Annotated in this window: 39 protein-coding genes and 4 pseudogenes; 17 read left to right on the forward strand and 26 right to left on the reverse strand. The window is 64.3% G+C overall.

Annotated elements, in window-relative coordinates; all coding sequences use genetic code 11:
* Positions 1 to 204: 204 nt before the first annotated feature.
* On the reverse strand, positions 205 to 843 hold the full coding sequence (locus tag KQH60_RS02185) for a YceI family protein (RefSeq protein WP_237574952.1): 639 nt from the start codon (positions 841 to 843) through the stop codon (positions 205 to 207).
* Positions 844 to 1,089: 246 nt separating this feature from the next.
* Here KQH60_RS02185 and KQH60_RS02190 point away from each other — a divergent pair, with 246 nt between their 5' ends.
* Genes KQH60_RS02190 through KQH60_RS02205 form a run of 4 tightly spaced genes read left to right on the forward strand, consistent with a single transcriptional unit; the run spans position 1,090 to position 4,790 of the window.
* Positions 1,090 to 1,734 carry a paraquat-inducible protein A gene (locus tag KQH60_RS02190; protein ID WP_237574953.1) on the forward strand — a complete coding sequence of 215 codons (645 nt, stop codon included), beginning with the start codon at positions 1,090 to 1,092 and terminating at the stop codon, positions 1,732 to 1,734.
* Positions 1,731 to 2,381 (forward strand): paraquat-inducible protein A, encoded by a 651-nt coding sequence (locus KQH60_RS02195; protein WP_237574954.1) that lies wholly within the window; start codon positions 1,731 to 1,733, stop codon positions 2,379 to 2,381. Before KQH60_RS02190 ends, KQH60_RS02195 begins: the two co-directional genes overlap by 4 nt.
* Positions 2,374 to 4,047, forward strand: coding sequence for an intermembrane transport protein PqiB (locus tag KQH60_RS02200; RefSeq protein ID WP_237574955.1), 1,674 nt, complete (start codon positions 2,374 to 2,376; stop codon positions 4,045 to 4,047). The genes KQH60_RS02195 and KQH60_RS02200 overlap by 8 nt, the downstream gene beginning before the upstream one ends.
* The gene (locus KQH60_RS02205) at positions 4,044 to 4,790 is read left to right on the forward strand and encodes a membrane integrity-associated transporter subunit PqiC (protein ID WP_237574956.1); all 747 of its coding nucleotides are present in this window, start codon (positions 4,044 to 4,046) and stop codon (positions 4,788 to 4,790) included. The genes KQH60_RS02200 and KQH60_RS02205 overlap by 4 nt, the downstream gene beginning before the upstream one ends.
* 12 nt (positions 4,791 to 4,802) lie before the next feature.
* Here KQH60_RS02205 and tgt read toward each other — a convergent pair whose 3' ends face one another.
* Complete coding sequence (gene tgt, locus KQH60_RS02210; protein ID WP_237574957.1) at positions 4,803 to 5,933, reverse strand: tRNA guanosine(34) transglycosylase Tgt; 1,131 nt, start codon at positions 5,931 to 5,933, stop codon at positions 4,803 to 4,805.
* 64 nt (positions 5,934 to 5,997) lie between these two features.
* Positions 5,998 to 7,050 (reverse strand): tRNA preQ1(34) S-adenosylmethionine ribosyltransferase-isomerase QueA, encoded by a 1,053-nt coding sequence (gene queA, locus KQH60_RS02215; RefSeq protein ID WP_237574958.1) that lies wholly within the window; start codon positions 7,048 to 7,050, stop codon positions 5,998 to 6,000.
* A gap of 104 nt (positions 7,051 to 7,154) precedes the next feature.
* Between queA and recG the strand changes: the two genes are divergently transcribed.
* The 3 genes from recG (at position 7,155) to ubiA (ending at position 11,768) form a co-directional block, all read left to right on the forward strand.
* Entirely contained in the window at positions 7,155 to 9,617 is a 2,463-nt protein-coding gene (recG, locus tag KQH60_RS02220; RefSeq protein WP_237574959.1) for an ATP-dependent DNA helicase RecG, read from the forward strand.
* 135 nt (positions 9,618 to 9,752) lie between these two features.
* Positions 9,753 to 10,712 (forward strand): hydrogen peroxide-inducible genes activator, encoded by a 960-nt coding sequence (locus KQH60_RS02225; RefSeq protein WP_237574960.1) that lies wholly within the window; start codon positions 9,753 to 9,755, stop codon positions 10,710 to 10,712.
* Positions 10,713 to 10,892: 180 nt separating this feature from the next.
* Positions 10,893 to 11,768 carry a 4-hydroxybenzoate octaprenyltransferase gene (gene ubiA / locus KQH60_RS02230; protein ID WP_237574961.1) on the forward strand — a complete coding sequence of 292 codons (876 nt, stop codon included), beginning with the start codon at positions 10,893 to 10,895 and terminating at the stop codon, positions 11,766 to 11,768.
* Positions 11,769 to 11,783: 15 nt separating this feature from the next.
* Here the strand turns inward: ubiA and proC are convergent, their stop codons facing one another.
* Genes proC through KQH60_RS02260 form a run of 6 tightly spaced genes read right to left on the reverse strand, consistent with a single transcriptional unit; the run spans position 11,784 to position 18,600 of the window.
* Positions 11,784 to 12,596, reverse strand: a complete 813-nt coding sequence (gene proC / locus KQH60_RS02235; RefSeq protein ID WP_237574962.1) for a pyrroline-5-carboxylate reductase — start codon at positions 12,594 to 12,596, stop codon at positions 11,784 to 11,786.
* Positions 12,597 to 12,607: 11 nt separating this feature from the next.
* Positions 12,608 to 13,312 carry a YggS family pyridoxal phosphate-dependent enzyme gene (locus KQH60_RS02240; protein WP_237574963.1) on the reverse strand — a complete coding sequence of 235 codons (705 nt, stop codon included), beginning with the start codon at positions 13,310 to 13,312 and terminating at the stop codon, positions 12,608 to 12,610.
* Positions 13,313 to 13,332: 20 nt separating this feature from the next.
* Positions 13,333 to 14,559: a glycolate oxidase subunit GlcF gene (gene glcF / locus KQH60_RS02245; protein ID WP_237574964.1), complete on the reverse strand. Its 1,227-nt coding sequence runs from the start codon at positions 14,557 to 14,559 to the stop codon at positions 13,333 to 13,335.
* Between the two features lie 8 nt (positions 14,560 to 14,567).
* Positions 14,568 to 15,650 (reverse strand): glycolate oxidase subunit GlcE, encoded by a 1,083-nt coding sequence (gene glcE, locus KQH60_RS02250; RefSeq protein ID WP_255779010.1) that lies wholly within the window; start codon positions 15,648 to 15,650, stop codon positions 14,568 to 14,570.
* Between the two features lie 13 nt (positions 15,651 to 15,663).
* Complete coding sequence (locus KQH60_RS02255; protein ID WP_237574965.1) at positions 15,664 to 17,157, reverse strand: FAD-linked oxidase C-terminal domain-containing protein; 1,494 nt, start codon at positions 17,155 to 17,157, stop codon at positions 15,664 to 15,666.
* Positions 17,158 to 17,178: 21 nt separating this feature from the next.
* Entirely contained in the window at positions 17,179 to 18,600 is a 1,422-nt protein-coding gene (locus KQH60_RS02260; protein ID WP_237574966.1) for an FAD-linked oxidase C-terminal domain-containing protein, read from the reverse strand.
* A gap of 193 nt (positions 18,601 to 18,793) precedes the next feature.
* Between KQH60_RS02260 and KQH60_RS02265 the strand changes: the two genes are divergently transcribed.
* On the forward strand, positions 18,794 to 19,342 hold the full coding sequence (locus tag KQH60_RS02265; protein WP_237574967.1) for a cob(I)yrinic acid a,c-diamide adenosyltransferase: 549 nt from the start codon (positions 18,794 to 18,796) through the stop codon (positions 19,340 to 19,342).
* A 239-nt stretch (positions 19,343 to 19,581) separates the two neighbouring features.
* Here the strand turns inward: KQH60_RS02265 and aroG are convergent, their stop codons facing one another.
* The 4 genes from aroG to KQH60_RS02285 all read right to left on the reverse strand — a co-directional run bounded on the left by aroG (position 19,582) and on the right by KQH60_RS02285 (position 27,931).
* A complete protein-coding gene (gene aroG / locus KQH60_RS02270) occupies positions 19,582 to 20,688 on the reverse strand; it encodes a 3-deoxy-7-phosphoheptulonate synthase AroG (protein WP_237574968.1) in 1,107 nt (368 codons plus the stop codon).
* A gap of 352 nt (positions 20,689 to 21,040) precedes the next feature.
* Entirely contained in the window at positions 21,041 to 22,507 is a 1,467-nt protein-coding gene (gene tldD, locus KQH60_RS02275) for a metalloprotease TldD (protein ID WP_237574969.1), read from the reverse strand.
* Between the two features lie 142 nt (positions 22,508 to 22,649).
* Positions 22,650 to 23,492, reverse strand: a complete 843-nt coding sequence (locus KQH60_RS02280) for a carbon-nitrogen hydrolase family protein (RefSeq protein ID WP_237574970.1) — start codon at positions 23,490 to 23,492, stop codon at positions 22,650 to 22,652.
* Complete coding sequence (locus KQH60_RS02285; protein WP_237574971.1) at positions 23,489 to 27,931, reverse strand: YhdP family protein; 4,443 nt, start codon at positions 27,929 to 27,931, stop codon at positions 23,489 to 23,491. The genes KQH60_RS02280 and KQH60_RS02285 overlap by 4 nt, the downstream gene beginning before the upstream one ends.
* Positions 27,932 to 28,048: 117 nt before the next feature.
* Here KQH60_RS02285 and glnE point away from each other — a divergent pair, with 117 nt between their 5' ends.
* The gene (gene glnE, locus KQH60_RS02290; protein ID WP_237574972.1) at positions 28,049 to 30,901 is read left to right on the forward strand and encodes a bifunctional [glutamate--ammonia ligase]-adenylyl-L-tyrosine phosphorylase/[glutamate--ammonia-ligase] adenylyltransferase; all 2,853 of its coding nucleotides are present in this window, start codon (positions 28,049 to 28,051) and stop codon (positions 30,899 to 30,901) included.
* A 7-nt stretch (positions 30,902 to 30,908) separates the two neighbouring features.
* Here the strand turns inward: glnE and recN are convergent, their stop codons facing one another.
* Both recN and KQH60_RS02300 read right to left on the reverse strand, forming a co-directional pair.
* On the reverse strand, positions 30,909 to 32,561 hold the full coding sequence (recN, locus tag KQH60_RS02295) for a DNA repair protein RecN (protein WP_237574973.1): 1,653 nt from the start codon (positions 32,559 to 32,561) through the stop codon (positions 30,909 to 30,911).
* Positions 32,562 to 32,643: 82 nt separating this feature from the next.
* Positions 32,644 to 33,543: an NAD kinase gene (locus tag KQH60_RS02300; RefSeq protein WP_237574974.1), complete on the reverse strand. Its 900-nt coding sequence runs from the start codon at positions 33,541 to 33,543 to the stop codon at positions 32,644 to 32,646.
* A gap of 118 nt (positions 33,544 to 33,661) precedes the next feature.
* On the opposite strand from KQH60_RS02300, the gene hrcA reads away from it, so the two are divergent.
* A complete protein-coding gene (gene hrcA, locus KQH60_RS02305) occupies positions 33,662 to 34,681 on the forward strand; it encodes a heat-inducible transcriptional repressor HrcA (protein WP_237574975.1) in 1,020 nt (339 codons plus the stop codon).
* A gap of 425 nt (positions 34,682 to 35,106) precedes the next feature.
* Here the strand turns inward: hrcA and KQH60_RS02310 are convergent.
* From KQH60_RS02310 to KQH60_RS02320, 3 pseudogenes are all read right to left on the reverse strand, one after another.
* Positions 35,107 to 36,287, reverse strand: a pseudogene (locus tag KQH60_RS02310) (AAA family ATPase).
* 72 nt (positions 36,288 to 36,359) lie between these two features.
* A pseudogene (locus tag KQH60_RS14895) lies at positions 36,360 to 36,668 on the reverse strand (ATP-binding cassette domain-containing protein); the annotation flags it as partial.
* Between the two features lie 42 nt (positions 36,669 to 36,710).
* Positions 36,711 to 37,034: pseudogene (locus KQH60_RS02320) on the reverse strand (IS110 family transposase); the annotation flags it as partial.
* Positions 37,035 to 37,124: 90 nt separating this feature from the next.
* Between KQH60_RS02320 and hemH the strand changes: the two are divergent.
* From hemH to pabB, 6 genes are all read left to right on the forward strand, one after another.
* Complete coding sequence (hemH, locus tag KQH60_RS02325; RefSeq protein WP_237574976.1) at positions 37,125 to 38,201, forward strand: ferrochelatase; 1,077 nt, start codon at positions 37,125 to 37,127, stop codon at positions 38,199 to 38,201.
* 8 nt (positions 38,202 to 38,209) lie between these two features.
* Positions 38,210 to 38,617, forward strand: a complete 408-nt coding sequence (locus KQH60_RS02330; RefSeq protein ID WP_237574977.1) for an RNA-binding S4 domain-containing protein — start codon at positions 38,210 to 38,212, stop codon at positions 38,615 to 38,617.
* Positions 38,618 to 39,096: 479 nt separating this feature from the next.
* A complete protein-coding gene (gene grpE / locus KQH60_RS02335) occupies positions 39,097 to 39,723 on the forward strand; it encodes a nucleotide exchange factor GrpE (protein ID WP_237574978.1) in 627 nt (208 codons plus the stop codon).
* Between the two features lie 94 nt (positions 39,724 to 39,817).
* Positions 39,818 to 41,812: a molecular chaperone DnaK gene (dnaK, locus tag KQH60_RS02340; RefSeq protein WP_255779005.1), complete on the forward strand. Its 1,995-nt coding sequence runs from the start codon at positions 39,818 to 39,820 to the stop codon at positions 41,810 to 41,812.
* 163 nt (positions 41,813 to 41,975) lie between these two features.
* Complete coding sequence (gene dnaJ, locus KQH60_RS02345) at positions 41,976 to 43,103, forward strand: molecular chaperone DnaJ (RefSeq protein ID WP_237574980.1); 1,128 nt, start codon at positions 41,976 to 41,978, stop codon at positions 43,101 to 43,103.
* Between the two features lies 1 nt (position 43,104).
* Positions 43,105 to 45,033 carry an aminodeoxychorismate synthase component I gene (gene pabB / locus KQH60_RS02350; protein ID WP_237574981.1) on the forward strand — a complete coding sequence of 643 codons (1,929 nt, stop codon included), beginning with the start codon at positions 43,105 to 43,107 and terminating at the stop codon, positions 45,031 to 45,033.
* Between the two features lie 10 nt (positions 45,034 to 45,043).
* Here the strand turns inward: pabB and panB are convergent, their stop codons facing one another.
* Genes panB through hda form a run of 6 tightly spaced genes read right to left on the reverse strand, consistent with a single transcriptional unit; the run spans position 45,044 to position 50,298 of the window.
* Positions 45,044 to 45,862 (reverse strand): 3-methyl-2-oxobutanoate hydroxymethyltransferase, encoded by an 819-nt coding sequence (panB, locus tag KQH60_RS02355; protein WP_237574982.1) that lies wholly within the window; start codon positions 45,860 to 45,862, stop codon positions 45,044 to 45,046.
* Positions 45,863 to 45,885: 23 nt separating this feature from the next.
* Entirely contained in the window at positions 45,886 to 46,578 is a 693-nt protein-coding gene (locus KQH60_RS02360) for a deoxynucleoside kinase (protein ID WP_237574983.1), read from the reverse strand.
* Entirely contained in the window at positions 46,575 to 47,117 is a 543-nt protein-coding gene (gene folK, locus KQH60_RS02365) for a 2-amino-4-hydroxy-6-hydroxymethyldihydropteridine diphosphokinase (protein WP_237574984.1), read from the reverse strand. Before folK ends, KQH60_RS02360 begins: the two co-directional genes overlap by 4 nt.
* Positions 47,118 to 47,163: 46 nt before the next feature.
* The gene (pcnB, locus tag KQH60_RS02370) at positions 47,164 to 48,885 is read right to left on the reverse strand and encodes a polynucleotide adenylyltransferase PcnB (protein WP_237574985.1); all 1,722 of its coding nucleotides are present in this window, start codon (positions 48,883 to 48,885) and stop codon (positions 47,164 to 47,166) included.
* The gene (locus KQH60_RS02375) at positions 48,882 to 49,580 is read right to left on the reverse strand and encodes an HAD family phosphatase (RefSeq protein ID WP_237574986.1); all 699 of its coding nucleotides are present in this window, start codon (positions 49,578 to 49,580) and stop codon (positions 48,882 to 48,884) included. Before KQH60_RS02375 ends, pcnB begins: the two co-directional genes overlap by 4 nt.
* Positions 49,581 to 49,590: 10 nt before the next feature.
* Complete coding sequence (gene hda / locus KQH60_RS02380; RefSeq protein WP_237575002.1) at positions 49,591 to 50,298, reverse strand: DnaA regulatory inactivator Hda; 708 nt, start codon at positions 50,296 to 50,298, stop codon at positions 49,591 to 49,593.
* A gap of 115 nt (positions 50,299 to 50,413) precedes the next feature.
* Here hda and purM point away from each other — a divergent pair, with 115 nt between their 5' ends.
* Positions 50,414 to 51,475 (forward strand): phosphoribosylformylglycinamidine cyclo-ligase, encoded by a 1,062-nt coding sequence (gene purM / locus KQH60_RS02385; protein WP_237574987.1) that lies wholly within the window; start codon positions 50,414 to 50,416, stop codon positions 51,473 to 51,475.
* A gap of 108 nt (positions 51,476 to 51,583) precedes the next feature.
* Here purM and miaA read toward each other — a convergent pair whose 3' ends face one another.
* Complete coding sequence (gene miaA / locus KQH60_RS02390) at positions 51,584 to 52,672, reverse strand: tRNA (adenosine(37)-N6)-dimethylallyltransferase MiaA (RefSeq protein WP_237574988.1); 1,089 nt, start codon at positions 52,670 to 52,672, stop codon at positions 51,584 to 51,586.
* Positions 52,605 to 53,258: pseudogene (mutL, locus tag KQH60_RS02395) on the reverse strand (DNA mismatch repair protein MutL); the annotation flags it as partial. The pseudogene mutL and the gene miaA, both read right to left, overlap by 68 nt.

Raw genomic sequence — 53,258 nt, forward strand, 5'->3', positions numbered from 1 at the left:
TTATTCTATGAACTGCGTTGACGAATGCCGTCGCCTGATCGTTGCACGCACAATGATTTCCCGGGCGCCGGTGCCTGCGTGCACGTCACCTTAGCGGTAACGCCGTCGGATTTCAACCGTTAAAAAAGGCGGATCAAAGTCTGCCTTGCGATGCTGGATCGGTTGCGCGCGACGCGGCTCAAGCCGCTTGCTCGGTTGCGTTCATTATTGCTTGATGCCTTCGACCTGGATCTGGAGCGTGGTCTGCATGTTGAAGCCGTAGGACTTGCCATAGTCCAGCCCGAAGTCAGCGCGGTTGAAGCTGGCCTTGGCATCGGCGCCGCACCACCAGCGTTTGAGCATCGGATGCTGCTTGCATTGGAACGAGTCCAGCGTTAGCTTCAGCGGCTTGGTGACGCCGTGCAACGTCAGCGTGCCGTCAACCTCGACCGGCTTGTCGCCGTCGAACCGGATCGACGTACCCTTGTAGACGGCGTTCGGGTGCTTGGCCACGTCGAACACCTGCGGCCCCCGCAAATGTTCGTCCAGCTTCGCGTTTCCAGTATTGATCGCCGCCACGTCGATCGTCACGTTGACTGTGCCGCGCTTGGCTTGCGTGTCGAGCGTCACCGTACCGCTCGACTTATTGAACTTGCCTCGCCAGATTGACAGACCGCCAAAGTGGTCTGCCTCAAAACTCGGGTACGTATGGTTCGGATCCAGTTGGAATGTCTCCACCGCGGCCAATGCGCAAGAGGTGAACAGCGTGGCGGCGGCGAGTGCAATGCCGTGCAGCGTGCGTGTTTTTAAGTGTTTGGCAGGGCTGGTGTACTTCTCGGCGCGGCGGGGAGTCGGGCGGCTCATGAGGCGTGATGTCGTGTAAGCCGGATAGGGTTGTGGCGCGGCGAAAAGCCGCGCTGCCTGGTCCGTCATCGTATCGTAACTGCCAACGCGACGTCAGCGGACGGCGTGAAAATCAGCCTCTCCTGTCAGGAAACAATGCAGTAGTATTTCGCTCGAATCCATCCTCATGTTAAACGAGGCAACGCCGGCGCCATGCTTTGTTAAGATGGACCGCCGCATGGCGCTTACCGGAACCGTCGAACCCGTATGGACCCTACCGAGCTGATTGCGTGTCACCAGTGCGACGCGCTGCATTACAAGCGTGCGCTGCATCCGGGCACAGTGGCGCGCTGCGCTCGTTGTGGCGCAGTGCTGTATCGTGGCCTGTCCGAGCGGCTGGACCGGGTGACGGCGATGACGCTTGCCGCGCTGATCACGTTCGTAATCGCGCAGGCCGCGCCGATCGTGCAGTTGGAGACCAACGGGATCGTCACCCAGACCACGCTGGCCGCCGCGATTGCCGCGCTGTGGGCCGAAAACAGCCAGTTGATCGCAGTGCTCGTGCTGTGCTCCACGACGCTGTTTCCGTTCGCCGAATTGTGTGCGCTGCTCTACTTGTTGTTCTCGTTGCGCGCCGGCATTCGTCCGTATGCGTTCGACGAGTTGTTGCGGATGATCCAGTGGATTCGGCCGTGGGGCATGATCGAGGTATTCATGCTCGGCATCCTCGTCGCGCTGGTCAAGCTGTCGAGCCTGGCGCAGATGCGCCCGGAAGCGGCGCTGTTCGCGTTCGGCGCGCTGACGCTGATGAGCGCATCGGTGGTGACGTTCGATCCCCGTGTGCTATGGGATGTCGCGGACCGACTCGACGAAGGCGTCACCACGCGCAGCCGCGCGGCGAGGCATTCATGAGCACGCCGCGCACGAGCTATCCGAGCGCGCGGCGCGCCGGCCTGGCGGCGTGTCATGCGTGCGGGCTGGTGTCGCCGTTGGTGCGCACGGGCGAACGGCAGTGCTGTGCGCGTTGCGGCGCGACGCTGCACGTGCGCAAGCCGGATTCGATTGCGCGCACGTACGCGTTCTTAATTGCCGCGGCGATCATGTACGTGCCGGCGAACGTGCTGCCGGTGATGCATACGTCGTCGTTGCTTGGCTCGCAGGACGATACGATCATGTCCGGCGTTGTCTATTTTTGGACCTCTGGCGATTGGCTGCTAGCCGTGATTGTATTCGTGGCGAGCATCCTCGTGCCGATGCTCAAGCTCGCTGTGCTGACGCTACTGGCCATCACGGCCCAAACCGGTTCGAGATGGCGGCCGTTGCAGCGCACGCGGTTGTATCGCGGCGTCGAGGCGATCGGCCGCTGGTCGATGTTGGATATCTTCGTCATCACGCTGACTGTCGCGCTGGTGCGCGTGCGCTCGCTCGCGGAAATTACCGCTGGACCCGGTGCGGTTGCGTTCGGTGTAGTCGTCGTACTCACGATGATCGCCTCGATGCAGTTCGATCCCCGCCTGATCTGGGACAACATCGAATCGTCAGGAAAGGAACATGAATAACAAAAACAACGCCGCCGAGCCCGGCTCGCCGGAGGCGGAGCCGGGCGGCCCCCTTGGGGCTGCTGGCGGTGGCGTGCCGCCGCATCTGCCCGAGCCGGTTGTGCAGCGCAGGAGCCGCTGGTTGCCGTCGCTGGTCTGGGTGATTCCACTGATCGCCGCGCTGGTTGGCGTGTCGCTGTTCGTGAAGACAGTGCTGGAGCGCGGGCCGACCATCACCATTACGTTCAAGACGGCCGAAGGGCTTGAGCCGGGCAAGACGCAGGTCAGATACAAGGACGTGGTGATCGGCGCCGTGAAGACCATCACGCTGTCCAAGAATCTGGCCACCGTGCTTGTGACCGTCGAGTTGGCCAAGCAGGCTGAGGACTTCGCCGTCGACGACACGCGCTTCTGGGTCGTACGGCCGCGCGTGGCGGCCAGCGGCGTATCGGGACTGAACACGCTGCTCTCGGGCGCCTATATTGGTGTGGACGCTGGCCGTTCGCGGGAAACGCGCAAGCAGTTCGTTGGACTCGAACAGCCGCCGCCGGTCACGCGCGATCAGAGCGGGCACCAATTCGTGCTGCACGGCGACAGCCTGGGGTCGGTCGACATCGGCTCGCCGGTGTTCTATCGGCGCGTGCAGGTCGGGCAGGTGGTGGGCTACAGTCTCGATCCGAACGGCACCGGCGTGACGATGCAAGTATTCGTCAATGCGCCCTATGATCAGTACGTCGGTGAGAATACGCGCTGGTGGCATGCGAGCGGCGTCGACCTGCGGCTCGATTCGGGCGGCTTCAAGCTCAATACGCAATCGCTGGCAGCCGTGGTGATTGGTGGCATCGCATTCCAATCGCCGCCGAGCGAGCCGGTGGGTGAACAAGCGCGCAATGACGCCCATTTCCGCTTGGCGAGCGATGAGGCCGATGCGATGCGAGCGCCGGACGGCGAGGCGGTGCCGTTCGTGCTGAACTTCAACCAGTCGCTGCGCGGCCTGTCGGTCGGCGCGCCGGTCGATTTCCGCGGCATCGTGCTGGGCCAGGTGCGCTCGATCGGTATCGATTACGATCCGGTGAAGCAGGCGTTCCGGATGCCGGTGATCGTCGAGCTGTACCCGGACCGGCTCGGGCCGCGCATGCGCGAAGCGGCGCGCCCCGGCGGCGCGCGCGCGCGCGCGACGCTGATCGAAAGCCTAGTGAAATCGGGGCTGCGGGCTCAGTTGCGCACCGGCAACCTGATCACCAGTCAGTTATACGTCGCGCTGGACTTGTTCCCGAATGCGCCGCCAGCCAAGGTGAACATGAGCCGCTCGCCGATCGAGTTGCCGACCGTGCCCAATACGCTGGACGAACTGCAACTGCAGGTGGCCGACATTGCGAAGAAGCTCGACAAGGTGCCGTTCGATGAGATTGGTGCGCGCTTGAACAGCACGTTGAAGAACGCGGACAGCCTGTTCAAGCAACTCGATACACAACTTGCGCCGCAGGCCAAGGACACGTTGAGCGCGGCGCAGCAAACGTTCCATTCCGCACAGTCGTCATTGCAACAGGATTCGCCACTGCAGACCGACGTGCGGCAGGCGCTGCAACAGTTGACTCGTACGCTGCAGTCGCTCAATGCGCTGTCGGACTATCTCGAACGTCATCCTGAATCGCTGCTGCGTGGCAAGGGGAGGGATCAACCATGAAGTCGTGCCGATCTTCGCGGCGCTGTTGCGTGCACATCGCGCCGCTTGCCGCCCTGTGCGCGGCGGCGTTGCTCGCAAGCGCGTGTGGCAGTGTGGTGCCCGATCGCTTCTATACGCTGGCGGGGCCAGCACGCGGGGTGCCGCGTGCGGCGCCAGCGGGATTCTATATCGAGTTGATGCCGGTCGACGTGCCGCAGCAAGTGGCGCGTTCCCAATGGGTCGTCACGACCGGCCCGGGCCAGGTGGATCTGCTTGAGCACGAGCGGTGGAGCGCACCGTTGTCTGACGAGGTAGGCCGCGCGCTGTCCGACGAACTGAGCCGCGCGCTCGGCGCGATCGATGTCTATCGCACGCCGCATCCGGCTACTGCGCCAGTGTTCCGGATTCATGTCAACGTGCAGCGCTTCGAATCGGCGCCCGGCGCGTACGTCGGCGTAGAGGCGACGTGGAGCGTGCGCGCGTTGCCTGACGGGGTGCCCGTGACATGCCACAGCACGATCGAGGAGCCCGTTACGGCCGGCTATGATGCGCTTGTGGCCGGTCATCGGCGTGCGCTGCAACGCTTGTCGGATGACATCGTCGGCGTGGTGCGCAAGCTTGTGCCGCATCGCTCCGCGCCCGCACCCTCGGCCGCTGCGCCTGCGTCTGCGTCGGCCGCGGCGCCACGCGGGCGTGCCGGCACCGGCATCGCGCCAACGGCGGTAGCGCCGGATTCGGCGCTGCGATGCCCGGCTCCTGCTTAAGTGCGCGAGCCGCTATTCGACGCCGCGTGCGCGGTCCGCGTGGAAGCGTGTCACGAACGCATTGAACGTCCCCGCTTCGATGGCATCGCGGATCTCCTGCATCAGGCTTAGGTAGTAATGCAGATTGTGGATCGTGTTCAACTGCGCGCCGAGGATTTCACCGACGCGGTGCAGGTGATGCAGATACGCGCGCGAAAAGTGGCGGCACGTATGGCAGGTGCAACTTTCATCCAACGGCCGCGTGTCGTTGCGGTGCATCGCGTTGCGGATCTTTAAGTCGCCGAACCGCGTGAACAGCCAGCCGTTGCGCGCGTTGCGCGTGGGCATCACACAGTCGAACATGTCGACGCCGGCGGCCACGCCGGCCACCAGGTCCTCCGGCGTGCCGACCCCCATCAAGTAGTGCGGCTTGTTGACCGGCAGCCTGGGGCCGATGTGTTGCAGTACGCGCAGCATGTCCTCCTTCGGTTCGCCGACTGACAGACCGCCGATCGCGTAGCCGTCAAAGCCGATGTCCGACAGCCCCGCAAGCGATTCGTCGCGCAGTGCTTCGTACATGCCGCCCTGCACGATGCCGAACAGCGCGTTTGGATTGGCAAGGCGCCTGAATTCGTCGAGCGAGCGTTTGGCCCAGCGCAGCGACATCTGCATCGAGCGTGCGGCGGCATCATGCGAGGTGGGCACGCCGTCGGTCGCGTACGGGGTGCACTCGTCGAATTGCATCACGATGTCGGAGTTCAGCACCTTTTGCACCTGCATTGACACCTCGGGCGACAGGAACAGCCGGTCGCCGTTGATCGGCGACGCGAACGTCACGCCGTCCTCGGTAATTTTGCGCAGTTCGCCGAGCGAGAATACCTGGAAGCCGCCGGAGTCGGTCAGGATCGGCCGTTGCCAGCCCATAAAGCGGTGCAAGCCGCCATGCGCGGTGATCGTATCGAGTCCTGGACGCAGCCATAGATGGAATGTGTTGCCCAAGATGATCTGCGCGCGGATGTCCTCAAGCTCGCGTGGTGCTATGGCCTTGACCGTGCCATAGGTGCCGACCGGCATAAAGATCGGCGTGTCGATCGTGCCGTGGCTCAGCGTTAGTCGGCCGCGCCGTGCGAGGCCATCAGTGCGCAAGAGGTCGAATTTCAACATGATGGGTTCAGAGCGGGCTCGTGGGTGGTGCGCGATGACGGCGAACGCGGGTGGCGATGTCGGGTTATGGCTGTGCAACGGACGCGGCCCGCGTGAGCAGCATCGCGTCGCCGTAGCTGAAAAAACGGTAGCGTTGCGCGATCGCGTGGCGGTACGCACGGCGGATCGGCTCGACACCGGCGAACGCAGACACCAACATCAGCAGCGTCGACTTCGGTAAATGAAAGTTCGTCACGAGCCGGTCGATGACGCGGAATCGGTAACCGGGCGTAATGAAAATGTCCGTTTCGGCCCGGACCGCACGCAGTGCGCAGCCATCGCGCTCGGCATCGCGGGCTGCCGCTTCCAGTGCGCGCATCGACGTCGTGCCGACCGCGATCACCGAGCGTTTCGCCGCCCGCGTGGCCTCGATTGCTTCAACGAGTGCCGGCGGGATGTTGTACCACTCGCTGTGCATCTTGTGCTGCGCAATGTCGTCGGTGCGCACCGGCTGGAACGTGCCGGCACCCACGTGCAGTGTCAACGTGGCACGGCGCACGCCGCGCGCATCCAGCGCAGCCAGTGTTGGCGCATCGAAGTGCAGGCCAGCGGTGGGTGCCGCGACCGCGCCTGGCTTCGTCGCGAACACGGTTTGATAGCGTGCCTCGTCGTATGTGTCGGGATGGTGCTCGATGTAGGGCGGTAGCGGCAACCGTCCATACCGGTCAATCAATTCGATGCAATCGTGCGGGAAATGTAGCGTATGAAATGGCTCGACGCGCTCGCCGACGCTCACATCGAATGCGTCTGCGAGCCGGATGGTCGAACCCGGCGCGGGGCGCTTGCTGGCACGGATTTGCGCGAGTGCGGTGCGCGGACCGGTCACGCGCTCGATCAGCACTTCGACGCGTCCGCCGCTCGCCTTGACCCCGTCGAAGCGGGCTTTGAGCACTTTCGTGTCGTTAAACACCAGCAGGTCGCCGGGCTCGATGCAAGCCGGCAGTTCACCGAAACAGCGGTCCAGCAGTGCGCCGCTCGGCGTGACTTCGAGCAGGCGGCTCGCGCTGCGCTCGGGCAACGCATGTTGTGCGATCAGCTCCGGGGGCAGATCGAAATCGAAATCGGACAGCGTGTACATGAAATGGGACGGGCATCGCAACGGCACACTCGCGCAACCGCGCTACCCTGATGCACAATGCAGGGTCGTGCCAATAAAATCGATATTGTACTTGCGATAGCCTGATGCCTTTGTCCCGTTATCCGCAGCCGGTGTTACCGCGATCAGGTGAAACTGACGCCATGCCTGGCGATGCCGCCGCAGGCGGTGCCGCTGCGCCCGGGTGCGCCGCCGCCGGGCTGTCGGCACGCGAGCGCCCCCCGGCGGCCACAGTCGGCGACAAGGTCGCGGTCCAAGCCGCTGATGACAAGGCTGCCCAAGCCGCCGGCAGTCCCGCCATTAGGCCCGCTGACAACGATTCGGCTAAGTCCACCGGCCAGGCTGCGACGGGGACCACCACCCAGGCCCTGGCTGAACCCGCTACCGAAGCTTTGACCCAACCCGATACCGACGCTTCAGCCAAGCCCGCTACCGAGACTTCGGTCAAACCCGCTGCCAAGGCGGCGACTAAGCCTGCCGGCAAGTCGGGTGGCAGGCCGAGCGATAAATTGGCCCGGCTGGGGCTGGCGCGTGACATCGACCTGGTGCTGCATTTGCCGATGCGCTACGAGGACGAGACGACGCTGACGCCGATCGGCAAACTGCTGCCGGGCATGACCGCGCAGGTCCAGGGCGAAGTGGTGGACAACGAAATCGCCTACCGGCCACGCCGCCAGATGCTGGTACGGCTGCGCGACGAGCATGGCGATGTGCTGATGCTGCGGTTTCTGAACTTCTGGGGCTCCCAGGCGCGGCAACTCGCGTCTGGCGCGCGCTTGCGCGTGCGTGGCGACGTGCGGGGGGGCTTCTTCGGGATGGAGATGGTGCACCCAGCATACCGCGTGGTCGAAGACGACGCGCCGTTGCCTGACGCGTTGACGCCTGTGTACCCGAGCACGGCCGGCGTGTCGCAGGCGTATTTGCGCCGTGCGATCGACAGCGCGTTGCAACGCACGCCCTTGCCGGAGCTGCTGCCGCCGCGGATCGCCGACGCGTTTCTGGCTCCGCTTGGGGTGCCGCCGCTGGCCGATGCGGTGCGCACGCTGCATCATCCGCGTGCGGATGCGGATGAGACCGCACTCATGGACCGAACTCATCCGGCGTGGTTGCGGATCAAATTCGAGGAGTTGCTCGCGCAGCAGTTGTCGCTCAAACGCGCGCATGACGAGCGGCGCTTGCGCGCCGCACCGGCGATGGCGCGTCGTCCCGCTGCCGATCGCGACGCGCTCGTCACGCGGTTGCATGCCGCGCTGCCGTTCCAGCTGACCGGCGCGCAGCAGCGGGCCAGCGAGCAAATTGCGGCGGACCTGGCCGTGGCGCATCCGATGCAGCGGTTGCTGCAGGGGGACGTGGGCAGTGGCAAGACGGTGGTCGCCGCGCTGGCGGCGGCGCAGGCGATTGATGCCGGCTACCAGGCGGCGCTGATGGCCCCCACCGAGTTGCTGTCTGAACAACATGCGCGCAAACTGCGCGGCTGGCTCGAGCCGCTGGGTGTGCGCACTGCGTGGCTGGCCGGCAGCCTGAAGGCGCGCGACAAGCGCGCCGCATTGGAGGCAGCAGCTAGCGGTGACGCGCAGTTGGTGGTCGGCACGCACGCGATGATCCAGGAAGCGGTGAAATTCGCCCGGCTTGGTTTGGTGATCGTGGACGAGCAGCACCGCTTCGGCGTCGAGCAGCGGCTTGCATTGCGCGCGAAGGCGCAGGCCGAAGCCGCGGTGTCGGGGTTCCAGCCGCATCAGTTGATGATGTCCGCGACGCCGATTCCGCGCACGCTCGCGATGACATACTACGCGGACCTAGACGTGTCCACGATCGACGAGTTACCACCGGGGCGCACGCCGGTGCTCACCAAGCTGGTATCGGACGCGCGCCGTGATGAAGTGATTGCCCGCGTGCGCGAGGCCGCACTGGCTGGACGCCAGGTGTACTGGGTGTGCCCGTTGATCGAGGAGAGCGAGGCGCTGCAACTGCAGACTGCCGTGGATACCTATGAGACGCTCGTTGCCGCGCTGCCGCAGCTGCAGGTGGGGCTGGTGCATGGTCGCTTGGCGGCAGCCGACAAGGCCGACGTGATGGCGCGCTTTACCCGCAATGAGATCCATTTGCTGGTAGCGACGACGGTGATCGAGGTCGGCGTCGACGTGCCCAACGCGTCGTTGATGGTGATCGAGCACGCGGAGCGCTTCGGCCTTGCGCAATTACACCAATTGCGCGGCCGGGTCGGCCGGGGCAGCCAGTCGTCGGTGTGTCTGCTGATGTACGCCAGCCCGCTGTCGTTGGCAGCGCGCGAACGGCTGCGCACGATGCGCGAGACCACGGATGGTTTTGAGATCGCGCGCCGGGATCTGGAGATCCGCGGCCCCGGCGAATTCCTCGGCGCGCGGCAATCCGGCGCAGCGATGTTGCGCTTTGCAGACATCGAACAGGATGCTTGGCTGATCGAGCCGGCACGGCGCGCAGCCGAGCGGCTGCTGAGTGAGTATCCGCAGGCCGCCGCCGCACACTTGACACGTTGGCTCGGCAGTCGCGAACAGTACTTGAAGGCGTGAAGGTGCGAAGGTGCGAAGGTGCGAAGGCGGGTTGACTGCCATGCCGGCGAGGGTGGATAAAGGCCCCCTTGGCAAACGGGCCGGCAACGCGTATAAGAGAAAATCTATCGGAAGTATCGCCTCGATTAGTCGATCATGACGCTCACCGAACTCAAGTACATCGTTGCCGTTGCCCGGGAACGCCATTTTGGCCGGGCCGCGGAGGCGTGCTTTGTCAGCCAGCCGACGTTGTCGGTCGCGATCAAGAAGCTCGAGGACGAGCTGAACGTTCAGATCTTCGAGCGCGGTACCAGCGAGGTCGGCGTCACGCCGATCGGTGAGCAGATCGTCACCCAAGCGCAGCGTGTGCTCGAGCAGACGCTCGCAATCAAGGAAATCGCCAAACAGGGCAAGGATCCGCTGGTCGGGCCGCTGCGGCTCGGTGTGATCTATACGATCGGCCCATATTTGCTGCCGGCGCTGGTCAAGCAGATGATCGAGACGGTGCCGCAGATGCCGCTGATGCTGCAGGAGAACTTCACGCTGAAGCTGATCGAACTGCTCAAGCAGGGCGAGATCGACGTCGCGATCATGGCGCTGCCGTTTCCGGAAACCGGCTTGATGGTCCGTCCGCTGTATGACGAACCGTTTGTGGTCGCGCTCCCTGCGGGACATCCCTGGGAGCGGCGCAACGCGATCAATGCCGAGGACCTCAAGCAGGAAACGATGTTGCTGCTCGGCAGCGGCCATTGTTTTCGGGACCATGTGCTGGGCGTGTGCCCGGAGCTGATGCGCTTTTCGCAGAACGCGGACGGGATTCAGAAGACGTTCGAGGGCAGTTCGCTGGAGACGATCCGCCACATGGTGGCCAGCGGTGTGGGCATCACCGTGCTGCCGCGCACGTCGGTGCAGGAGGTGCGCGCGCATGCGAGCGGCGTGGACAACGGTCTGCTCAGCTACGTGCCGTTTACCGAGCCGCAGCCGGACCGGCGCGTGGTGCTGGCATGGCGCAAGAGCTTTACGCGGATGCCGGCGATCGATGCGATCTGCGATGCGATCCGCGCGTGCGAGTTACCCGGTACGCACAAGCTCGAGTTGCCCGCCGCGGTTAACTGACTGTTGCCGCTGAATAGGCGTTTCACCGCTCGATACATCCCATGCTGCTTTGTGTACCGCAAGCCTGGCGCGGCATGCGGCGCGACTGGAGTATGCGGTGCGACTGGAGCGCGTGGCGCGGCGGCCCACGCGCGTTTTCGCCTAAAATAACGGGTCACGACGTTTCGATCTGAGTGCTGCATGATATCCGCGCTAACCTTGCGCCTGCCGTTGTATGTCCGTCTACTGCGGCTGCACAAGCCGATCGGCAGCGTGCTGCTGCTGTGGCCGACGCTTAATGCGTTATGGGTAGCGGCAGACGGCCATCCACCCGCCTATATCGTCGCGATCTTTGCGATTGGCACTGTTCTGATGCGCTCGGCCGGATGCGCGGTCAACGATTACGCGGACCGGGATTTCGACAAGCATGTGAAGCGCACGCAGGATCGCCCGCTCACGTCGGGCCAGATCGCCCCATGGAAAGCCCTTGCTGTGGCGGCCGCGCTTGCGCTGGTGTCGTTCTTGCTGATCCTGCCGTTGAACTCGCTGACCAAGTGGCTATCCGTCGCGGCGCTGTTCGTGGCGGGCACGTATCCATTGATGAAGCGCTTTTTCGCGATTCCGCAGGCCTACCTGGGCATTGCGTTCGGCTTTGGGGTTCCGATGGGGTTCGCCGCGATCCAGGACCATGTGCCGCCGCTCGCGTGGCTGATGCTGCTGGCGAACGTGTTCTGGTCGGTCGCCTACGATACCGCTTACGCGATGGTGGACCGGGAGGATGACATCAAGATCGGCATTCGCACGTCCGCGTTGACGTTCGGTCGTTTCGACGTGCTGGCTGTGATGCTGTGCTACGCAGCGATGCTGGGCATCTATGCGTGGATCGGCTATGCGCTGCACTGGTCCGTCGCGTACTGGGCCGGATGGGCGGGCGCGCTCGGCTGTGCGGCGTATCACTACACGTTAATCCGCGGCCGCGACCAGATGCGGTGCTTTGCGGCATTCATGCATAACAACTGGCTCGGCGGTATCCTGTTCGCCGGCATCGCCGCGCACTATGCCAGCACGGGGTGCTAAGCGCGCGGCGCCTGCTCATTGTTTGCCGAACGCGTCGCCCATCTGTATCGCTCGGGCGTGGGCCGCCAACGCGCCGCGTACGATCGCCGCGCCGATGCCGTCGGCCTCGAAAGACTCGAGCGCGGCAGCTGTTGTGCCACCTTTCGAGGTTACGCGCTCGCGCAGCACGCTGGCAGGCTCGCCTGACTGTGCGGCCAGTTGGGCGGCGCCGGTGAACGTGGTGAGCGCCAGCGCGCGTGCCTGCTCGTCATCGAGTCCCAGCTCGCGCGCGGCGCGCTGCAGGGCCTCGATGAAGTAGAACACGTAGGCTGGGCCGCTGCCCGAAATGGCCGTCACCGCATCGATTTTCGATTCATCGTCGCACCACACGACTTCGCCTACCGCGCGTAGCACCCGCTCGGCGAGCGCCCGGCCGCCATCATCGACACCGTGCAGCGCGGCTAGGCCGGTCACCCCGCTACCGATCAGCGCCGGGGTATTGGGCATCGTGCGTACCACGCGCGGGTAGCCGTTGAGCCAATGCGCGATGTCCGCGGCGCGGATCCCGGCGGCGATGCTAATGATCAGTTGCGCACGCAGCCACGGCACGAGCGATTCGACCACGGCTTTCATCACCTGGGGCTTGACCGCGATGACGATTGCATCGTAGTCGCCGAGCGACGCATCGGCAGCCTCGCCGGTACGTATCGGGTGCTGCTGCGCCAAGCGGGCGCGCGCGTCGGCCGACGGGTCGATGGCGTACAGGTCAGCAGCCGGGATGCCGCGCTTGAGCAGCCCACCGATCAGGGCGGCGGCCATGTTGCCTGCGCCGATAAATGCGATTTTCATGGGGATTTCGTTCAGTGAGTGGGGTAGGTTCGTGGGCCAAAAATCGCGGTGCCGACCCGCACGATCGTCGCGCCTTCGACAATGGCTGCGTCCAGATCGGCCGACATGCCCATCGACAGCGTATCGAGGCCGAGGCCTTGCGCATTGACAGCATCGAACAACTCGCGCAATCGTCGATGCGACGCGCGTTGGGTGTGCAGTCCGGACACGGGTTCGGGGATCGACATCAGTCCGCGCAGCCGCAACCGGGGCAGCGCCGCGACGCCGCGTGCCAGCGTGGCGACATCATCGGGCGCGACGCCGCTCTTGGACGCTTCGCCGCTGACGTTTACCTGCACGCAGACATTGAGCGGTGGCAGGTGGGCGGGCCGTTGCTCGGACAGCCGATGCGCGATCTTGAGTCGGTCGACCGAATGCACCCAGTCGAACTGCTCGGCGACCGGCCGCGTCTTGTTCGACTGCAGCGGCCCGATGAAATGCCATTCGAGCGACGCACGCAACGGCTGTAGGGCGGCGATCTTGTCTAACGCCTCTTGCACATAGTTTTCACCGAACGCCTGCTGGCCCGCCGCATGGGCAGTGCGTATGTCGTGCGTCGGAAAGGTCTTGGACACGGCGAGCAAGTGCACGCTCGCCGGATCGCGGCCGGCGGCCGCAGCCACCGCGGCAATGCGTCGGCGGACCTCGTCCAGATGTTGCGCAATGATGGAGGACATGACGTGGAGCGGGGAAGGGTTTAATCGGACAACAGGCGATCGACAAGTTCGATCCAATGCGCGACCGGCGTCAACGTGCCGCTTTGCAGGTGCGCGATGCAGCCCACGTTCGCCGAGACAATCATCTGTGGCTCGAGTGCCGACAAGCGTTCGAGTTTCTGGTTGCGCAGCCTGTAGGACAGCCCCGGCTGCAGCATCGAGTACGTGCCGGCCGAGCCGCAGCAAAGGTGTGCGTCAGATGGCACCCGCACCTCCAGCCCGAGCGCCTGGAGCAGCCGCTCGACGCGTCCGGTGATTTTCTGCCCATGCTGCAGCGTGCATGGCGGGTGGTAGGCGACCGTATGGACGCCGCGCCGGCGTATGCGGGACGCGAGCTCGGCTTCATGGCGGGGCAGCAACTCGGCCAGATCCTGTGCCAGGCTGGCCACGTGCGCCGCCTTGTGGGTATACGCCGGATCGTCGCGCAGCAGGTGTCCGTATTCCTTGATTGTCGCGCCGCATCCGGAGGCATTGATGACGATGGCCGCCGCGCCCTGCTCAATGTGGGGCCACCATGCGTCGATGTTGCGGCGTGCGTCATCGAGCGCCTGCGCGTGGTACCCGAGGTGCAGCCGGATGGCACCGCAGCAGCCGGCGTCGCTGGCCACGACCGGCTCGATGCCGAGCGCGTCGAGCACGCGCGCGGTCGCCACGTTGATGTTGGGCATCATGCCGGGCTGCACGCAGCCGGTCAGCATCAGCATCCTAGTCTGGTGCCGCGCTGTCGGCCACGCGCGCGGACGTTGCCGGGGTGGCACCTGGTCGCGCAGCCGCCTGGGCAGCAGCGCACGCACATGCTGTCCGAGCCGCATCGCCGGCGTGAACAGTGTCGCATTCGGCAGAAAGCTTGCCAGCAGGCGTCGTACGAGCCGTGAGTGCCAGCGGCGCGGCACCTTCTGCTCGACGAGCTTGCGCCCGATTGCCGCCAGCCGCCCGTATTGCACACCGGACGGACAAGTCGTCTCGCAATTGCGGCACGTCAGACAGCGGTCCAGGTGCAACTGCGTGCTACGTGTGACGGGTGTGCCTTCAAGCATTTGCTTGATCAAATAGATGCGCCCACGCGGGCCGTCTAGCTCGTCGCCGAGGATTTGATAGGTGGGGCAGGTCGCCGTGCAGAAACCGCAATGCACGCATTTGTGCAAGATGGCATTGGCCTCGCGGCCGTCCGGCGTATTGCGAATGAAGTCCGCGAGATGGGTCTGCATCGCAGCAGTCAGAGGTCCGGATAGAGCCGGCCACGATTGAAGATGCGTGCCGGGTCGAATAACGCTTTCAGGCGGCGATGAATGTTCATCAGCGGTGATGGCAGCGGGGTGAACACGCCAACACTAAGATTGTAGCGCGAACCGCAGCGGAACAGCGTCGCATGGCCGCCAGCCTGCCGCGCTGCCATGCGCACCGTCTGCGCATCGATATCGGTGACCCACCAACGCTGTGCGCCCCCCCATTCTATCAACGGGGTTCCGGGTAATTGTAGCGGTTCGGTAATCGACGGCAGCGACAGGCGCCATAGCGCTGCGTTGGCGGGAACCATCCGAAAGAACGCATCGGTCTGCTCGCGTAGTCCGGCCCAGAAACGCTCGGCCTCCACCGCATCGATCACTTCGCCGCCGAGCGTGTTGCGCGCCTTCTTGAGCGCACTATCCGCACCGCCCAGGCGTAACGCCAGCGTGCCGTTGCGCCACGCACTGGCTGTCAGCGGCAGCGGCCGGCCGGCCCATTCGTTGAGCTTGCGTACCGCGTCGGTGGCGTTCATGTCGAACTTCAGCGTCAACTCCGCATGCGGGCGCGGCAGCACTTTCAACGACACGTCCAGCAGCAGGCCGAGCGTGCCGAGTGAGCCGGCCATCAGCCGTGCGATATCGTAGCCGGCGACATTCTTCATCACGCGTCCGCCGAAGCGCAGCACGTCGCCGCGTCCGTTCATCACGGTCGTACCCAGCACGAAGTCGCGCGCCGCGCCCGCACTGGCGCGGCGTGGGCCAGCCAGGCCGGCGGCGATGCAGCCGCCGATCGTCGCACCACGACCGAAGTGCGGCGGCTCGAACGCGAGCATCTGACGATGTTCGGCCAGTGCCGCTTCGATGTCGGCCAACGGCGTGCCGCAGTACGCAGTGATCACCAGTTCGGCCGGATCGTAGGTGACGATGCCGCTTGCCACGCGTGTATCGAGCACTTCCCCCTCGATGTTCTGGCCATACCACGACTTCGTGCCGCCGCCGCGGATCTGCAGCGGCACGCCGCGCTCGCTGGCGTGCATAACCTGCGAGCGCAGGCTCTCGTATGGGGGCGGCATCTGCGTCATCGTGTCAGAATCTCGGCAACTCGGGATGCGGCAGCAGACCTCGATGGACCCGCATTCTGCCATACTCGGCACAGCGCGCTCGCGTCGGGATGCCCTTGCCTGGATTCAGCAGCCCTGGCGGGTCGAACGCGCGCTTGACTGCGAGGAACGCGTCGCGCTCCTCAGGGGAGAACTGCACGCACATCGAATCGATCTTCTCGATGCCCACGCCAAATTCGCCAGCGATTGTGCCGCCGAGTTCCACGCAGGCCTCCAGAATTTGCGTGCCGAATGTCTCGGCGCGCCGCCACTCATCGGGATCGTTGCCGTTGAATAAGATCAGCGGATGCATGTTGCCGTCGCCCGCATGGAAGACGTTCATGCAGCGCAGCCCGTATTGCTTTTCCATCTCGGCGATGCGCGCGAGCAGCGGCCCGATCGCCCGCCGCGGCACGGTACCGTCTATGCAATAGTAGTCCGGCGAGATGCGCCCCGCGGCCGGAAATGCATTCTTGCGCCCGGACCAGAACTTGAGCCGCTCCGTTTCCGAACGCGAGATCTGGATCCGCGTCGCGCCGTGCGCACGCAGCACCGCAGTCATGCGCACGATCTCGTCGGCGACCTCCTCGGGCGTGCCGTCGGACTCGCACAGCAGGATGGCCTGCGCGTCCAGGTCGTAGCCGGCCTGCACGAATCCCTCCACCGCGCGTGTGGCCGGCTTGTCCATCATTTCGAGGCCCGCGGGCACGATGCCGGCCGCGATGATCGCCGCGACCGCGTCGCCGCCCTTGATCACGTCATCAAAGCTGGCCATGATGACCTGCGCGACTTGCGGCTTCGGGATCAGCCGGACCGTCACTTCCGTGACGACGGCAAACATGCCTTCGCTGCCGATCAGCACCGCCAGCAAGTCCAGTCCTGCACAATCCGGCCCCAGTGAGCCGAACTCGACCAACTCGCCTTCCATCGTGACCGCGCGCACGCGCAGCACGTTATTCACGGTCAAGCCGTACTTCAAGCCATGCACGCCGCCCGAATTCTCTGCGACATTGCCGCCGATCGTGCAGGCGATCTGCGATGATGGATCAGGCGCGTAGTACAGTCCGTATGGCGCGGCTGCCTCCGAGATCGCTAGATTGCGCACACCAGGCTGGAGCGTCGCGGTACGCGCGTAGGGATCGATGTTGATGATCTTTTTGAGGCGCGCGAGCGACAGCACGATGCCATCGCGCAGCGGCATCGCGCCACCGGACAGACCCGTGCCGGCGCCGCGCGGCACTACCGGCACGTCGAGCTGGTGGCATGTCTGCAGCACGCGCTGCACTTGCGATTCTGTCTCGGGCAGCACCACCGCGAGTGGCAGCTGCCGATACGCGGCAAGCCCATCGCATTCGTAGGGTGCCGTATCCTCGTCGCGATACAGCAGGCAGTGCGGAGGCAACACCGTCATCATCGCCTGAACCACTTCGCGTTGTCGTGCCGCGATGGCTTCCGGGGACGGTTCGACTGAAGCGTTCATGGCGTACTCCGCGCGACGTGTCTAGTGCGGCCCGTGAAAGGCGAAAATCTTGCCGGGATTCATCAGATTGCGCGGATCAAGCGCATGCTTGATCGCTCGCATCGTGTCAACGGCATCTGCGCCATGCTCGTCGACGAGGAAATCCATTTTGTGCAGGCCGACGCCGTGCTCGCCGGTGCACGTGCCGCCAAAGCGCAGCGCGCGTGACACGATCTGCTGGTTTAACTGCTCCGCCTGCTGAATTTCGGCCGGGCTAGCGGGGTCGATCAGCATCGCGACGTGGAAGTTGCCGTCGCCGACGTGGCCCACGATCGGGCACAGCAGTGACGATTGCTTCAGGTCCGCCTCTGTCTGTTCGACGCATTCAGCCAGCCGCGAGATGGGCACGCACACGTCGGTGGTCAGCGCGCGGCAACCGGGGCGCAACTGCAACATCGCAAAGTAGGCGCTGTGCCGCGCGTTCCACAACCGGCTGCGCTCCTCCGGGCGGGTAGCCCATTCGAAGCCTTGCGCGCCATGTTGCGCGGCAATATCCTGCACCGTCTGCGCCTGCTCACGCACGCCGGTCTCGCTGCCATGGAACTCGAAGAACAGCGTTTGCATCTCCGGCAATGTCAGATTCGAGTGGCGGTTGATCGCACGGATCGCGAGCGCGTCAACGAATTCCACGCGCGCCACCGGCACGCCGAACTGGATCGTCTCGATCACGGTGCGCACGGCGTCGCCCATGCTTGGGAATGCACACACGGCCGCGGAAATCGCTTCGGGCAACGGGTACAGGCGTACGGTGACATCGGTGATCACGCCAAGCGTGCCTTCGGAGCCAACAAAGAGGCGTGTCAGATCGTAGCCGGCCGACGACTTGCGCGCGCGTGAGCCCGTGTGGATGATGCGTGCATCGGCCCGCACCACTGTCAAGCCCAATACGTTCTCGCGCATCGTGCCGTAGCGGACCGCGTTCGTGCCCGACGCGCGCGTGGCGGCCATGCCGCCGATGCTCGCGTCGGCGCCGGGGTCGATTGGGAAGAACAAGCCGGTGCCGCGCAACGTGTCATTGAGCGCCTTGCGCGACACGCCGGCTTGCACGGTGGCCGTCAGGTCGTGCGCGTCGATCGACAACACGCGGTTCATCTCGGATAGATCGATCGTTACGCCACCCTGCACCGCGAGCAGATGTCCTTCGAGCGACGAGCCGTTGCCATACGGAATCACCGGTACTTCGTACTGCGCGCACAGTGCGACAATGGCCGCGACCTCTTGCGTCGTGCGGGCGTAGACGACTGCATCCGGCCACTGCGGATCGAACATCGACTCGTCGCGCCCATGGTGCGCGCGTACCGCTTCAGCGACCGAGACGCGTTCGTCGAATGCCCCCTTGAGCGCGTCGAGCAGCGATGGAGGGAAGGGCTTGCGCACGGCGGCGCGCGCAATCGAATGAGTCACGGGAGGGTCTCCTGAACACAGGGCATGCAAGCGGGTCAACTGATTCACTATTTTAAGCCAATGCGCATCGCCAAAGCCGTTTGCATCGCGAGGCGGGGCGCCGGACGAGATCGCGTGGCAGCATGCACATCACTATAATGCGCGGCGGATACGGCAAACTGCCCTCGATCCAGTCTTCAACACAGGAGCCATGATGGGAAACCGCTTGAGCAAGATCGTCACACGCACAGGTGACGATGGCACCACCAGCCTGGGGGACGCGAGCCGCGTGGCCAAGGACGATACGCGCATCGCGGCGATCGGCGATGTAGATGAGTTGAACTCGTCGCTGGGCGTGCTGCTAGCCGAAACATTGCCGGCCCGCGTGCGAGAGGTGCTCATTGCGGTGCAGCACGATTTGTTCGACGTCGGTGCGCAGCTATGCATGCCGGGCGAGGTGATGATCAGCCACGAGCATGTCGCGCGGCTCGACGGCTGGCTCGAGCAATTTAATGCGCACTTGCCGCCGCTGCGCGAGTTCGTCCTGCCCGGCGGTTCGCGGCCGGCTGCGTTGTTGCACCTGTGCCGCACCGTTTGCCGGCGAGCCGAGCGCACGATCGTCGCGCTCGGTCAGGAACAAGCCGTCGATGCTGCGCTGCGGCAGTACGTGAACCGCCTGTCGGACCTGATGTTCGTCCTGGCCCGCGTGCTCAATGACGCGACGGGCCAGTTGGAGGTGCTGTGGCGACATGAGCGGGCGTAAGGGGCCGCGCGTGCCGACGTCACGGCATGGGGCGCCAGCCCATTGCGGCACACGGTCATGTTCCGTCGCCCCTCAATGGCCCCCGCCATTGATTGCATTGCGATGAATCGCCATCGCCGGTAAGTGGTTGTCGCCGGCCGATCGCCACTGCCGGTGAGTGGCCGTCGCCAGTCGATCGCCGTTGTCGGTGAGTGATTGTCGCCGGCTGATCGCCGGTGCCGGTCAGTGGTTATCTCCGGTCAATCGCCGTTGTCACAGCGTTGCCGTCCGCTGCAATTGCCGCTGCCGCGTGCGATGCGCCGTTGACGGACCGCTTCGGCTAGTCCTTCGAGCACCATCACGCTATCGTCCCAGCCGATGCAGGCGTCGGTGACGCTCTGACCGTAGATCAACTCGCAGCCGTCCTTCAAATCCTGGCGTCCCGCGACCAGATGGGACTCCACCATCACGCCGATGATGCGCTCGTCGCCGGCGGCGACTTGCTGGGCGATGTCCGCGCAAACCGGAATTTGGTTTTCGTGCTTCTTTTCGCTATTGGCATGGCTTGCATCGATCATCAATCGCGCAGCTAGCCCCGACTTGCCGATCGCGGAGCATGCGGCGTCGACGCTTGCCGCATCATAGTTCGGGGTTTTGCCGCCGCGCAGAATAAGGTGACAGTCTTCGTTGCCAGCGGTCGATACGATCGCCGAATGACCGCCCTTGGTCACCGACAGGAAATGGTGCGGCTGCGAAGCGGCCTTGATCGCGTCGACCGCGATTTTCACGTTGCCGTCGGTACCGTTCTTAAAGCCGACCGGACACGACAATCCGGAGGCCAGTTCCCGGTGCACCTGCGATTCGGTAGTGCGCGCGCCGATCGCGCCCCACGAGATCAAGTCGGCGATGTACTGCGGGCTGATCATGTCCAGGTACTCTGTGCCGGCCGGCAGCCCGAGTGCGTTGATTCGCACCAGCAGTTCGCGCGCGGTCCGTAATCCGTCGTTAATCTTGAAGCTGTTGTCCATGTAAGGGTCGTTGATCAACCCCTTCCAGCCCACAGTCGTGCGCGGCTTCTCGAAGTACACACGCATCACAATTTCCAATTCACCGGCAAAGCGCTTGCGCTGCTCCACTAGGCGCTGCGCGTACTCCAGTGCCGCACGCGTGTCGTGGATCGAGCACGGGCCGATCACGACAATGAGCCGGTCTTCTATGCCATGCAAGATCCGATGCAGCGATTGGCGAGCGTTGAAGATCAGGTCGGCGACGCGCTCCTCGCAGGGAAACGCCCGCAGCAAGTGCGCGGGCGGCGTCAATTCCTTGAGCTCGCGGATTCGGACATCATCGGTGTTGTGCAGGGCCATCAGTGTTCTCCGGTTCAACGGTACGCGCGTCGCGCGCGGTGTTCGGGGCCTGGCGCCTGGCGAAAAAAAACCGCCAGGCGGACTGGCGGTTTTTCGGGAATGTAGGGGTGATTCGCTTGTCCGTCACCTGCCCTCTCGATCCGCCAGCGGCCTGAGATGCCAAAAGAAATAAAAATAAAAGTTGGCGGACATCGCGAAATGCAAACGAATCGAAAGGTGGCGTCGGTTCCGAGTACGCCAACTTTATACTCCGGACGCCCCCCGTTGGCAACAGGGGGCAACAATGACGAACGCACGATTGCGTCGTTTCATTAAAAACCGCAATCCGCTTGCGGTATCTGCGCGATGGGCGTTATACCGTGCCGCCCACCGTCATGCGGTCGATGCGCAGCGTCGGCTGCCCGACGCCGACCGGCACGCTCTGGCCTTCCTTGCCGCACACGCCCACGCCCGTGTCCAAGGACATGTCGTTGCCGATCAGCGACACGTACTTGAGCGACTCCGGTCCGCTGCCGACTAGCGTCGCGCCCTTGACCGGGTAGGCAATTTTGCCGTTCTCGATCATGTAGGCCTCGGAGGCCGAGAACACAAACTTGCCGTTCGTGATATCGACCTGTCCGCCGCCGAAGTTCACCGCGTACAGGCCATGGTTGACCGACGCAATGATCTCGGCGGGATCCTTGTCGCCGCCCAGCATGTAGGTGTTGGTCATGCGCGGCATCGGCAACGCGGCATACGATTCGCGCCGCGCGTTGCCGGTTACCTTCATCTTCATCAGTCGCGCGTTCAGCGTGTCCTGCATGTAGCCGGTCAGGATGCCATCCTCGATCAGCGTCGTGCATTGCGTAGGGTTGCCCTCATCATCGATGTTCAGCGAGCCGCGCCGGTTCGCCAGCGTGCCGTCGTCGACCACCGTGACCCCGTTGGCCGCGACCCGCTCGCCGATGCGTCCGGCGAACGCCGACGAGCCCTTGCGGTTAAAGTCGCCTTCCAACCCGTGGCCGATCGCCTCGTGCAGCAGCACGCCCGGCCAGCCCGGCCCGAGCACGACGGTCATGGTGCCGGCGGGCGCGGGGCGCGCTTCCAGGTTCACCAGCGCGGCATGCACCGCGTCGTCGACGTATCGCGCCAGTACCTCGTCGGTGAAGTAGCCATAGTCGTAGCGGCCTCCGCCACCGCCGGTGCCGATCTCGCGGCGCCCGTTCTGCTCGGCGATCACGGTGACCGAAACGCGCACGAGCGGACGCACGTCGGCGGCCAGCGCGCCGTCGCTGCGCGCCACCAGCACGACGTCGTATTCGCCCGCCAAGCCCGCCATGACCTGCGTGATGCGTGGGTCCTTCGCACGAGCCATTTTTTCGACGCGCTCCAACAGTGCCACTTTCGCATTCGCATCCAGCGAGTGCAGCGGATCGGCCGGCAGGTACAGGTCGCGCCCCGCGACGCCGCGCAACGCACCGGCCGCCCGCACGCGGGTCTTTCCGCCCCCCGCCCGGGCGATCGCGCGGGTGGCCTGGGCTGCCTGTGCCAGCGCTTGCGGTGACAAATCATCCGAGTACGCGAACGCGGTACGCTCGCCGGCCACCGCGCGCACGCCCACGCCCTGGTCGATGCTGAAGCTGCCCGATTTGACGATGCCTTCCTCCAAGCTCCACGCTTCGCTGCGGGTCGTTTGGAAGTACAGGTCCGCGTAGTCGACGCGATGGGAGAAAATCTCGCCCAGCGTGCGCACGAGGATGGCCTCGTCGAGCCCGTAGCGCGTGAGCAGCAGGTCCTTGGCGGTGGCGAGATGGCGGATGTGAGGTTCGATGATGTTCATGCGGGCTCGCCCGTTTGACGGGTAAATGGACAGGAGTTTGGATAGAAGTTGGCGTCGCGGCGGCACGATTCAAGCCGCAGGTGGCCCTGCTGGACGGGGTGTGAGCCGCCGCCGGCTTGCGGGCAACGACGCTGCGGTGCGCTCATGCCAGCACCCGATGCCGATACGCCGGCAGACTCTGTCTTACCTGCGCGATACGTCGGGCATCGATCGTGCCTGATACCACGCCGACACCGTCCGCGCGCACTGCGACGACTTGGCCCCATGGGTCCACCAGCATGCTGTGGCCCCATGTGCGGCGCCCATTCTCGTGCGTGCCGCCCTGGGCCGCGGCCAACACGTAGCACTGGTTCTCGACGGCGCGCGCACGCAGCAGCATCTCCCAATGTGCGTGGCCGGTCGTGTACGTGAAGGCCGATGGCACGACGATCAGCGCGCAGTCGCCAAGCTTGCGATACAACTCCGGAAAGCGCAAGTCATAACATACCGACAAGCCTACGCGGCCAAACGGCGCGTCGAACGCGACGACGTCGGTGCCAGGCCGGATCGTGCGCGCCTCGTCGAACGACGCATCATCCTTGTCAAAGTTGAACAAATGGATTTTGTCGTAGCGGGCCACGGCTTGGCCTTGCGGGTCGAACACCAGCGTGGTGTTCATCACCCGCCCCGGTTCCGGAGCCACGAGCGGCAGTGTGCCACCGATGATCCATACGCGATGCCGCGTCGCGGCATCGGCGAGAAATTGCTGAATCGGGCCGTCGCCCGGCGCTTCCCGCACAGCCAGCTTGTCGGCGTCGCGATGCCCCATGAAGCAGAAATACTCGGGCAGCAGCACGAGTTGCGCGCCGCCAGCAGCGGCTTCGGCGATCAACTCGCCGGCGGCCTGCAAGTTCCGCGACACGTCCGGCGTGCTGACCATTTGCAGCGCCGCCAGCGCGAACATGCCGGACGCGGAGCCGCTGGCGCGAAAAACGGAGTCGTTCATTGCCGTGACACATGAGATTCAGGTCGGCCCATCTTACCGTGATCGTCCGGCACCTGCTCGACCTGCGGATGCGACCACGAGCCGGTTACCGCGTAGTGGCGCGCAAACGACTGCGAAATGGGGTCGGACAAGATCAGGCCGGCGACAAAGGTACTCAGGCCGAGCAGCGGGTTGACCACGGCCGTGGCCAGTGCCGCGGTCCCCACGCTCAGCGCGGGGACCACCGTCACCAGCAGGTCCTGCTGCTCGCGCCCGAGGTCTGCGTTGCCTTGCATCGTGATCTTTGCTGCTGCACTGTCCAGCGTGAAATCGCCGGTCCTGGCGATGCCGTTGCGGATCGTGCCGGTAGCGGTCACATTGTCAAACGGCAGTCCTTCGCCAAACAACGTGCTCAGGTCCAACGTCGCCACGCGAGCGAGCGATTGCAGGCTGAGCACGCCGAGCAGCTTGGCAGCGCCCGGATCGACTTTCAGGATCTGGCCATGCGACAGGCCGAGCGACAGGCTCCCTTCCAGAGTCGGGTAATCGATGCGCGTCGGCCCGCCGCGCCAGCCGAGCTTGCCGGACAGCGTGCCATTGCCGCCCTTGAGCGTGCGGGGCAGACCGAGACGGTCGAGCAGGGCACCGCCGTCGGCGATATCGAGCTTAAAACCCAGCACAGTGCGCTGCGGGTTATCGTCGTTGCTGTTGCTGTTGCTGTTGCTGTTGCTGTTGCTGTTGCTGTTGCTGTTGCTGTTGCTGTTGCTGTTGCTGTTGCTGTTGCTAGTGCTAGTGCTAGTGCTAGTGCTAGTGCTAGTGCTAGTGCTAGTGCTAGTGCTAGTGCTAGTGCGGCGCGGCGTTCTCCAGTTCGCGGTCGCCGACAGCTTGGCGGCTGGGTTCGCCACATCCAGCTTGTCCAATTGCCAGACTGGCGCGCCGTTTTCGTTGATGTTGCGTGCAGTCACTTCCAACTTGCCGAAGTTGTGTCCGCGCACGGTGAGTTCGTTGACGATCAGGTCGATGCCCGGAACATGCTGCGCTGGCTCCTCGAGCACGCGACTCACCCGTGTCTCCTCGTGGCTGTCCGGGATCACCAGTTTGGCCAGCCGCGCGTCAAGCTGCCCGTATGGGCTGCGCGGCGTCTTCGCGTGCCACGCGATATGGCCGGAGACTTCGTCCGATGCAATATTCGCTTGCCATGTGCCCGGTGTTTGTGTTGCACCGACTACCACGTTTTCCCAGCGGCGGTTCAATAACGTCAACGTATCGAAGTGCAGGCCGACGCGGGTGGGCACGAGTGCCGCGACGTTGCCGGGCAGATTGAGCGGGGCGGCTGTGTCCGGCGAACAAATCGATGGGCCGGTGCAAGCCGCAGCGGGGCACGAGGAGGGTGCAGCGGCCACTGGCGTCGTTGATATGGCGTCGGCGGGGACCGACATGGCATCGAGCAATGCGCGCCACGCGTCTGCGTCAAGGTGCGTCATGTCCACGGCCGCGGTCACGCCTTCTGTGGGCAGCACCGCTTCTCGGTTCACGCCGATCGCGCCGCGCAGGATCGCCAGCTTGTCGTCGTTGCCGCGCCGCGCCAGATACATGGCATTGAGCGGACCGAGTCGCGCATCCAGCCGGCTGATGCCTGTCGCGGGTCGCTCACCGGCAGCCGCGGGCCGCAGGCGCAACGAGAACGGCATCGGCACGCCGGCTGGCTTCGTGAAAGGCGCTGGCAGTTGCAGCGCCAGCCCGCTTAGATCCAAGGTGGCCGAGATGTCAGGCAGTTCGTTCTTGTACGTGCGCACGGCCACAGAGTAAGGCGAGCTACCCGACATGCGAGTAAGTAGCGTAGCCAGCGGCCCAGGCGGCACTGCGGCACGGGCCGCATCGGCAAGCAGGTGGCCCGACACGTCGAAGCTGCTCGAGCCGTCTTGCCGGATCCCGCCGTCGGCGCGGATGTCGCCGCCGAGGAACTGGCCGCTGGCGTGCCCGATCGTCATCGTGTGCTCGGTGAAATCGACCTTGCCATGGATCTGTGTGACCGGCGGCAGTGCGGCGAGCCGCTTGCCGGGCACGAATGACACTGCGTTGTCCGCCAGCGTAACCGAGCCGTTCACGCCGACATGCGGCTTGTCTGGATGGCGCGGAATTGCCAGCCGCAGCGCCAGCGTCGCGTTGCCTTTAGCCTGCACGGTCTCGCCTAGGTGGTCAGACAGTCCTGCCAGCGAGCTGCGATTCACGTAATCGAGCATGTCGGCCAGTGGGCCACTGGCCACGCCGTCAATCGCCAGATCCGAGTTGAGCGTGCCCAGATCGTCGATGCGGCCGGTCAACTGCGTGACGGCGACACGCTGGTAGCGTGCGCGCTGGATATCAAAGCGCAGCACGTTTTGGTCCATCCGGAACAGCCCGTCGATGCCGTCGAACGCCGGCCACACCTCCGGCGTGCCGGGGCTCACCTGCGTTGGCGGGTGCGGCGTCGGATCGAATCTACCGTCTTGAAACGGCGCAACGATCTTGAAGATGCCAGCTTGTGGATCGTGCGTGTATGGGAACTCGGCCAGTTCGCCATGGATGGCGATCGTTGCATTGTGCGAGGTCCCGGCCGTTAGCGCATGGTCCAGGTAGGCGCGGGTATGCTCGCCGACGCCGGTGGGCAGATAGCGCGCGAGGCGGGGCAGCGACAGTCGGTCGAACCTCGCCTCCATGTCGAGCTTGCCGCGTCCGTGGCCGGGATTCGAGTAGGTGCCGGTCGCGCTGGCGCGCACATCGTCGTTATCGATGACGAATCGCGAGAGGTTGACGGCAACGGCCGGGCGGGCCGCGTCCGATGCTAGCGGATGCGCAGTCCATGCCGCTTCGGCCGCGAACCGGTTGAACGTGAGTCGCGGATTGTCGAACGCCCCCGGGATCGTGACCGCGGCGTGGGTGGTATCGATCGCCGCGTGACCGCCATTCTGGTCGGCGTCGATCTCGCCCCAGATGTTTTCCGCGCCGGGCAGGCCCACGTGCGGGTGGCCGCCCGGTGTGAGGCCCGGCGGCGGCTCCTGCGCGCCGATGCTGACACCCTCGAGTGCGGCCTTGACGCGATAGCGCACGATCGGCTCGCCGCCTGCGATGGCCGCCACGCTGGCGGCCTCGCGGGTACGCGGCGCGCGGCGCTCGACCTGTATCGCATAGTTTGCTAGCGTGCCGCGGGGGTCGAATCGGTCCAGTTCATTGAGCACACGATGTGGCAGCGGCAACGTGCGCACGAACTGCGCGAGCAGCCCGAGATCGACCGTATCGCCGCTCATGCGGATCAATTGGCCACGGCCCAGCGTCGCGCGGCGGAACCGGCCGTTGAATTCGCCAATGCTCAGCAGTCGGGTAATGGGCGTGCCGTCCGCGAGCGGGGGCTGCCCACCGAGTTCGGCGCGCAGATTGCCCAGATTCAGCGTGTAATCGAGATTGCGCATGTCGTTGCGCTGCAGCGACCAGTCCAGCCCGATGCTGGGCACGTCCAGCCACGGCAGCGTCGGGTCCATGCGCAGCCGCAACTCGGACCCGGACAATGCGCCGCGCGCACCGCTCCATTCACCGGCCGCAAAGTCGAACCACGCAGCCACGTCCAGCGTGCCGCTTTGCGCATCCAGGCGCGCATCCGTGTAGCGGGCCAGTTCGGGCAGCGCCATGTCGCCGCTTGACACAAACATCGTGCCGGTCCAACCCGCCGGCTCGGTGAGCGGCTTCAGTGGCGAATGACGCAAGCGTGCGCGCAAGTCAATCGGCCCGCGCAGCAAGCGTGCGTCCGGCTGCGCCTGCACGCCGAGCCGGTGAATCAGACCGCGGTTGTCGATGGCCACGTGGATGTCGCGCAACGTCAGCGTCGGCAAGCCGCGCTGCGCGTCGGTCCAGTGCAGGACGCCGCCGCGTAACGCGATGGCGCGCTGTGTCATCAGCCAGCGCAGGAGATCGCCGTTGCCGTGCTGGCGTGGGTCCACCCGCACGCCGGCAATCGTATAGGTGCCGTCGGGGTGCCGCTCGGCGAAAACCTCGGGTTGCTCCACGATCAGGCTCGAGAGCACCGGCGCTAGACGTGGCAATGAGCGCCATGACAGCGTTGCACGGGTGGCGGGCACCGCGAGCATGCGCTGGCCGTCCGGGCCCATGATCGTCAGTTGGTCGATGTCCAGCATCGGTTGTAGCCCGCTCCAGCGCCCGGTCAGCCGACCGATGTGCACAGGCGCGTGAAGCGTGTCCGAGATCCGTTGCTCGATGCGCGGCCGCAGCGAATCCAACTGAGGAAAAATGACGTAGCGCAGACCGACGTATGTGGCCGCGGCGCCAAAGTACAGTGTGATGGCCACAGTCGCACAGCATGCGAGCACGCGGCGCAGTACCCGCTCGCTTGGTCCGCGCAGCCATCCGCCCCCGGCTTTTGCGTTGCGCGCATCGTTCGGCTCGAGGTTTTCCTGGCGATCGGGCATGCGAGGAGCGCGGGACGTATGATAGGTTGCGGCGGAATAACCAAATGTAACATACGGTATGCGAGCCAAACCTGTCACCGCCGCGGGTTTCATTGCATGTACCGCACCAATGACACGATGACTGACATGTCGCCGCCAAGTTCCCCGCTTGCTTCCGACGCCGAACCGCTGCTGAGCGCCGTCTATTCCCGCTATGCCGCCCGGCAGTATGCGGCACGGCCCGAATTGGCTGCACGGGTGCGGGAACTGGCGCGCGCGCCACTGACGCGGCAATGGGTCGAGCAGCGGCTCGCGCAACTGGGTGCGCCGCAAGACGAGCCCGTGGACGACAACGTGCTCAAGCGCGCACTGTGCCTGGTGCGCACCGAGCTGTTCTGCGCGGTGATGGAGCGCGACCTGGCCGGGCTGGCCGATGTGCCGGAGGTGACCGGCACGATGACGGATTTGGCCGAGGTGGCGATCCGCCGCGCGCTGGCCTCGATCAGTGCCGAGTTGCACGCGCTGTATGGCATGCCGCTGAACGCGCAGCGACAGCCGCAGACGCTCGGTGTGGTCGGCATGGGCAAGCTCGGCGGACGCGAGTTGAACGTGTCCTCGGACATCGACTTGATTTTCGTCTACGAGGACGACGGCGAGACCGAGGGCGGCTCCCGCGCGCCGATCTCGAACCAAGACTTTTTCACCCGGGTCGGGCGCCGGTTGATCGGTGCGCTGGCCGAGCATACCGCGCACGGATACGTGTTCCGCGTGGACATGCGGCTGCGTCCAAACGGCGATTCGGGTCCGCTTGTGTGCAGCCTCGGCATGCTGGAGGAGTACTTCTATGTGCAGGGGCGCGAATGGGAACGTTATGCGTGGATCAAGGCACGGCTGGTGTCGGACGTAGACAGCGAGGCCGGCGCGCGACTGGCAGCGCAACTCGATGCACAGGTCAGGCCGTTCGTCTACCGCCGTTATCTCGATTTTGGCGTGATCGCGGCGATCCGGGCGTTGCATGTGCAGATCCGTCAGGAGGCCGCCCGCCGCGTGTCGTCGCGCCGCGACAAGGCCGATGACATCAAGCTAGGCCGCGGCGGCATCCGCGAGATCGAGTTCATCGCGCAGGTCTTCCAATTGATCCGGGGCGGCCAGGATGCTGGGTTCCGTATCCGGCCGACGCTGACGGTACTCGATTATGCCGCCTCGCGCGGCTTGATCGCGCGTGACGCGGTTCAGCGACTCGCGCACGCGTATCACATGCTGCGCTGCATCGAGCACCGGCTGCAATACGTGAACGACGCGCAAACCCATGCGATGCCCGTTGACGAAGGCGAGCGCGCGCAACTGGCGGCATCACTCGGTTTTGCCGACTATCCGGCGCTGCTGGCCGTGCTGGAGCGCCACCGCGAGTTCGTCGAGCAGCAGTTCGATCAGATTTTCGCGCACAAGCGTAGCGATGCGGCGGCGCTCGCCGGCGCGGGCGACCGGGCGCTCGGCAAGGTTGGCGGCACGGCGTGGGAGGAGAGCGCCACATGGATTTGGAGTAGTGCACTTGCCGATGAGGCGGCCGATGATGAATTGCACGCTCGGCTTGCATCGCTGGGGTTCAACGACCCGTTAGCCATCCTGTCGCGATTGCACGCGGTCTGGCAGTCCGCGCGCTATGCTGGCCTGCCGGAGCGTCATCGGGCGCGTTTCGACACACTCGTGCTGCGCGCATTGGCGGCGGCGCCAACGCATTGCCATGAAAGGGTCGACGCGACGTTGCTGCGTTTTCTCGATCTGCTTGAAGCGGTCGCGCGGCGCGGCTCGTATTTGGCGCTGCTGATTGAGTATCCGGCCGCGTTGGCACGCGTGTTCGCCGTGCTCGGCGAGTCGCGTTGGGCCGCTGGCTATCTGATCCGCCATCCGCAGGTGCTCGACGAGTTGCTCGACGACGAGGCGCTGTCCAGTCCGTTCGACTGGACCGGGTTCAAGCGGATGCTGCTCGCCCGGCTTGCCAATGCAGACGGCGCGGAGCACCAAATGGATCTGCTGCGTCACGCACACCAGGCCGAGGTGTTCCGGATCCTGCTGCTGGATCTCGGCGGTCATCTATCGGTTGAGCACATCAGCGACCGGTTGTCGGAACTGGCCGACGCGGTCCTGGAGGTGACGCTGCAGACCGTATGGCCGCAGTTGGCCCGCCGTCATTGCGACGTGCCGCGCTTCTCGATCATTGCATACGGCAAGCTCGGCGGTAAGGAGCTCGGTTATGCATCAGACTTGGACATCATCTTTCTGTACGACGATCCTGACGAGCATGCCGCGGAGGTCTACGCGCGGTTCGCGCGCAGGCTAATCACGTGGTTGACCATGTCCACCGGCGCCGGCACGCTGTTCGACGTGGACCTGAGGCTCAGGCCGAACGGCGAGGCCGGGTTGCTGGTCACGAGCCTCACCGCCTTCCGGCGCTACCAATTGCGCGAGGGAGATGCCGCCAACACCGCGTGGGTATGGGAGCACCAGGCATTGTCGCGCGCGCGCTTTTGCGCCGGGGATGCGAGCATCGGCGCGCAGTTCGACGCGATCCGTGACCAGGTGCTCGCTCAGCCACGCGATGCACGGGCGTTGGCCACGGAGATCGCCGCGATGCGGCAAAAGGTGGCCGAAGGCCATCCCAACCCCACAGCGCTGTTCGATCTGAAGCACGATTGCGGCGGCATGGTCGATATCGAGTTTATCGTCCAGTACTGGGTGCTGCTGCATGCCGGCGCGCATCCGGCGTTGCGGCGCAACACCGGCAACATCGCGTTGCTGCGCGAGGCGGCCCGCATCGGGCTGATACCCGAGACACAGGCGGAGCAGGTCGGCGGCGCCTATCGGACCTATCGCAAGCTGCAACATGCGCTGCGGCTCGATGGAATAGGCAAGGCGCGCGTGCCACCCGAGCGCATGCAAGCCGAGCGCGACGCGGTTACGCGACTATGGGAGCAGGTCTTCGGTGCGTGAAGACGCTTTAAGCGGCCAGCATTTCCTTCGCATGCTTGCGCGTGGTGGCGGTAATCTCGACGCCTCCGAGCATGCGCGCGACCTCCTCGACGCGGCTCGCGCGATCCAGCACGGTCACTTCGCTGAGCGTTGCGCCTTGCGCATCGGTGGACTTGGCCACGCTGAAATGGTGCTCGCCGCGGGCGGCGACCTGCGGCAGGTGGGTCACGCACAACACTTGCCGGATCTGACCGAGTTGGTGCAACAGTCGTCCAACGACTTCCGCGACGGCGCCGCCGATGCCGCTGTCGACCTCGTCGAAGATTAGTGTCGGCGTCGGGCTCGCAGTGCTCGCGATCACCGACAGCGCGAGGCTGATGCGTGCCAACTCGCCCCCGGAAGCCACCTTCGCCAGCGGCCGTAACGGCACGCCAGCGTGGCCGGCTACGCGGAACTCGACCTGCTCGAGCCCATGCTGGCCGCCTTCGGGCAATGGCTCTAACGCGACCTCGAATCGCCCACCGGTCATCGACAAGTCCTGCATTCCGGTGGTCACCGCGTGGCTCAGCGCCTTGGCCGCCTTAACGCGGGCCTTGGATAGTCGCCCCGCCAGCGTCATGTAGGCTTGTTTCGCGCTCGCCTGCGTGGCGCGCAACGCGTCGATGTCCGTCGCCGCATCCAGCGCTTGCAATTGGGCGTGCCGTGCCAGCAATGCGTCGGGCAGTGCATCCGGTTGCATCCTGAATTTGCGCGCGGTCGAATGCAGTGCATCGAGCCGGGTTTCGACCTGCGCGAGCCGCGCCGGGTCCAGCTCGAGCCGCTGCGCGTAGTGGGTCAGCGAGTAGGCCGCTTCCTGCAGTTGAATTTCGGCCGGCTCCAGCGCGGCCAACGCATCGCCGAGCGCGCTGTCGATCTCGGCCAGGCTGCGCAGTTTCGCGATGATGGCAGCCAGTTGCGTGATCATGGCGTCGTCCGACTCGGACAAGGCGCCTAGCGCCGCCTGCACACCGTCGATCAAGTTCGCCGCGTGCGACAGTCGGCGGTGTTCGGCGCTGATCTCATCCCATTCGCCGGGTTGCGGCGCCAGCTTCTCGAGTTCCGACAATTGCCACACCAGCCGCTCGCGCTCAAACTGCAACTCGCGCTCTCGCGCTTGCGCGGCCTGCACGGCCGCCGCCGCATCGCGCCAGCCGCGCCACGCTCGCGCGACGTCCTTGGCCAGCGCCGTCAGGCCCGCATGCGCATCAAACAGCTCGCGCTGCGCGTCGCCGCGCATCAGCAATTGGTGGGCGTGCTGGCCATGGATGTCCACCAGCATTTCGCCAATGTCCCGCAACTGGCCAAGCGTGGCGGCCGTGCCGTTGATGAACGCACGTGAACGGCCGTTGGCGTCGATCACACGGCGCAGCACCACGTGCCCGCTGCCGTCGTCGAACGCATGCTCGGCCAGCCACCGCGCGGCGCCCTCATGTGCGTCGAACTCAGCGGTGATGTCCGCACGGCTTTGGCCGGTGCGTACCACTGTCGCGTCGGCTCGCGCACCGAGCGCCAGCGCCAACGCGTCGATCAGGATGGATTTGCCGGCGCCGGTTTCGCCGGAAAAAACGGTAAAGCCACGCTCGAGCTCGATGTCGAGCGTGGCGACGATAACAAAGTCCCGGATCGACAGATGACGCAGCATAGGCGAACGAAAGCGGTCGTCGTGAAAGGCGGATTGGGTGGGTTGACAATGAGTGAGCTGGCGTGCAGCGACGGGCACCGGCTCAGCCGGGCTCGTCCTCGCCGAGTGACGAGTGCTCATTCCAGTGCAGCTTCTTGCGCAAGGTCCGGTAATAACTGTAGCCGACCGGATGCAGGAACGGCACCGTGTGCTGGGAGCGCCGCACCTCGATCGTATCCTCGAGTTGCAACGCAGTGAACGACTGCATGTCGAAATTCACGTTGACGTCGCGCCCGCCAATGATCTGGATTGCGATTCGGCACGTGTCAGGCAGCACGATGGGTCGGTTCGACAACGCGTGTGGCGCGATCGGCACCAGCACGATCCCTTGCAATTGCGGATGCAGCAATGGGCCGTTGGACGAGAGCGCGTACGCGGTGGAACCAGTTGGCGTGGCCACGATCAGCCCGTCCGAGCGCTGGTCCGACATGAAGTTGCCATCGACCGACACGCGTAACTCCGCCATCCCGGAGAAGCCGCTCCGGTTCACGACGACGTCGTTAAACGCCTGCGCGTGGTAGATCGGCTCGCCGTTGCGCATGATACGGGCCGCCAGCAACGAGCGCTCCTCGCGCTCATGGCTGCCCGATAGCATGTGCGGTACCAACTGGTTCATATCGGCGATCGCGATATCGGTGATGAAGCCGAGCCGGCCGTGGTTGACACCAATCAGCGGGGTGCGGTAAGGCGCGAGTTGCCGGCCGATGCCCAACATGGTGCCGTCGCCGCCGAGCACGACAGCGACGTCGGCGCGTGCGCCGATCTCGGCTGGCGTGAGCGCCGGATAGGCGTGCAGCCCGTTTTCGCGCGCCGTGTCGGCTTCGAACACAATCTGAAAGCCGCGTCGCGTCAGGCAGCCGGCGAGCGCGGCAAGCGGCTCGCCGATGCCAGGCGTGTTGTTGCGGCCGATTAGCGCCACGGTTTTGAATTGACCCATTTTCATGCCCGCATTACACCATAGGTGTCTGACAAACTGTATGCCTTCGTGGTTGAGATCGCACGTGCGCGTCGGATAAATGCCGACCCTCGCTGCGTGCAAGATTTACGCTAGAATTTTCGCTATGCTAGATCCTCGCGCCCAGACCCTGCTTAAGACGCTGATCGAACGGTATATCGCCGAAGGTCAGCCGGTCGGTTCGCGCACGTTGTCCAAGTATTCGGGCCTCGAACTCAGCCCGGCGACGATCCGCAACGTGATGTCTGACCTCGAGGAGCTAGGGCTTGTCGCCAGTCCTCATACGTCGGCCGGGCGGATCCCGACGCCCCGCGGCTACCGGTTGTTCGTCGATACGATGCTGACCGTGCAGCCCGACGCGCAGGAAGCCGAGGTCAAGCTCGCGGTGCAGGACAAGCTCAAGCCGGGCGAGACGCAGAAGGTCGTCGCGGCAGCGGCCAGCGTGCTGTCCAACCTGTCGCAGTTTGCCGGCGTCGTGCTCACGCCGCGGCGCAGCCACGTGTTCAAACAGATCGAGTTCATGCGGCTGTCCGACAAGCGGATCCTGCTCATTATCGTCACCCCCGAAGGTGACGTGCAGAATCGGATCATGGCGACCCAGCGTGACTATTCGCCGTCGCAGTTGACCGAGGCATCCAACTATATCAACACGCATTATGCGGGCCTGTCGTTCGACGAGGTGCGACGCCGACTGCGCGAGGAAATCGACGCGCTGCGCGGCGACATGATGCAATTGATGCAGGCCGCTGTCACCGCCAGCACGGAAACCGACGACGAATCCGACAACGTACTGATCTCGGGTGAGCGGAACCTGCTCGAAGTGGCCGATCTGTCGTCCGACATGGCGCGCCTGCGCAAGCTGTTCGATGTCTTCGACCAGAAGACTAGCCTGCTACAGTTGCTCGACGTATCGAGCCATGCGCAGGGCGTGCAGATCTTCATCGGTGGAGAATCCACGCTCGTGCCGATCGAGGAAATGAGCGTTGTGACCGCGCCGTATGAGGTCGATGGCAAGATCGTCGGCACACTCGGCGTGATCGGTCCGACCCGCATGGCGTACAACCGCGTGATTCCGATCGTCGACATCACCGCTCGGCTGCTGTCGTTCGCGTTGTCTCAGCATTGACCGCTTCCTTCATTCGAGCAATGCGGCATGAGGAAGTAAGCTGTATCGCCTTTGTTTGCTTTTACGGCATGCACGGTTCCATCTCGAAGAGCGTCTACCCGGTTGTGTGCTCAACGCGGAGCCTCCCCGGCACGACCTGTTAGCCTATTAAGCAAGACTGCGCCGGTTGGCCACCCTAACAAGGACAGTTTCACTCTATCTTATTGCACATCGCGTTGCCTTCGACGATGCGTGGACAAGATGATGAGTGTTGCAGCTAAAATGCCCCGGCTCGGCCTGTGATTAAACAGCTCACATAATGTTTCGGGCAGCCTCGCCGCTGAGCCCCGTAGTCAGGGTATCTCTAGACGGTGTTCGGCGGTTGTCGTTCGTCCCGAGATACTGGTTTAATAAAGGCCTCCTGCGGCTATTTCGAAAACGTTCTTTTAATCAGGCCAATGCCACGGGGGTTGTTGCAAAGGTGTTTGCCCGACAACGAACGTCTCTGAAAGTTCTCTGGCCAGAACGATGGCATTGCAATCCGAAGCGTTGCTTAAAGCTGCAGCCAATCTCGGCGAGTGCGATATGACCCACATCTGGGTGCGATGCGACGCATCAATAATCAGGCGGCCCAGCGCTGGTATAAGATCGGGGTGCAGACTCGTTTCAGGTTCGTTCAATACCATGAGCGGTGGAGGGCGTGGAGTCATTAATGCAGCAACAAGAAGGAGATACCGAAGTGTGCCGTCCGACAGCTCCGCTGCGGTCAACGGGCGTAAAAGTCCCTCTTGCTGTAAGGTCAACGTGAAAAGCCCTCCTGCTTGTGCATCAATTTTCAGGACACTTCCAGGAAATGCATCGTTAATTGCCGCATCAAGCGCTTCGCTATCACCGATCTCCCGAATGGTTTGCAGCGCAGCCGCTAAATCCCTTCCGTCATGATGCATGACTGGCGTACGTGTGCCAAGCTGAGGTTTTCGCGTTGGCGCGTCAGGATCGGTGCGGAAATGGTCATAGAATCGCCAACTGCGGACGGTTTCACGCATTTCAAAAACTTCGGGGCTATAGCGGTCTTTACCGAGATACGAAAACAGACTCTCGTAAAGAGACATGTGTTGGGCGAGCATTTCCCATCCGTGCGTGGAACGGCGACGCACGAGCGGCCCGTCACGATCAATCAGTACGCTTGCAGGCCGAAGAAACGGCCCTGCCCATATACATTCTCGCTTAAACACCGGATCAAGCGTAAAAGCAGACGGAGGATTCGGCGGCGGGATCTCGGGAGGAGGGAATCCCAAGGTTACTGCATATCCAAAGTCATCGCCACTGAAGCCTAAACGCAAACGTATGCTATTTTTGCGTTGCCCCCCTTCCACGGCTTGTTCCCTTCGTCGCATGTCACGGTTTAGCATTTCAGGCCCCGCCCAAACTACGGCCTTTAACCCCCCCCTTCCGCCGCCAATGGCGAAATAATGCCACCTTGGGCAGTCTCTGAAAGCAGTCTTAAAGCTCGGTATAGATTGGATTTGCCACTTCCATTAGCACCGCTTACTAGATTCAGTCGCGTGAGCGGAATAACCAGTTTTTTTATTGATCGATAGTTGCTTATCGACAATACTCTTATCATATACACTCCGCTTTATCGAATTAAATATTGCCTTAACAACGAATCAAAAATTATTTTCAACAACATTGCGAGTCAATTGGGTTCAGTGACATGCTTAATGGTCACGTTGCCATCTGCTACATGCCCCACTTCATTGGCTGCAGCAATCGCGGAAGCCCGATGAGCGACCATGACGACTATATGATTTGGCGACCGTGGTTTTAGTTCTCGCAACACGATGGCCTCCATGGTGTCATCGAGTGCTGAAGTACCTTCGTCAATCAAAAGTATTCGAGCATCACGGAGCAACGCTCGCGCAATAGCTATCCGCTGCCGTTCTCCTCCCGACAACATCATTCGTCGATCGCCAACGCAGAATTTAGGCTCCTCATGCGAGAGTAGAAAGGTTTTGAGTCGTTGCCGCGCACGCTTCGGATCATCTTAGGCGTTCACCCAGGCGCGCGACAGATCGCGGAAGGCTTCGTCCTCCACGGTGGGCATCTACACCGCCGACAGATCGCCGGCGCGCAGCGAACTCACCCGCTTCACAGCGTCGCGTCGATTCGTCTTGACACACTCGCCTGGCGCCTTCAGTGACGGCGCACGCACCATGCAGTCTCAATCCTGCTGCACAAGCTGGCGGTCAAGCCCCTCTCTGCACGGACCCGCCTTGTGAACAATGCGTAGGCCGAGTGCTTTGAACTGCAGACGTTTGCACAGACGATCGATATCCGACTTCGTCGTGCCGATCTTGCCGAGCCATTTGACTTTGCCTGCTGCGCGCGACGGCGGCAAGCGCCGAGCGGCCGTTATAATCGGATAACAAGTGCACCATTGCGGTGCTCAACGGATCCTCTCATGCATTTTGATCTTGAGCTGCCCTCGCAGCCGAGCGCATCGCACCGGGTCGGTGTGCTGCTGATCAACCTCGGCACCCCCGCTGCACCGACGCCGCGCGCGGTGCGGCGCTACTTGGCCGAGTTCTTGTCCGACCCACGCGTCGTCGAGATCCCTGCGCCGCTGTGGCAGATTGTGCTGCGCGCGCTGATCCTGCCGTTGCGCGGCCGTGCGTCGGCGCGCAAGTACGCGGCGATCTGGGACGCGGAGGGCTCGCCGCTGCGCGTGCACACCGAGCGGCAGGTCGACGGCCTGAGGCAGCGGCTGGCGGCGGGCCGTTGTTCTGTGCTCGTCGATTATGCAATGCGCTATGGCACACCCAGCATCGGCAATGTGCTGAATCAGCTCAAGCGCGCCGGCGCCGAGCGGGTGCTATTGGTGCCGCTGTATCCCCAGTATTCGGCCTCGACCAGCGCCAGCGCATTCGATGCGGCATTCTCCGCGCTGGCGCGTATGCGCAATCAACTGGAGATCCGCACGATCAAGCATTATGCGGACCATCCCGCGTATATCGAGGCGCTGGCGTCTCAGGTGCTGCGCTATTGGCAGCAGCACGGCCGGCCCGATTTCACGGCCGGCGATCGGCTGTTGTTAAGCTTTCATGGTGTGCCTAAGCGCACGTTGGATTTGGGCGATCCCTATGCCGAGCAATGCCGGCAAACCGCGACGTTGCTGGCCCATGCGCTCGGGTTGACCGAGGTCGAATGCCGGCTCACGTTCCAGTCACGGTTCGGACGCGCGCAATGGTTGCAACCTTACACCGCACCGACGCTGCAGGAGTTGGGCGCGGCCGGGGCCGGTCGGGTTGACGTGTTTTGCCCGGGCTTTACGTCCGATTGCCTCGAGACGCTCGAGGAAATTGGCATCGAGGGTCGTAATACGTTCTTGCGGGCGGGGGGACGCGAGTTCCATCGAATTCCCTGCGTCAACGACGCGCAACCGTGGATCAGCGCGCTGGCCGAGATCGTCGCCACCCATCTGCAAGGGTGGCCGATGGCTACGTCGCAACAGAGCGCGGCAGCGACGACATCCGCGTGAGTTTGCCGATGAGCTTGAAGATCTCGACTGATCCTCACGCGCGGTTGCGCATCGACAAGTGGCTGTGGGCGGCACGGTTTTTCAAGACCCGTTCACTGGCGGCCGACGCGCTTGGCAAGGGCCGGGTGCGTATCGGCGGTGAGCCGGTGAAGGCGGCCAAGGAGGTGCGCGTCGGCGACATTGTGCAAATCGACATCGAGCGCATCGTATGGGAAGTGCAGGTGCGTGGCGTATGTGACGTGCGCGGTCCGGCGACGATCGCGCAGACGCTATACGAGGAGACGCCGGCCGGCAACGCGCGTCGGCTGGCAGAGTTGGCGCGACGCAGCACTTTTCGGGAGCCTGCTGCGACGCTTCACGGGCGGCCGACGAAGCGCGATCGGCGCATCATTGACAAATTGTCCGGTGCGGATTGAACAGTGACTCGAATGTCGCACGGATGCCGCCGTACTCAGTCGTGGATTCGGTGACGGCGCCGGACAGACAAATGGCAGTCGTTCCCGCGATCAATACCACGGCGACCACCCCAATGGCAAAAATCAGTTTCATGGCACGGGCGGAAATGGGCATTATTGGACTGGGCGGTGGGAGTGCCGTGAACAAAATCAGGGTACACGCGTTTGGAGCGCCTCATAGCGAAGTGTAGGTCAGCGCCGGCGGGCGCTCAATTTATTTGCGTCGCAACATACGGGAAATCGTGTAACGGTATGGCAACGCCCCGCTTGCAACGCCATACGGTGCTGCGCCGCGACTTTTTACGGCGGGCTATTGAAAAGGCCTGCACCGACCCCATGTCGATTGCGCAACTACGATTTCCGCGCCCCGGCGCCCATCGGGCCGGCGGGGTGCGGGAACAGCCGAATCAAACCATTGACTGAAATTGACCACGGCCATCATGGAAGAGAAGCAAGCAAGCCAGAATCGCCCCGCATCGGATACCGAACCCGCCGGCAACGGCACGCAAACGGCGCAGGACGCACAGGTGCAACCGGCCGAGGCTCAGCGCGAGGGCGCCGCGGCGGCACAGCCGGGCGCCGACAATGGGCCATTCGGTGAGGCCGATGCCGCCGCCGAGGCCAAGGCGCTCGAGCAAGCGCAGGCCAAGATCGCCGAACTGCACGAGAGTGTCCTGCGCGCTTGTGCAGAGACGGAGAACGTGCGGCGGCGCGCGCAGGACGACGTTGCCAAGGCGCACAAGTTCGCAATCGAGAGTTTCGCCGAGCACTTGTTGCCGGTCGTCGACAGCCTGGAGGCCGCACTGGCGGACAACGCCGGCGACTTGGCGAAGGTGCGTGAGGGCGTCGAACTGACGTTGCGTCAATTGTCGAGCGCGTTGGAGAAGGGGCGCGTTGTGCAGATCAATCCGGTCGGCGAGAAATTCGATCCGCACCGGCACCAGGCGATTTCGATGGTGCCGGCCGAGCAGGAGGCCAACACTGTCGTCAGCGTGTTGCAAAAAGGCTACGTGATCGCCGACCGTGTGCTGCGCCCGGCGCTGGTCACCGTGGCCGCGCCCAAGTGAGGGCGGCCCGCGTCTTGCCACGACAAAGCCCGCGTGCACGCTAGAGTATTGAAATCAGCGCTGTTGTACCCATGTTGTGGGCAGACGTGAATGAATGACCGCGCGCTGCGCGGGTCTGCTAGATCAAAGCCAGGAGATTAGTAAAATGGGCAAAATTATCGGGATCGACCTCGGTACCACGAATTCGTGCGTGGCACTGATGGAAGGCAATCAGGTGCGAGTGATCGAGAACTCGGAAGGCGCCCGCACGACGCCTTCGATCATCGCGTATATGGACGATGGCGAGATTCTGGTCGGCGCGCCGGCCAAGCGTCAGTCCGTGACGAACCCGAAGAACACGCTGTTCGCCGTCAAGCGGCTGATCGGCCGTCGCTTTGAAGAGAAGGAAGTGCAGAAGGACATTGGCCTGATGCCTTATCAGATCATCAAAGCGGACAATGGCGATGCGTGGGTACAGGTGCGCGACAAGAAGCTTGCGCCGCCGCAGATTTCCGCCGAAGTGCTGCGCAAGATGAAGAAGACGGCCGAGGATTACCTCGGCGAGCCGGTGACCGAAGCGGTGATCACCGTGCCGGCGTACTTCAACGACAGCCAGCGGCAAGCCACGAAGGATGCGGGCCGCATCGCCGGCCTGGACGTGAAGCGGATTATCAACGAGCCGACCGCCGCGGCGCTCGCATTCGGACTGGATAAAACCGAGAAGGGAGATCGCAAGATTGCGGTCTATGACCTGGGCGGTGGCACGTTTGATATCTCGATCATCGAGATCGCGGACGTGGATGGCGAAATGCAGTTCGAGGTGTTGTCGACCAACGGCGACACGTTCCTCGGTGGTGAGGACTTCGACCAGCGGATCATCGACTACATCATCGGTGAATTCAAGAAGGAGCAGGGCGTTGACCTGTCCAAGGACGTGCTCGCGCTGCAACGGCTGAAGGAAGCGGCTGAGAAGGCCAAGATCGAGTTGTCCAGTTCGGCACAAACCGAGATTAACCTGCCGTACATCACGGCGGACGCGTCCGGACCGAAGCACTTGAACCTGAAGATCACCCGCGCGAAGCTGGAGGCGTTGGTCGAGGAGCTGATCGAGCGCACGATCGAGCCGTGCCGTATCGCGATCAAGGACGCGGGCGTGAAGGTCGGTGACATCGATGACGTGATCCTAGTGGGCGGCATGACGCGGATGCCGAAGGTGCAGGACAAGGTCAAGGCGTTCTTCGGCAAGGAGCCGCGTCGCGATGTGAACCCGGACGAGGCGGTCGCGGTAGGTGCGGCGATCCAGGGTCAGGTGCTCTCCGGCGACCGCAAGGATGTGCTGCTGCTGGATGTGACGCCGCTGTCGCTGGGCATCGAGACGCTCGGCGGCGTGATGACGAAGATGATCAACAAAAACACGACGATCCCGACCAAGCACACGCAGGTGTACTCGACGGCCGACGACAACCAGTCGGCGGTGACGATCAAGGTGTTCCAGGGTGAGCGTGAGATGGCGGCCGGCAACAAGCTGCTGGGCGAATTCAACCTGGAAGGCATCCCGCCCGCACCGCGCGGCGTGCCGCAGATCGAAGTAACGTTTGACATCGACGCAAACGGCATCCTGCACGTGCATGCGCGTGACAAGGGCACGGGCAAGGAGAACAAGATCACGATCAAGGCGAATTCGGGCCTGTCCGAGGCTGAGATCGAGAAAATGGTGAAGGATGCTGAGGCGAACGCCGAGGAAGATCATCGCCTACGCGAGCTGGCCGACGTGCGTAACCAAGGTGACGCGCTGGTGCACAGCACGAAGAAGGCGCTGTCCGACTACGGTGACAAGATCGACGCGAGCGAGAAGAGCGCGATCGAGGCTGCGCTCAAGGAACTGGAGGAAGCGCTGAAGAGCGCGTCCGACAAGGCGCAGGTCGAGGCGAAAATCGAGGCGCTGTCGAAAGTGTCCCAAAAGCTCGGTGAGAAGATGTACGCCGACATGCAGGCCCAGGCGGGTGCGGCCGGGGCATCGGCCGGGGACGGCGCGTCGTCCGCTGCATCGTCCGACAAGGCTGAGGACGACGTCGTCGACGCCGACTTCAAGGAAGTGAAGAAGGACTGAGCGAAGCGGCGGTGGCTGCCGGTGCGCGGTGCGCGATGCGTGCCGTGTCCACCCGGCCAGCCATTTGTGTGCCATCGTGCGCTGCAGCACGGTGGCGAAGACAGAGCGCCTGGCGAGCTTAGCGGCTCTCCGGGCCCATTTTGTTTTGTGGTATTGACTCGATATGGCCAAACGGGACTACTACGACGTGCTGGGTGTCGCCAAGAATGCGTCCGATGACGACATCAAGAAGGCGTATCGGAAGCTGGCAATGAAGTACCACCCGGACCGCAATCCTGGCAACAAGGATGCGGAAGAGCATTTCAAGGAGGCGAAGGAAGCCTATGAAATGCTGTCCGACTCGCAAAAGCGCGCCGCGTACGATCAGTACGGCCATGCGGGCGTCGACCCGAACATGGGCGCCGCCGGCGCACAAGGCTTCGGCGGCTTTGCCGATGCGTTCGGCGATATCTTCGGCGATATCTTTGGGCAAGCCGCAGGCGGGGGCCGGCGGGCCGGTCCGCAGGTGTACCGCGGCGCGGACCTGCGCTACAGCATGGAGATCACGCTGGAGCAGGCCGCGCATGGCTATGAGACGCAAATCCGCGTGCCGAGTTGGACATCGTGCCAGGTATGTCATGGCTCCGGCGCGAAGCCGGGCACCAAGCCTGAGACGTGCCCAACCTGCCATGGGCAGGGGCAGGTGCGCATGTCGCAGGGTTTCTTCAGCATCCAGCAGACGTGTCCAAAGTGTCACGGCATCGGGAAGTACATTCCGGAGCCGTGCGCCCATTGTCACGGCGCCGGCAAGGTCAAGGAAACCAAGACGCTGGAGGTGAAGATTCCCGCCGGCATCGACGAGGGGATGCGGATCCGTTCCGCCGGCAACGGCGAGCCGGGCATCAATGGCGGTCCGAACGGCGATCTCTATGTGGAGATCCACATCAAGCCGCACACCGTCTTCGAGCGTGACGGCGACGACCTGCATTGCCAGATGCCGATCGCGTTCACCACCGCGGCGCTGGGTGGCGAGATCGAGGTGCCGACGTTGGCCGGCAAGGCATCGTTTACGGTGTCGGAGGGCACGCAATCGGGCAAGACGTTCCGTCTGCGCGGCAAGGGCATCAAGGGTTTGCGCTCAAGCCTGCCGGGCGACCTGTACGTGCACGTGCAGGTGGAGACGCCGGTCAAGCTGACCGATACGCAGCGTGATCTGCTGCGCCAGTTCGAAAAGTCGCTGGTCGAAGGGGGCGCGCGGCATAGCCCGCAGAGCAAGGGCTGGTTCGACCGCGTGAAAAGCTTCTTCGAGTGACATGAGGGCAGTTGACGCGAGGGCGGGGCAGGCTGTGGGCGACCTCGACAGCGCCCGCGTGTTCGCGCTGCTCGACGACTGTGCGCCCGAGGAGGCGTCGGCCGATGCCCCTGCATGCCGCTCGCGTCTCTATACGGCGTTCTCGCATGAGCGCACTTGCACCGATCCCGGCCGGCTCGATGCGGTGCTCGCTGAAGTGGACGCAGATCTGCGCACGGGGCTGCATGCGTTGTTACTTGCAGACTACGAATGGGGCGTACGGCTGCAATGCCCGGCCAGGTGCGCCGACGACGGTGCGCTGCGCATTCTTCTTTTCCGCGAGTTGCGCCGCCTGTCCTCGGAGCAGGTCGCGGCGTGGCTGCAGCAGCAGGACGGCGGCCGCGCGGACCCCGGGGTGGCGGGCATCGCGAACGTGCGCAGCAGCGTCACGCATGACGCGTTCGACGACGCGATTGCGCGCATTCATGCAGCATTGCGCGACGGAGATTCATATCAAGTCAACTATACGTATCGGCTCGCGTTCGATATGTTTGGTTCGGCGCCTGCGTTGTATCGACGCTTGCGGGCGCGCCAGCCGGTGTCGTTCGGCGCTTTGCTGGCGCTGCCCGACGGCACCCATGTGCTGTCGTTGTCGCCCGAACTGTTTGTTGAGCATCGTGGCGGGGCGATTGTCGCGCGGCCGATGAAAGGCACGGCGCCGCGTGCGAATGACGCGCAGCTCGACGCGCAGCAAGCGCGGGCATTGGCCGCCGACGACAAGAACCGGGCAGAGAACCTGATGATCGTTGACCTGTTGCGCAACGATCTGGGCAGGATCGCTCGGACCGGCTCGGTTCGCGTGCCCGCGTTATTTACGGTCGAGCCGTACGCGTCGGTGTGGCAAATGACATCGACCGTGCACGCGCACGTGCGTGACGGGATCGGTTTTGCCGACGTGCTGCGGGCGCTTTTTCCATGTGGCTCGATTACCGGCGCGCCGAAGCTTCGCACGATGGCGTTAATCGAGTCGATCGAGACGACACCACGCGGGCTGTATACCGGCGCGATTGGGTGGCTCGACACGTCTGCTGACGCACGCACGCTTGGCGATTTTTGCCTGTCGGTGGCCATTCGCACGCTGGTGTTGGCACCGCGATCGGGCACTGGTATGGGCGCCGACGTGCGTGCGGGCACGCTCGGCGTGGGCGCCGGCATCGTGCTGGACAGCGTCGCGCACGACGAGTATCTCGAATGTGCGTTAAAGGCGCGCTTCTTAACCGAGGTGGACCCCGGCTTCCAGTTGTTCGAGACGATGTATGCCACGCGGGATGGCGTGCGGCACGCAGGCCTTCATGTCGCCCGTATCGAACGCAGCGCGCGCTATTTCGGCTTCCGGTTTGACGCCGCTGTGTTTGCGGCACGGCTCACGCAGGCCTGCGCGGCGCTCGCGCCGGATCGCGCATATCGGATGCGCGCGACGCTGTGCAAGGATGGGGGCATCGACGTCAGCGCGGCGCTATTGCCGTCGCTCGCAGCCGGTCCGGTGCGCGTGATGCTGGCGGCCGACCACGGCATCGCTGCGCCGGACCTAGACGATCCGTTGCTGCGTCACAAGACCACCTGCCGGGATACCTATGACCGCGCATGGCGACTGGCGCAAACCCATCACGCGTTTGACCTGTTGTTTTTCAATCGACTTGGCGAGCTGACAGAAGGCGGCCGCAGCACGGTATTCGTGCGAATCGACGGCCGCTGGGTCACGCCGCCGCTGGACAGCGGCGTATTACCCGGCGTCATGCGCTCGGTGCTGCTTGCAGATCCGGCGTGGCAGGCCATCGAGCGGCCGATCACGCGGGCCGACTTCGAGCGCCGCGATGCGCTTGTTGTCTGCAATGCGCTACGCGGCGCGATGCCGGCACAGTTGCTTCGCCCACCGTTGCCTCGCTTTTAGTGACGTCGATTCAGAACGTGTGCTCTGCGGCGGGGAACGTCCGTTCCTTGACGGCGCACACGTAGGCGTGGACGGCGGCCTCGATCGACGGCTGACCGGCCATGAAGTCCTTGACGAACCGGGGCCGCTTGCCAGGGAACACGCCGAGCATGTCATGCAACACCAGTACTTGGCCCGAGCAGTCGACTCCGGCGCCGATGCCGATGGTCGGAATCGTCAGCGCCGCGGTGACCTGGGCCCCCAGCGCGGCAGGGATTGCTTCGAGCACGAGCAGCTGCGCGCCGGCCTGCTCGATCAACTGAGCGTCCTTTTTCAACTGTTCGGCCGCCAGATCGTTCTTGCCCTGGACCTTGAAGCCGCCGAACGCGTGTACCGACTGCGGCGTGAGCCCCAGGTGCGCGCAGACCGGCACCGACCGTTCGACCAGGAAGCGGATCGTCTCGGCAAGCCACGCACCGCCCTCGAGCTTGACCATCTGCGCACCCGCCTGCATCAGCTTGACGGCGCTTGAATATGCGTCTGCCGGTGTACCGTAGCTGCCAAACGGCAAATCCGCGACGACCAGCGCGTCGCCGCGGCTACCGCGCGCCACGCTGGCGGTGTGGTATGCGATATCCGCCACGCTAACCGGCAACGTCGTGGCCTGGCCCTGCAGCACGTTGCCGAGCGAGTCGCCGATAAGGAGCACGTCCACGCCCGCGCGCTCGAGCAATGCCGCAAAGCTCGCGTCGTAGCACGTCAGCATCGCGATTGGCTCGCCAACCTCGCGCATCTGCTGAAGGCGCGGAACAGTGACGGCGCGACGGCCGGAATCCTGCAAATAGCTCATGACAAAATGATCCTCGGAGAGCGTTATAGCGCCGTGCCCTTCACCCATACCGCCTTGCGGCCGCGCATCGATCCGATGTGCTTAACCAGCAAGTCTAGGTCTGCGTCAGATCCCGCCAGATCTAGATGGTCGGTATTGACACTGAGCAGTGGCGCGTCGTCGTAATGATAGAAAAACTCGCTGTACGCGGCGCACAATGCGCGCAGGTACGCATCGGTGATATGCGCCTCCATCGGAATCGCGCGCTTCTGGATCCGGGCAAACAGCGTTTCCGGACTGGCCTGAAGGTAAATCACGAGATCCGGCACTGGCCGGGCGAGCGGCACGCGTGCGGCCAGCGCGTGATACAGCGCGAATTCATCGTCGGGCAGCGTCAGGCGGGCAAACAACTCGTCTTTCTGCGGCAGAAAGTCCACGACGAGCGGCGTGCCGTGCTGCCGTGCCTCGGCTATCGCGCGCATTTGCTTCTCGCGCTGCAGCAGGAAATCCAATTGCGCCGGTAACGCGTAGCGCGCGTTGTCGTGATAGAAGCGCTCGAGGAACGGGTTGTCAGCCGCGCGCTCCAGCAGCGTTTGCATGGACCAGCGTGCCGCCAGTTGCGTTGCCAGGGTGGTCTTGCCGGCGCCGATTGGCCCTTCGATCACCAGGTAGCCGAACGGCGTGTGCTGCGCCGGCGCATGGACGCTCAGCGGTGGCACGGCGGCGGATGGGTTCATCGGCGCGGCCCCGACTTGCTGCCCACGATCGCAGCGGCGACGCGTCGAAACGGACATTGGCAAGAGTCGATCTTTTCGATGCGCTGCGACGCGACGCCAGGCAGATAACGGTCCGCACGGCCTAACGCGGGAATCTCGATCGCTGCTTCCAGTTCGAGCAGCGGCACTAGCGCGAACGCCCGCTCAGCTAACCGCGGGTGCGGCACCGTCAGGTCGGGCTCGTCAAGCTGCACGGTGCCGTACAGCAGAATATCGATGTCTAGCGTCCGAGGTGCGTTCCGGTACGGGCGCTCGCGGCCGAAGTGATGCTCAATGTCGTGGCACAGGGCGAGCAACTGCCGTGCGGCAAGCGTGGTATCGATCTTCACCACGCAATTGTAGAAGTCGTCGCCACCGGCATCGACCGGAGCGGTGCGGTACAGGCTCGATTTCCCGAGCACGGTGACGGGAGCCTGCTGCGCGAGGCAGACCACGGCGTCTTTCAGCGTCTGGCGCGCGTCGCCAAGATTCGCGCCCAAGCCAAGATAAGCTACGGTCATGACGTCGACTCCTGCTGCATTCAATGGGCGGCGTTCGCGTAAGCCGCTAGGCGTCGCCATTGCCACGTGGTTCGCCATCGGCCGGCGGCGAGGCCTGCCGGGCACCTTCGCCAGGATCCTTGCGGTTGCGCGAGCCGCCACGGCGCCGGCGCTTGCGCGGCGAGCGCTCCTTGTCGCCCTGTGCCAGCAGCGCCTCGCGCGCGGCCGGATCGCCGACGATGAAATCTGTCCACCATTGACCGACCGACGCGTCCAACTCGCCCGCCTCGCAGCGTAGCAAGAGAAAGTCATAACCTGCTCTGAACCGCTGGTGTTCCAGCAGCTTCAACGCGCTGCGGCCGGAGCGTTTCTCTAGCCGGGGCTGCAGCTCCCAGATTTCGCGCATGTCGGCCGTGTAGCGCCTCTGGATCGCGAGCTTTTCGGTCTGTTGGTCGAGCACGTCGTCCATGGCCCGATGCAGCGCCGGGATCGAATGTTCGCCGCCGGCCTCGTATTGCTGCCAGCGCAGTTGCATTTCGTGCCACAGCAGTGACGCAAACAGGAACCCGGGTGAGACCGGTTTGCCCAAGCGCACGCGCTCGTCGGTATGGGTCAGCGCAAGCGTGATGAAACGCTCCCCGTCGGGTTGTTCAAGCGCCACGTCCAGCAGCGGCAACAGCCCATGGTGCAGGCCCAGCGCGCGCAACTGCTTTAGGCAGCCGAGCGCGTGTCCGGACAGCAACAGCTTGAGCATCTCGTCGAACAGCCGGGCCGCCGGCACGTTGTTGATCAGATCCGCCAACTCGGCGATCGGCGCCTGCGTCGACGATTCGATCGTGAAGTCCAGCTTGGCCGCGAAACGCACGACACGCAGCATCCTGACCGGATCTTCGCGAAAGCGGGTGGCGGGCTCGCCGATCATTCGCAGCACGCGTTGGCGAATGTCGTCCATCCCGCGATGGTAGTCGAGCACGGTCTGCGTCGCCGGATCGTAGTACATCGCGTTGACGGTGAAGTCGCGCCGCGTCGCATCCTCGTGCTGTTCGCCCCAAACGTTGTCGCGCAGCACGCGCCCGCTCGCGTCCACCGCATGCGTGCGCCGGTCCAGCTCGCCGCGTCGCAGCTTGCGCGGTGGCGCAGCCGGCTCACTGTCCGTGGGCCCGGTGCCAGCCGGCGCCGCATCCATCAGCGCGCGGAACGTCGACACTTCGATGATCTCCTGTCCGAACTGGGCGTGGACGATCTGAAAACGTCGGCCGATTAACCGGGCGCGGCGGAACAGCTTGACGACCTCATCCGGCGTGGCATCCGTGGCGACATCAAAATCCTTCGGCGCGATATTGAGCAGCAGATCTCGCACCGCACCGCCGACGATGAACGCGCGAAAACCGGCTTGTTGCAGCGTGTCGGTGACGCGGATGGCATTGCGCGAGATCAACGCCGGATCGATACGATGGATGTCGGCTGGCACGATCACCGGTACTTCGGCTTCACCACCGGCATGGCGACTGGCACCGGTATTGCCACTGGGATGGCCACCGGCAGCTAAGGCGTTGCGGCGTGGCGTCCGGCGCGGCGGCTTGCGCGACGGCAGCCCAGTGTCCTGCGCGTCAGCCGGCGCGCTGCGCTGCTCGTCGCGCGCCGCATTGCGCCGACGGCCTGTCGGCGCGATGTCCGTGTTGGCATGCTTGCTGCCTCGATCGGCGTCGGCGCTGCGCGATGTGTCGGCCGGCGGGGTGGCATCGCCGCTACGCGAGCCGAACAACTTGCGAATGAGTTTTGTAATCACGTCGATTGGAACAGTTCAAGGACGCGCCAACCACGGGCCAGCGCATATTCGCGCAGCTTCTCGTCCGGATTGGTCGCCACCGGGTCGGTGACCTTTTCGAGCAGCGGGATGTCGTTGTGCGAGTCGCTATAGAAGTAGCTGTGCGCAAAGCTTGTCCAGTCGCAGCCGAGCGAATCCAGCCACGCCTGCACCCGCACGATCTTGCCCTCGCGGTAGCTCGGCACGCCCATCGAGTTGCCCGTGTACGGGCTGTCGGGATGCCCGTCCGTCGTTTCAACCTCGCACGCGATCAACGTCTCAATGCCAAATGCTTCCGCGATCGGTGCGGTGATGAACGCGTTGGTCGCTGTCACGATGCAGCACAGGTCGCCCGCCTCCTGGTGCTCGCGCACCAATGCGCGGGCGGCGGGCAAAATCCGCGGGTTGATGACCTCGTGCATGAATAGCTCATGCCAGTCGTCCAGTTGCCGCCGCGAGTATTTCGCCAGCGGGGTGAGCATCGCGCGCAGGTACGCATGGATATCCAGTTTGCCTGCTTGGTAGTCGGCGTAGAAGCGGTCGTTTTCGCGCGAGAAGCTGTCGGCGTCGACAATGCCGAGCTTGACCATGAAGCGCCCCCACTCGTGGTCGCTATCGGTGGGGATCAGCGTATGGTCCAGGTCGAACAGGGCGAGATTGCGTGCGGTTTTCGTCATGAAGCGCATTTTACTTGAAGCTGTCCGCCAGCATCGCGCGCAGCAGTGGCAACGTGACCGCGCGCTTGTGCTCGAGGGCGAAACGGTCAAGCTCGTCCAGGACGCGCATCAGGCTGGGCATGTCGCGGCGGTAGTGCGTGAGCAGCCATGTTGGTACGTCGTCGGCAAACGTCAGGCCGCGTTCACGCGCGGCATGCTTGAGCACGGCCGCCTTGCCCTCGTCGGCCAACGCGCCGAGATGGAACACCAGGCCCCAACCCAGGCGCGTGCGCAAATCCTCGCGCACGGCTAGATGCAGCGGCGCGGCATTGCCGGTGGCCACCAGTGCGCTGCCGGGGCTGGCGCGCACCTCGTTGAACAGGTTGAACAGCGCGATCTGTTGCGCATCGGCAAGTTGGTCGACATCGTCGACCGCATAGATCGCAACACGCGGATCGTAGCCGAATGCTGATAGCGGGCTGGGTGGCGCGACAAAGCGCGCGCGGCCGCTGGATGCGCCGGCCACCAGCGCCTGCAGCAGGTGGCTGCGCCCGCTCCCGGCGTCCCCCCACACGTAGAACGTGCGGTCCGCGACCGGCCCGGCCGCGAGCGCGGCGTCCAGGCCGGCGAGACGGGCGACCAGTTCGGCATGGGCGCCGGCGAAAAAGTTCTCGAACGTCTTTGGCGGCGGCGTGCCCAGGTCGAGTGTCAGTTGACGATGGGAAGCAGACGAGGTCAACACGGGTGGCAAGGGTCCTGGAATGCGGTTCTGACGCGTTCGTGCGGTCGGCACACTCGCATCGGGTAAAATTGCAATTTTACCGACCTTCCCGCGAGCTTCTCGCGCTCTCGCTATGAATCAACCGAAATCCACTCCCGGCGCGCAGGCGCCGGGCCTGTCCTACCGTGACGCGGGCGTCGACATCGACGCGGGAGACGCGCTCATTGACCGCATCAAGCCGTTCGCAAAAAAGACGATGCGCGACGGCGTGCTGGCGGGCATCGGTGGATTCGGCGCGCTGTTCGAGATACCGAAGAAATACCGCGAGCCGGTGCTGGTCTCCGGCACCGACGGCGTGGGCACGAAGCTCAAGCTCGCGTTCCATTTGAACCGGCATGATACGGTCGGGCAGGATCTGGTGGCCATGAGCGTCAACGACATTCTCGTGCAAGGGGCCGAGCCGCTGTTCTTCCTGGACTATTTCGCCTGCGGCAAGCTCGACGTCGAGACGGCGGCGAGCGTGGTCAAGGGTATTGCCGTCGGGTGCGAACTGGCGGGCTGCGCGCTGATCGGTGGCGAGACGGCCGAGATGCCGGGAATGTATCCGGACGGCGAATACGACCTTGCCGGATTCGCGGTCGGGGCAGTCGAAAAAAGCAAGATCATCGACGGCAGCACGATCGGCGCCGGCGATGTGGTGCTGGGCCTGGCCTCCAGCGGTATCCACTCGAACGGCTATTCGCTGGTGCGCAAGATCATCGAGCGCGCGGCGCCGGATCTGCAAGCCGATTTTGATGGCCGCTCGCTGGCCGAGGCGCTGATGGCACCCACGCGTATCTACGTGAAGCCCATGCTCGAGTTGATGCAGCAACTCCCGGTCAAGGGTATCGCCCATATCACGGGGGGCGGGCTTGTCGAGAACGTGCCACGTGTGCTGCCCGAGCGGCTGTGCGCGGAACTGGACCACCGTGCATGGCCGTTGCCGCCACTGTTCGCGTGGCTGCAGCAGCACGGTGGCGTGGCCGACGCGGAGATGCATCGCGTCTTTAACTGCGGGATCGGAATGGTGGTCATCGTTGCGGCCGAGCACGCGCAGACGGCGGCCGGCGTGCTGTCTGCGGCCGGCGAACAAGTGTGGACACTCGGCACGGTGCGCGAGCGCCACGCCGGCGAGGTACAGACGATCGTGGTGTGACGCTGCGCACGGGGGACGCGACGCCGCATGTTGCAGTGGTTGCAGGGGCGCGTCCGGTGGCGCCGTTGTGGCGCTGTTATGGTAGCGCCGCACCGATCGCGGCGTCTGCTACGTCGGTGCCCATATCCGCCGCACCGCATCGACGGCACGCGGGCCGGCGTCGGTGCTGACACAGTCGACGACAATCCGCTCGGGCATCGAGCGCAACCATGTCAACTGCCGCTTGCAAAGCTGGCGTGTCGCGAAGATGCCCTTGTCGCGCATCGTTGCATAATCGTATTCGCCGTCCAGGTACGCCCACGCCTGTCGGTATCCGACGCAGCGCATCGACGGCAATCCGGGGTGTAGGTCGCCGCGTGCGCGTAATTGCTGCACTTCGTCGATCAAGCCGGCGTCCAGCATGGCGTCGAAGCGCCGTGCAATGCGCGCGTGCAGCACTGACCGGTCGGAGGGTTCCAGCGAAACGGCAGCAAAGCGGGGCGACGGCAGCTGGCCGGCGTGCGTCGTCGCGCGCGTGTCAACGTCGCTTGCGGCCTGGCACCCGACGCTCGGGGCGGCGGCCGGGTGGGACGCCGATCGCAGCAGCGTGGACATCGGCTGACCGGTCAGCCGCCACACCTCCAGCGCACGCTGGATCCGCTGCGAATCGTTGGGCGCGATCCGCGCCGCCGATACCGGGTCGATCTGTGCCAATTTCGCGTGCAGGGCGGGCCAGCCCTCGCGCGCCGCATCCTGGTCAAGTGCGGCCCGGATCGACGCGTCGGCGCCCGGCAACTCGTTCAAGCCCTCGACCAGCGCCTTGTAGTACAGCATGGTTCCGCCCACCAATAATGGCAGTTTGCCGCGCGCGATGATTCGTGCGCACAGGCGCAGCGCGTCGGTACGGAACTGGGCGGCCGAATAGGCGTCGAGCGGGTCGATGATGTCAATCAGATGGTGGGGCACCGCGGCGCGTTCAGCCGCGGTCGGCTTGGCGGTCCCGATGTCCATTTGCCGGTAGACGAGCGCCGAATCGATGCTGACGATCTCGACCGGGGCATGGCGCGCCAGTTCGAGCGCGGCGGCGCTCTTACCAGACGCGGTCGGCCCAAGCAGGCATGCGATGATGGGGGCGGATGCCACGGCGCGACTATTGGCCCCGCATGAACAACCGGTCCAACTCGCCGAGCGTAAGCTGAAACCAGGTTGGACGACCATGATTGCATTGATCGGCGCGCTCGGTGGCTTCCATTTGCCGCAACAGCGCATTCATCTCGTCCATGCTCAGGCGCCGGTTCGCGCGCACCGCATGGTGGCACGCCAGCGTGCCGAGCAGCTCGTGCTGGTGCTCGGTCAGCACCCGCGAGCCGCCGTACGCGTGCAGGTCCGCAAGCACTGCACGCGCCAGCGAGACCAGGTCGGTATCCTTGAGCAGCGCGGGCACGGCCCGGATGGCCAGCGTGGTCGGGGACAGCGAAGCGATGTCGAAGCCCAGTGCATCGAGCGTCTCGTGTTCTTCGCCGGCCACGCCGATCTCGACCGCATCGGCTTGCATCGTCACCGGGATCAACAGCGGTTGCACGGCGATGCGCCGCTGAGCGAGCGCGTGCTTGAATTGCTCGTACAGGATGCGCTCATGGGCGGCGTGCATGTCAACTAGCACCAGTCCGCGCGTGTTTTGCGCCAGTACGTAGATGCCGTGCAACTGCCCGAGCGCGAATCCCAACGGATGCTCGTCAACGGGCTGAGCCGGCGCCGTCGCGGGCCCGTTAGCGGGGGCGGGGGGAGGGGCCGTGTTGGTGGC

Source organism: Mycetohabitans sp. B8 (assembly GCF_021991875.1).
GTDB lineage: Bacteria > Pseudomonadota > Gammaproteobacteria > Burkholderiales > Burkholderiaceae > Mycetohabitans.

Excerpts from the sequence above, each read along its gene's own strand:
- KQH60_RS02185 (WP_237574952.1), bottom strand. The coding sequence starts at position 843 with ATGAGCCGCCCGACTCCCCGCCGCGCCGAGAAGTACACCAGCCCTGCC.
- KQH60_RS02190 (WP_237574953.1), top strand. The coding sequence starts at position 1,090 with ATGGACCCTACCGAGCTGATTGCGTGTCACCAGTGCGACGCGCTGCAT.
- KQH60_RS02195 (WP_237574954.1), top strand. The coding sequence starts at position 1,731 with ATGAGCACGCCGCGCACGAGCTATCCGAGCGCGCGGCGCGCCGGCCTG.
- KQH60_RS02200 (WP_237574955.1), top strand. The coding sequence starts at position 2,374 with ATGAATAACAAAAACAACGCCGCCGAGCCCGGCTCGCCGGAGGCGGAG.
- KQH60_RS02205 (WP_237574956.1), top strand. The coding sequence starts at position 4,044 with ATGAAGTCGTGCCGATCTTCGCGGCGCTGTTGCGTGCACATCGCGCCG.
- tgt (WP_237574957.1), bottom strand. The coding sequence starts at position 5,933 with ATGTTGAAATTCGACCTCTTGCGCACTGATGGCCTCGCACGGCGCGGC.
- queA (WP_237574958.1), bottom strand. The coding sequence starts at position 7,050 with ATGTACACGCTGTCCGATTTCGATTTCGATCTGCCCCCGGAGCTGATC.
- recG (WP_237574959.1), top strand. The coding sequence starts at position 7,155 with ATGCCTTTGTCCCGTTATCCGCAGCCGGTGTTACCGCGATCAGGTGAA.
- KQH60_RS02225 (WP_237574960.1), top strand. The coding sequence starts at position 9,753 with ATGACGCTCACCGAACTCAAGTACATCGTTGCCGTTGCCCGGGAACGC.
- ubiA (WP_237574961.1), top strand. The coding sequence starts at position 10,893 with ATGATATCCGCGCTAACCTTGCGCCTGCCGTTGTATGTCCGTCTACTG.
- proC (WP_237574962.1), bottom strand. The coding sequence starts at position 12,596 with ATGAAAATCGCATTTATCGGCGCAGGCAACATGGCCGCCGCCCTGATC.
- KQH60_RS02240 (WP_237574963.1), bottom strand. The coding sequence starts at position 13,312 with ATGTCCTCCATCATTGCGCAACATCTGGACGAGGTCCGCCGACGCATT.
- glcF (WP_237574964.1), bottom strand. The coding sequence starts at position 14,559 with ATGCAGACCCATCTCGCGGACTTCATTCGCAATACGCCGGACGGCCGC.
- glcE (WP_255779010.1), bottom strand. The coding sequence starts at position 15,650 with ATGCCGCCCCCATACGAGAGCCTGCGCTCGCAGGTTATGCACGCCAGC.
- KQH60_RS02255 (WP_237574965.1), bottom strand. The coding sequence starts at position 17,157 with ATGAACGCTTCAGTCGAACCGTCCCCGGAAGCCATCGCGGCACGACAA.
- KQH60_RS02265 (WP_237574967.1), top strand. The coding sequence starts at position 18,794 with ATGGGAAACCGCTTGAGCAAGATCGTCACACGCACAGGTGACGATGGC.
- aroG (WP_237574968.1), bottom strand. The coding sequence starts at position 20,688 with ATGGCCCTGCACAACACCGATGATGTCCGAATCCGCGAGCTCAAGGAA.
- tldD (WP_237574969.1), bottom strand. The coding sequence starts at position 22,507 with ATGAACATCATCGAACCTCACATCCGCCATCTCGCCACCGCCAAGGAC.
- KQH60_RS02280 (WP_237574970.1), bottom strand. The coding sequence starts at position 23,492 with ATGAACGACTCCGTTTTTCGCGCCAGCGGCTCCGCGTCCGGCATGTTC.
- KQH60_RS02285 (WP_237574971.1), bottom strand. The coding sequence starts at position 27,931 with ATGCCCGATCGCCAGGAAAACCTCGAGCCGAACGATGCGCGCAACGCA.
- glnE (WP_237574972.1), top strand. The coding sequence starts at position 28,049 with ATGACTGACATGTCGCCGCCAAGTTCCCCGCTTGCTTCCGACGCCGAA.
- recN (WP_237574973.1), bottom strand. The coding sequence starts at position 32,561 with ATGCTGCGTCATCTGTCGATCCGGGACTTTGTTATCGTCGCCACGCTC.
- KQH60_RS02300 (WP_237574974.1), bottom strand. The coding sequence starts at position 33,543 with ATGAAAATGGGTCAATTCAAAACCGTGGCGCTAATCGGCCGCAACAAC.
- hrcA (WP_237574975.1), top strand. The coding sequence starts at position 33,662 with ATGCTAGATCCTCGCGCCCAGACCCTGCTTAAGACGCTGATCGAACGG.
- hemH (WP_237574976.1), top strand. The coding sequence starts at position 37,125 with ATGCATTTTGATCTTGAGCTGCCCTCGCAGCCGAGCGCATCGCACCGG.
- KQH60_RS02330 (WP_237574977.1), top strand. The coding sequence starts at position 38,210 with ATGAGCTTGAAGATCTCGACTGATCCTCACGCGCGGTTGCGCATCGAC.
- grpE (WP_237574978.1), top strand. The coding sequence starts at position 39,097 with ATGGAAGAGAAGCAAGCAAGCCAGAATCGCCCCGCATCGGATACCGAA.
- dnaK (WP_255779005.1), top strand. The coding sequence starts at position 39,818 with ATGACCGCGCGCTGCGCGGGTCTGCTAGATCAAAGCCAGGAGATTAGT.
- dnaJ (WP_237574980.1), top strand. The coding sequence starts at position 41,976 with ATGGCCAAACGGGACTACTACGACGTGCTGGGTGTCGCCAAGAATGCG.
- pabB (WP_237574981.1), top strand. The coding sequence starts at position 43,105 with ATGAGGGCAGTTGACGCGAGGGCGGGGCAGGCTGTGGGCGACCTCGAC.
- panB (WP_237574982.1), bottom strand. The coding sequence starts at position 45,862 with ATGAGCTATTTGCAGGATTCCGGCCGTCGCGCCGTCACTGTTCCGCGC.
- KQH60_RS02360 (WP_237574983.1), bottom strand. The coding sequence starts at position 46,578 with ATGAACCCATCCGCCGCCGTGCCACCGCTGAGCGTCCATGCGCCGGCG.
- folK (WP_237574984.1), bottom strand. The coding sequence starts at position 47,117 with ATGACCGTAGCTTATCTTGGCTTGGGCGCGAATCTTGGCGACGCGCGC.
- KQH60_RS02375 (WP_237574986.1), bottom strand. The coding sequence starts at position 49,580 with ATGACGAAAACCGCACGCAATCTCGCCCTGTTCGACCTGGACCATACG.
- purM (WP_237574987.1), top strand. The coding sequence starts at position 50,414 with ATGAATCAACCGAAATCCACTCCCGGCGCGCAGGCGCCGGGCCTGTCC.
- miaA (WP_237574988.1), bottom strand. The coding sequence starts at position 52,672 with ATGGTCGTCCAACCTGGTTTCAGCTTACGCTCGGCGAGTTGGACCGGT.